This window comes from Paenibacillus sp. R-74696 (assembly GCF_055814915.1).
In genome coordinates this window covers 115,344-167,387 of sequence record NZ_JBPULM010000027.1, presented here as the reverse complement: position 1 = coordinate 167,387, position 52,044 = coordinate 115,344, and the positions used below count along the sequence as shown (strand labels likewise).

Sequence of the window (52,044 nt, the reverse complement as noted above, 5' to 3'; positions counted from 1 at the left end):
GAAAGCGCCCAGGGGGATTGTTTGTTTTGGGATATTGCGAGCTAGAGAGATGAAACAGCCTTAACCTTCATTCATGATTTCAGCAATCAATTCAAAAGAACGAAGGCGTGCCTGATGATCATAAGCAGAGCCAGTTATCATCAGCTCATCAGCACCTGTCTTTTCAATAATGTCGGCGATTCTGCGGCGTATCGTTTCCTTGCTTCCGGCTGCGCCGAAGCTGAATTTGCTGCGGACGACAACCTTCTCCTGCTCATTCCACAGTTCATCCATATTCGCAACGGGCGGTTTTAGCTTGCTTGTCTGGCCGCGGATGAGGTTCAGGAACTGCTGCTCCTGCGAGGAAGCGAGGAAGCGTGCTTCTTCATCCGTATCAGCCGCGAGAATGTTTACGCCAATCATGACATGCGGCTGCTCCAGCGCTGCCGAAGGTCGGAAGCTGCTGCGATACAATTGCAAAGCCTGCATTAAATAGTCCGGCGCAAAATGGCTGGCGAAAGCAAACGGCAGGCCGAGCTGCCCTGCCAACTGAGCGCTAAAGCCGCTGGAGCCTAGCAGCCAGATCGGAATATCGAGTCCTTCGCCTGGGAAAGCGCGAACCGCAGGAACGCCTTCTTCTATAGAAGGGTTTAGAAAGCTGCGGAGTTCGCCAAGCAGCTCAGGGAAGTCTTGGCCGTTATTGCTATTAAGTCCACGGCGCAGCGCGCGGGCGGTTGCTTGGTCAGAGCCTGGCGCACGCCCAAGTCCGAGATCAATGCGTCCCGGATACATCGAGGCAAGTGTACCGAATTGCTCGGCTATCATAAGCGGCGCATGGTTGGGCAGCATAATACCACCGGAGCCGACGCGGATCGTATGGGTGCCTTCGGCAACATAACCGATGAGAACGGAGGTAGCAGCGCTGGCAATGCCTTGCATATTGTGATGCTCAGCCAGCCAATAGCGCTGATAGCCCCAACGCTCAGCATGCTGGGCGAGATCGCGTGTATTTTTGAAAGCGTCGGTTGCATTGCCGCCTTCAACAACGGGAGCCAGATCAAGAATGGAAAGAGGAACGGTATGTGAATGGGTCATGATAACAATAACCTCCTGTACAGTAAATTGACTTGTAGGTCATACTCTCCATTATATCATAATGAACGCCAAGTATAGAGTGAACGGGCAGGCGTGAAAGAGGGTGAAAAAAAGTTAAAGCAAAAGCTTGCATTTTATCTTTAATTGTAGTATCTTAAATTTAAGATAATAAATGCAAGGAGGTGAGGGCAATGAAAGAGGCAGACAGCAAGACGAAAGTGTCACCGCAGGAAGCCGAAGACAGCGCCTTGAAGCTCTACATTGCGCTCAACCGGGCCAGCCAATGGATTAACGCCCACGGCGACCGGGACATTCGCAAGCATGGCTTGAATCGTACCGAATTCGGCGTACTGGAAATGTTGTATCACAAGGGTGCACAGCCTTTGCAGCAAATTGGCGGCAAGGTGCTGATGAGCAGCGGCAACATTACTTACGTAATAGATAAGCTTGAGAAGAAGCAGCTCGTGCAGCGTAGAGCTTCGGCTGATGATCGTCGGCTCATCTTCGCAGAAATAACGAGCTATGGCACGCAGTTTATTGAGGAAGTATTCCCGGCACATGCAACTATTATTAAAGAAGCAGTTAGCGGCTTGACGTTAGAGGAACAGAAGCTGGCGAGCGTGCTGCTCAAGAAGCTCGGAAGACACGCGCAGGATGCATTTAAGTAGAAGCTGCTTAGTATCCTGTACAGTCACTTATTGTCATCGCTCAGCCCTAATATCTTAATTTAAAGATTCTCAAATCCATGATATAATAGAGGAGTGTTCATAATGACACAACAAACAGCAGGCATTCACCACATTACAGCTTTCGTATCGAGCGCACAAGCAACGGTTACTTTCTACGCGGGCGTACTTGCCCAGAGGCTCGTGAAAAAAACAATCAACTTCGATGCTCCGGAAGTGTATCATCTGTATTTCGGAGATCAAGCCGGCAGTCCAGGCACGATCATGACCTTTTTCCCTTTTGCACACGGTCGTAAAGGTGTGATTGGCGGCGGACAGGTTGGGGTAACCACTTATGTTGTTCCTGCGGGAGCGCTGGATTTTTGGAAAGAGCGTTTGGCAAAATATGAAGTACCATTTACCGAAACAGAGCGGTTCGGCGAGTCGTATGTCCAATTCGTTGATCCTGATGGCTTGCAGCTTGAGCTTGTAGCTCGGGAGGAAGGCCCGCTGAGCGACTGGTCTTATGCGGGAGTACCGACAGACAAAGCTATTAAAGGCTTTGGCGGCGCAATTTTGTACAGCTCTGCTCCGCAAAAAACGTTCCGTTTGCTGGAAGAGGTAATGGGACTTAGCAAAATCGGTGAGGATGCTGGTTATGCGCGTTTCAGATCATCGGCAGATATCGGCAATATCATTGATCTTCCGATTGAGCGTGTTGAACCTGGCCATGGCGGTTCCGGTACGGTGCATCATATTGCATGGCGTGCGAAAGATGATGTAGAGCATGCACTTTGGAGAAGCCATGTAGAGACAAATGGCTACCACCCTACACCAATAATTGACAGACAATATTTCCATGCAATTTATTTCCGCGAAGAAGGCGGCATATTATTCGAGATTGCGACAGATCCTCCAGGCTTTGCACGTGATGAGGAGCCAGAGCATCTTGGTGAAAAATTGATGCTGCCAGAGTGGTTTGAACAGCATCGCGAGGACATTGTGCGGCTGCTGCCGCCTATCCAAGTACCGCAATGAGAGGAGAATGGACAATGAAGCATATTTATCAGCAAGGTACGAATGCAGCGGCGCCAGTTTTGGTGCTGCTGCACGGTACCGGAGGAACGGAACGAGATTTGCTGCCGCTGGCTGGCCGGATTGATCCTACAGCATCGGTGCTCAGCATAAGAGGAAACGTACTTGAAAATGGGATGTCCCGCTATTTCCGCAGACTCGCCGAAGGTGTGTTTGACGAGGAGGATTTGGTGCTTCGTACGAAGGAGCTGCATGATTTTCTGGACCAGGCGGCCGTTGACTATGGCTTTGATCGTGAAAACCTCGTCGCCATCGGCTACTCCAATGGTGCCAACATTGCGGGCAGCCTGATGTTTCATTACAAGGATGCTTTCCGCGGCGCGATTTTGCATCACCCGATGGTTCCGCTTCGCAGCGTCGAGCTTCCCGATATGACCGGTATTTCCTGCTTCATCGGAGCAGGCCGCAATGACCAGATGTGCCCGCCTCAGGAGACGGAAGAGCTGCAAGCGATGCTGTCCAGCGCAGGGGCTGCGGTTAGCGTACATTGGGAAAACTATGGCCATCAGTTGACGGGCAGCGAAGTCGAAGCAGCGGCAGCTTGGTATGCTGAGGTCATCTGCCCATGATGGTAACCATTGATCCGTCTGAGCGCTCGGCCCGCGACAATTATAAGCTGCTTTCGGGCAGCGTTATACCGCGGCCGATTGCTTTCGTGACGACGCTGTCGTCAGATGGTGTACTCAATGCTGCGCCATATAGCTACTTCAATATTGTATCGTCCAATCCGCCGCTGTTATCGGTTTCGGTACAGCGGAAGCAGGGCGGACAGCAGAAGGATACCGCCCGCAATGCGATCGAGGCAGGAGCATTCGTCGTGCATATTGCCGACCAATCGTATATTGAACAGCTGAACGTGACCGCGGCAAATCTTCCACCGGAGGAAAGCGAGGTCGCAGCAGCAGGACTTACACCTGTTCCAAGCGTTCGCATTGCCGTGCCTGGTGTAGCTGAAGCGAAAATTCGGATGGAATGCGTGCTTGAAAAAGCTATTCCGCTCGGCGGAACAGACGATGCTCCCGCTTGCGATTTGCTGATCGGCAAGGTGGTATTCTATCATCTGGACGAGACGGTTTACGATGAGCGCGGTTATATTGACTCAGGTCGACTTGCGCCTATTGCCAGGCTTGCTGGCAACGATTATGCGGGCCTTGGCGAACGTTTCTCCATTGATCGTCCGACGTTGTAATGGAATACTACGCTGCTAGTCATTTGAACTAAAATGGCGAAGCGAAAAGAACCTTCGACTACCCCGTATTCGGCGTAGAGCGAAGGTTCTTTTGCTTTTTAAAAGTCATAGCGTGCGCTGCGTTTGCTCTATTAAGCTTAAGTTTAAGCTTCTGCTTCCGCCAGCTTAGCAATTTCCACGATGACTTGGACGGCTTTCAGCATATTATCCACCGAAGCATATTCGTAACGGCCATGATAGTTCTCGCCGCCAGTGAATACATTAGGCGTAGGAAGCCCCATATAGGAAAGCTGCGAGCCATCGGTACCGCCGCGAATCGGCTTAATATCCGGCTTGATGCCGAGGTTTTCCATCGCTAGCTTTGCTTGATTAACGATGCCGATAACCGGCTCGATTTTATCCCGCATATTAAAATATTGATCCCGAATGTTCAGCTCTACGCTGGACTCGCCATATTTGAGCTTAAGCCCGCTGACGATGTCCGCAAGCCTCTGCTTGCGGACAGCAAACCCTTCTTGATCAAAGTCGCGAATAATATAGCGCAGCTCGGACTTCTCCACATCGCCGCTCATTTGAATCAAATGATAAAAGCCTTCGTAGCCTTCAGTATATTCCGGCGCTTCTTCAGCAGGAAGCTGACTGTGCAATTCCATGGCGATTTTCGCCGAATGGATCATTTTACCCTTAGCCGTGCCGGGATGCACGTTCGTGCCTTTGCAAATAATGTGGGCAGCCGCAGCATTAAAGCTTTCGTATTGCAGCTCGCCAAGCGGTCCGCCATCCATCGTATACGCATAATCTGCACCGAAGGCAGCAACGTCGAAACGATGCGGCCCGCGGCCGATTTCCTCATCCGGCGTAAAGGCGACGCGGATTTTCCCATGCTTCACTTCAGGATGCTGAATCAAATACACCATCGCTGTCATAATTTCGGCAATGCCCGCTTTGTTGTCGGCGCCAAGCAGCGTTGTGCCGTCGGTCGTAATCAGCGTATGCCCTACATATTGGCTCAGCTCAGGCGAAGCGGACGGAGACAATACGATGGACAGAGCTTCGTTCAGGATAATGTCGCCGCCGTCGTAGTTATCGACCACTTGCGGCTTTACATTTTCACCAGTGAAATCCAGCGCGGTATCGATATGGGCGAGAAAGCCAATCGTCGGCACCGTTTTGTCCGTATTGGCTGGCAGTGTAGCCATCACATAGCCATTCTCGTCGACGGTTACCTCCTCCATGCCGATCTTCAGCAGCTCTTCCACCAATTGGTCGGCAAGCACCAGCTGCCCTGGGGTCGTCGGACAAGTCTCGCTGCGGTCATCGGATTGCGTATTCACTTTTACGTAAGAAATAAAGCGTTCCATCAGTTCCTGTTTCATGCTTCCATGCTCCTTTTTCCTCTATTTAATCGGTATGTATCTCTAGGTTTATTTCTATTTTATCACAAGTGCCGCAGCGTTCGCGCGTAGGGCTGTGCATGCTATACTTAGGATTATTGAGAAGAGGGCAGGTGCTGTTGGATGGCCATTTATATCGCATTGCTACGTGGCATTAATGTCGGCGGGCATAAAATCATCAAAATGCAGGACTTGCAGCGGATGTTTGAGCAGCTTGGCGTGCAGCAGGTCAAAACGTACATTCAAAGCGGCAATGTGCTGTTCGAATCGGATGCTCCAGCCGATCTGCTGCGCCAGCAAATTCAGCAGGAAATTATGACGGTATTCGGATTCGACGTTCCAGTCGTCATACGTACCAGCACCGAGCTGGCGGCGATTGTCGCAAGCAGCCCTTTTGATGCAGATCAGCTTCATGCGGGTGAAAATATTTATGTCGCGCTGCTCGCTGACACGCCTGCTGAAGAAGGAAAGCAGCGGCTGCTCGCCTGCAGCAGCGAGGTGGACGACTATCGCCTGCACGATAGCGAAGTGTATATTTATTGCCGCCAAAGCGTGCGCAAGTCGATGTTTTCGAATAATTTATTGGAAAAAAAGCTCGGCGTGGCCGCCACTTCGCGCAACTGGCAGACGATGAACAAGCTGCTTAGCCTCGCTGCCAGCATGGAGGAACGACTCAATGGCGAATAGGCTATCGCCATCCTCTGGCGGTGTGGCGCGTTTCATTCCGAGAAATATAGAGGAAGGATAGCGTTACGATATCCTTCTTATATTTCAAAAAGAAACCGCCAGCCTGGCAGCAAGGGAGTATAAAGCTCCCTTGTCCAAGCTGGCGGTACTTTGTATGGAATGAAGGATAAGGGCTAAGCGTGCTGTTTCAACCATTTGGCGATATCGGAAATGACTTTTTCATCCAAGCTGCCAGCATGGTTGTATTCCGCCACCGTGCCTTCTCCTTCGCCGCTGTAATCTACGAAAAAGTGGTTAAGGCCCGGGTACAGCTTGAAGGAAGCATTCGATTTCCCTTTGAACAGCTCCTCCCACAGTACATAGTCTTTATCCGCATAAACTTGGAAATCGTCCTTGCCCTGCAGGACAAGTACCGGCTTCGTCAGTTTTGCGGCATATTCGCTCGCAGGATGGTTGTCCATTTCCTTGAAATAATAGGCGGGCATTGAGAAAATCGTCGTCGCCTGCGCCTGCGCATCGGTCAACGTATCCAAAGTTTGTGCCCTCTTGTATTCGGCTTCTATGAACTGGGTATTCTTCTGCTTAGCTGGATCTTTATCATCCATAGCAGCGATAACAGCTTGATTCTGGTCGTAGACGATTTCCCACAGTGAGCGCGGCGAGCCAGCAAGCAGCACAAGTCCGGCAAAGTCGCCGCCTTCCGCATCGATGCGTGGTGCGAGCATGCCGCCAAGGCTATGACCGACTACATACACCTTTGAGGCATCAATCCGTTTATCCGCCTTGAGCAGCTTGGCCGCAACAATGGCGTCGTCAATGGTTTCTTCCTTTACGGTCATTTTCATAAAAGCTTCTGTCGTCATGCTGCTGCCGTAAACAAATGTGCGTTTATCATAGCGCAGTACGGCAATCCCTTGCTCAGCAAGTCCCCAAGCGATATCACGGAATGGCGTATAGCCGCTTACTGCCTCATCGCGATCGGATGCACCAGAGCCTTGAACCAATACGACCGCTGTCAGCGGGCCAGTGGCATTTTTCGGCAGAGTCAACGTTCCACCCAGTGCATAAGGAGTGCCTTCGCCGACGGTAACCTCTTCCTCAACAATCGTAACTGGCGCTTCCTTCTCGATAGGCTTTGGCGTAATCAGCATGCCTTCGAGCAGCTTGCTCCGCATGTTGACGTAAAGTGTCAGATTAAAGCTGGTTTTCTCAAAAGCAGCGGTAGCCGTAATAATGGTCACCTCGCCAGATACGCCAGATATGGCAATGTCTTCTGAGCGAACGAAGCTGCCCGCTTGTTCCTTGATGCTATCCCATCCTTGTCCGAGTGCTGTTACGGAAACCTGTGCCTTAAGATCACTAGAAAAATAATCATCCGACAGCTTCTGGTAGTTTCCTTTGTTTAGCAGCTCAGTCACGCGCTTGATCCAGCTTTCAGCCTCAAACTGCGCTGTCGTAATGGATATTTGCTGTGTGCCGCTGTCAAAGCTGGCTTGATGCCCGAGTGCCTTATCGAAAAAAGCGAGCGGCACATAAGTACGTCCCTGCTTTTGGACAGATACGGCATCGAATGAGCGTTTCTCGCCATTTACAACAGCGCTTCTGCTCCCGGTACTGAAAATGACGGCAAGGTCTTGTCCTTCAAGCACAATTTCGGAGCCTGCTTTCTGATAAGTCACTTTAAAACCTAGCTGCTCGGCTGTGCTGCGGAGTGGGATCATGACTGTGTTCTGGTTTTTGTAAGGCTGTTCGCCTGCGGCGGAAACGGCGCTTCCATTAATAAACAGCTTCATGCTTTCTGCGGCGGCCGTCATAGCGGGAAAAGCAGCCATGAGCAGCAGTGAAAATACGATGGTTGATGCCAAATGTTTTTTCAAAATAAATGCAGTCCTCCTTCAGATTGGGCTTACCTTGTTGCTGGCAAGAAATATAAGGTCATGAAAAAATAAGAGGGTGATGAAGCTGTGACTAAATATGTAAGTGTGATGCAGTGGCCGCGTCTTTGTTTAATACGAAATAGACCTATCATTGGTTTCCACATTATGGTGAGGGAAAAGAAGAGGCATATATCGTTATAATCCCGTTGCCTGAGCCAGCAGCCCGCTGCTGCTGGCTGGAATCAATGGTTTTGTGAGGACTAGGAACAAGTATCAGAGGTTATAGACCGATCAGCTTACGCGTAATCGCATCTGCGGTCGCAGCTGGCGGCAGCGTGCCAGGCGCGGTGCCTGCAGACCTTGCATATATATGGGCCAGTGTATCGCCGATGCGTTCGACCTGACTTTGGGCATAGGAGGCGGAGCTGCCATCCAGCTCGGCTGCGGTTACGATAATGCCTCCAGCATTAATAGCGTAATCGGGAGCATAGAGAATGGCCGCCTGCTCCAGCAGCGCGTCATGACGGGGCTCCGCCAGCTGGTTATTGGCCGCCCCTGCAATGATCTGACACTCAAGCTCGGGAATGGTCAAATCGTTCAAAATGCCCCCAAGTGCGCAAGGGGCAAAAACATCGCAATGCTGCTTATGGATGGCATCAACAGCAATGGGCACAGCCCCGAATTGCGAGGCTGCCAGCTGCATCAGCCTGTTATCCAAATCGGCAACAATGAGCTGTGCGCCTGATTGATGCAGATAGCGGCATAGGGCAAAGCCGACCTTGCCAAGCCCTTGAACAGCAACGGTGCGCTGCTGCAGCTGCTCAGAGCCATATTTTTGCTTAAGTGACGTACGAATTGCGATATATACGCCATAGGCGGTCATTTCCGCCGTGAAATTGCCCGTTGCCCCTAGCGAGCCGGTCACATCGGTCACATGGCGCGTTTCATGCAAAATCTCATCCATATCCGCCGGGGTTGTACCCAAATCCATACCGGTAATATAGCGTCCGTTCAGCCGTTCAATGAAACGTCCGAGTGAGCGGAACAGCTTGCTGCTTTTGTCCATGGCAGGGTTGCCGATAATGACGGCCTTGCCTCCGCCGTATGGAATGCCAGCCAGCGCTGATTTGTATGTCATGCCTCGCGCAAGTCGAAGAGCATCGCCAATGGCCGCCTCCTCTGACGCGTACATCCACATTCGGCAGCCGCCCAGTGCAGGGCCAAGCTTGGTCTGATCAATGGCAATGATCGCTTTGAGTCCGCTCGTCGCATCCTCCATCACATCCAGCCGTTCGAAGCCCTCTAAGCTTGCGCTCACGCTATGCCCGTCCATAGATAGCAGCCCCCTTTATGCTGTAGCGCAAAGCCGTTTACGCTCGCTTACTATTGGTGTATTCAATCGCAGCGCAACTTGATACCGCATATGCACGAATCGGGGGAATGCATAGTTTAAAATGGCATGGCGTGGATAAGAAAAAAGCCGCTATCACCCGTTGCCTGGAATGATGAAGCGGCCCCTTTCAAGCAAGCTTTTATATCGTTGATCTTCTAAGCATAAGGAAGGATAGCAGAGCATTTAGCAGGATGAACGGAATCAGCCAAAGGGAGAGGCCGAAGGCGGTATGCTTGGTGAGCCACAACCAAATATCGACCCACCATTGATTTTGAGTGATGATATAGAAGCCGAGGGTGAAGCCAAGTAAAGAAGCGGGAAAGAGTATCAGCAAGCCGTTTTTATTAAACTTGCGGTAGAAGCTGCCGAATACAAATCCCCACAAAAACAAATGCAAAGTGAACAGGAAGAAGGTGAGCAGCTGTACGAGTAAATTTCCGTCAGACAAATAGGGCAGGTGGAAAAAATATAAGCCCGACCACCAGTGGTTTGTAAGCTGATTTTCGATAATAGACATAAGTAGCAGCAGCAGCGCCGAGCCGAAACTAACTAGAAGTGCCATCACGATGGTCCCTGTAAAATAATTGAAGCGGCTAATGCTGAAGCTAATCGCAAATGGAAAGGTCTGTGCGACTACGATTATGCCCAGCACGAACATGTAGACCAATAGGGATGCGATTCCGCCTGTATACAAGGTGTTCTCAGAAATCATCATACTTATCAGCCAATTTACAATAAAGCTGGAGCCAAGAATGAATAGAGGGATAAAAACCCAGGAAAATTTATCGCGTTGATGCAGCTTGATTACGCTTAAAGTGCGGTTCATTACAAATCAGCCGCCTTTCGTTCGGTTTTGCCATTCGTCAGATGAATAATCAGCTGCTGCAGAGATACGGAGCCAAACTCCAGCCCTTTCGCCATTGCCTGCTTGCGATCCTCGGCACGCAGCGTGCCATCTACTGTGGCGGACAGCAAGGCGCCGAAGGGGTCGCGGGAGATAACAGTTTTGCCGACGAGAAACGACTCGACCTCGGCAGCGGAGCCTGCTACAGTGAAGGCGCGACCCCGCAGCAGCTCGGCATCCTCGTTAATCAGTATCGTACCCTTGTCGATGACGATCACATGCTCAAGAAGCTGGCTAACCTCATCAATCAGATGGGAGGAAAGGACAACTGTGCGAGGATGCTCGGCATAATCCTCCAGCAAATGGCCATAAAATATATTTCTGGCCACAGCGTCCAGCCCCAAATAAGGCTCATCGAAAATCGTCAGCGGGGCGCGGCTCGCAAGTCCAACAATGATGCCGACGGAGGAATGCATGCCGCGCGACATTTTTTTAATTTTATGCTTCAATGGCAGCTGAAAATCCTGAACCAATGTATTCGCGTAGGTGCGATCCCAGTTCGGAAACAGAGCGGCGGACAGCTCGAGTACATCGAGCAGGCTGTAATTATCGGGGTATTTCTGGCTCTCCTTAATAAAACAAATTTGGCTCAGCACACGGTTATTTTCATAAGGGGCTTCGCCAAAGACGGTCAGCTCGCCGCTGGTCACAAACAACTGGGCCGTCAGCATGTGCATAATCGTCGTTTTTCCGGCGCCGTTGCGTCCGAGCAAACCATATATTTTATCTGGCTCCAGTATGAAGCTGACCTCGTTAACGGCTTTGAAATTTCCATAAGCCTTCGTAACCTGCTTTAGCTCCGCAATAGGGTTCATGGCTTGGTTCCTCCTCTTCTGATCATATCTGACAGCTGCTCCGCCGTAATGCCCAGCTTCTCTGCCTCATGCATCATCGTCACGACATACTGCTCGAAAAACTGCTCACGACGCTTCTCCATCAATACGGTTCTTGAACCTGTTGCAACAAACATGCCAATCCCTCGTTTCTTATAAAGAATGCCTTGATCTACTAACTGATTGACGCCCTTCGCTGCTGTGGCGGGGTTGATCTGGTAAAAGGCTGCAAATTGATTTTTCGAAGGCACCTGCGACTCTTCAGGCAGCAGCCCTTGAATGATATCGTCCTCGATGCGTTCGGCAATTTGCATGAAAATCGGTCTGCTATCGTCGATGCTTAAGCTCATATTGTCCACCACCAAACTGGTTAGTTACTCATGTAACCAACTATACATGCGATCAACCGAATCGTCAACAGGCAGCAGCAATGAAAATAAAAAAAAGGATAGAAGAGGCAGCGTTAAATCTGCTCTTCTATCCTTCTGCTATCGGTTGTAGCGGCTGGCTAAAGCCTGTTAGGTCGGCTGCTGTGCGGCTTCTATTTTGCCAAGCAGGTCTCGTACCTGCTTATGAACGGCATGAAATTCCTCAGGCTTAATGTCCAAGCCGCCATAAACGCGTTTCGGAACATCGGCAGCCCGTTTTTTAAGCTCGCGGCCATCATCCGTCAACTGAATAACGAGATTGCGCTCGTCGGCTTTATCGCGAATGCGGGTAATCAGGCTCATGCCTTCCAGCTTCTTAAGCAGCGGGGTCAGCGTACCAGAGTCGAGCAGCAGTCTCGCGCCAAGCTCTTTCATCGTCACCTTGTCCTGTTCCCATAAGGACAGCAGGGTGACATATTGCGTATACGTTAAGCCAAGCTCAGAAAGGACAGGACGGTACAGCTTTGTAATTTCCCGCGAGCAGGCATATAAGGAAAAGCAAACCTGATTATCGAGCTTCATCCATTCATCTTCATTCATGCTAGTTGTCTCTCCCTCCGGACCAAGGTTATGCGAAGTAATCAATTGTGCGCAATTAATTAAGTTATTGTAGCATTGCATGCGGAACCTGTCAAAAGAAGACGCAGTATGCACAGCAGCCTATTTCGGCAAGCTGATTTGACAATTGAAATTAAATTGTATAAAATTAAATTTATCAAAATCAATCGCTATACTATCAGCCTGATCGCTGTTTTTAAAAATTCAAGGAGGTTATTCCTATGTCCATTTATGACATCGAAGTGAAGAAGATTACAGGTGCGCAGGAGACGCTGGCGCCTTATAAAGGCAAAGTAATGCTGATCGTAAATACAGCTACGAAATGTGGCTTTGCACCACAATTCAAAGGCTTGCAGCAATTGCAGGATACGTATGGCGAGCAAGGGCTTGCGGTTCTAGGCTTTCCAAGCGGACAGTTTATGAATCAGGAGCTGGAGGGCGATGCGGAAATTGCGCAGGCTTGCGAGCTTAACCACGGGGTATCTTTTCCGCTGTTTGGCAAAATCGATGTAAACGGCAATGGCGCGCACCCGCTGTACCAGCACCTGACGAATGAGGCTCGCGGGGTGCTGGGCTCGAAGGCAATCAAGTGGAATTTTACGAAGTTTCTAGTAGATCGGGATGGCAAAGTAGTCAAACGGTTTGGGCCGAATGATAAGCCGGAGGATCTTGTAGAAGATATTAAAAAGCTACTCGGCTAAGCCAACCCGGCATCGGAAGTAGGTGCCGCTGACCGCCTCAAGGTAGGTGAAGTCGGCGGTATCGCCAACGGTAATTTGCAGCCCGCCTTCGGGCAAATAGTCTTGCTCGGTGCGATAAACGCCAGTATATGGCCCATCCGGCAAATAAGTTGGGCATACGAGCGTCCAATTGAACGGCTCTGCAGATGCTTGAAGCAGGCGAAGTACAGCATGATGCTCCTCGGCAGCTCGAGTAGACCGGCGTTTCGATTCGCTCGATTGATAGCGAAGCAGCCCGCGCTCGCTGCGGCTCTCCAAGATGCCGGCCGTTCCAACCGTCACCAGACGATGGATTCCTTGCTGCTCCATGACGGCAAGAAGCAGCGGAAAGCAGGCGGAGAGTGTATCCCCGCCGTCCGTTCCTAGCGCGCTAATGACAGCGCTGCTGCCAGCAACAGCTTGCTTGAGCACAGCTTCTTCGCGGGCATCCCCGACGATGGCTGTCAATTGCGGATGCGAAAGCTCAAGCTTGTCTGCCGAGCGCACCAAGGCATGGACGCGATGTCCATCCGCAAGGGCGCGCAGCATGACTTCCCGCCCGACGCGGCCTGTAGCGCCTAATATCGTGATTTGCATGTGATTTCCCTCATTTGCTAAAAATATGAACGGCATTGCGTCCCATATGCTTGGATTGGTACAACGCCTTATCGGCCTCGCGAATCATCTCGTCTAGTTCAGCAAGCTCCGCCGCTGTTATGCCAGCGGCGCCAAAGCTTGCAGACAAAGGAACCATGCCAGCTTGTGTCAGCAGCGGACTGTCTGTAATTGCCCGGCGCAGCTTCTCGGCCAGCTCCCCTGCCTCAGCGGGTGCAGCAGCCGGAAGGCAAATAATAAATTCTTCTCCACCGTAACGTCCAAATAGATCGCTATCGCTAAGCTGTTCTTGACAGACCGCTACGACATGACAGAGGGCTAAATCGCCAATGTCATGGCCGAAGCGGTCATTTATCGTTTTGAAATGGTCAATATCGAACAAAATGAGCGCAAACGGCTGTTGGTCCTGCAGCGCTTTGTTAAGCAGCAGTCTTGCTTGCTCTAAAAAATAGGTCCGATTGTATATGCCAGTCAGTCCATCTATTGTAGCCATATGCTTCAGCTTCTCCTGAAGAATCGCCTTCTCGGTAATATCCATCAGTACAATCGTTCTCCCGATCAGCTCGCCTTTGCGGCTGTGGACAGGGGATGAGCGCACGAGATAGAACGACGGCACGCTCGTATGCAGCTGAATCCAGCGAACCTCCCGTTCATGATGCTTGAATTCCTCATCATAATGAATGAAATCAGCGGCTTGTCCCGTATGGAACAGCCATATATCCTCGAAAGGTGTCCCAATCACAGTAGGCTTCAGCGATGCGATCATCTGCGATGCAGATCGATTATAATCTACAATTCGCCCGTCCATATCCAGCACAATAACGCCGTCGCGCATGCTTTCGAAAATACGTTCTCGGGCAATTGGCGCGGCCTTCAAAATGTTTGACGTCAAAATCGCCCAAATGTTCAAAATCGAAGTGATAAACATGAGCGGCGGTACGATGTCCATGCCATAAGGCGTCAGATCAAGCAAATACATGAAGGAGGCGGTCATGGGGATGAAAATGCCAGCTGCCATCATTAAAAGCTGCTTGCGGTACATCATCTTGGCGTGATTCCATTGGCGAAGCAGCAGGTACGCGCTTACGACCAGACAGCCGAACGTGAAGCTCCCATTAATAATATACCATTCCCCAAAGACGATATCGGCTACAATGACCGATTCATTGGGACGAAGAAAAATAGAACGGTAAAACATATGATGCCATTCATTCGTTACGACCAGCAATAAAGTAATAAAGGGAATCGTAAAGAGCCAGATCAGGTTTTTACGGGTTACAAAGCGATCCATTCCAGTAAAGTACAGAATGAGCACTAGCGTAGCGGGGGAGATGAAAGGCAGTCCCAAATATTCAATGCCAATCCAGAAGCGAATTTCGGCTAACGAATCGCTTGCCAATTCAAAGGCAAAGCCGAAGGTGTAGATAGCTGAGCTAATCGAGGTCCAGATATAGGCTCTCATTCCGGCAAAGCTGGATTTTATCATATATCCGTAAATGGCAAGCAAGGCGCTGAGTACGCTGGAAATCGTTACAATAACAATATAATTGGAGATAGTCATATTCATCAGTTGTATGGCTCCAGTTGGTTAGTAATTAGGTGTTGCTGCAATGAAGCGCTCTCAGGATGCTAAATGATCTACATAGAATGGTATCACATTTTTTGCCTTTAAGGATACGCGATTTGAATGGTAATGTTAAGCATAAACCGCTTTCATCTATCTTCGACAGCAAAAGGCCGATAAAACCCGCTTTAGTTCGTGCATTTGCCAGGCAAGTATGCTAAGATACCTTGAGTTTCTTAGAAATATAGAAAAGTATATGATTTTTTTCAGCCTTTCTCTATATTTCTCGGAATGAAACGTGCCGCGCCGCCAAAGACGACGACAGCCGTTTACACTTGAAATATAGGAAAGTATATGATTATTCTATCCTTTCTCTATATTTCTACGCGAAACGATAGCTTTGCCGCCAGAGGATGGCGACAGCCGTTTACGCTTGGGATTATGAGCTGGAGAAGGTGACATCTTGGGATTTAAGCTGGGGGTTAAGCGGGATCGGGACAATAGTCTCTTTTTTTTGACTTGGCCAATATTTTTGGAATTATTTTTGTTTATGATGATGGGAACGGCGGATACATTCATGCTTAGCAAGCTGTCCGACAATGCTGTTTCCGGCGTAGGTGCATCCAATCAATATTTGCACATTATGCTGCTTGTTATGGAGGTTATCGGCAACGGGGCATCGATTGTCGTCGCGCAATATATTGGCTCGCGGAAGCTGGTCGAGGCTGCGCAGCTGTCGGCGCTGGCGATTTCGCTTAATCTTTTGGCGGGCTTGCTGATGAGCTTATCTTGTTTGTTGTTCGGCAATGTCATCCTGCAGGGCTTGCATCTGCAAGGGGAAGTGTTGGCCTATGCGCAAAGCTATTTGCGAATTGTAGGCGGCTTTATTTTTTTACAGGCGATTATTAATTCACTTTCTGCAATTATTCGGGTATACGGCTTCACGAAGGAAGCCATGCTGGTATCATTGGGAATGAATATTATACATTTAGTCGGCAACTATGTGCTAATCTTTGGCAAGTTCGGCTTTCCCGAGCTTGGTGTTGAAGGTGCGGCCATTTCGACGGTTGTCAGCCGCCTGCTGGCGATGCTGGTGTTTTTCTGGCTGATGAATCGGGTTATGGTATTTAAGGTGAAGCTGCAGTATTTTTTCAAGATGTCGAAGGAATTTATTCGCAAAATATTAAAGATCGGTGTTCCATCGGCTTTTGAACAGGTCATGTACCAGAGCTGCCAGATGATCTTTCTGTATTATGTGACGTTTCTCGGTGAAGCGTCCTTGTCGGCTCGGCAATACGCCTCGAATATATCGGTGCTGATCTATTTATTCGCGATGGCGGTCGGCATGGGAACGGCGATTATGGTAGGGCGATACGTCGGCGGCGGGCGCAGTGACTCTGCATACAAACAGGTATTGGCAAGCGTGCTGTGGGCCAGTGGAGCGACGATGGTTATGCTTGTGTTCGTGCTGCTGTTCCGCGAGCAGCTGATGGGCCTGTTCACGGATGATGTTGACATTATACGGCTGGGAGCAAATGTCCTGCTGTACAGCATTGTGCTGGAGACGGGGCGAACGATCAATATTATATTGGTCAATTCGCTGCGGGCCTCCGGGGATGCGAAGTTTCCTCTCTGGATTGGGATGGTTACGATGGTCGGCATAAGTGTGCCGCTCGGTTATTATCTTGTTTTTCATCTGGACATGGGACTGGCGGGCATTTGGCTGGCTATTGCGACGGATGAGTGGTTGCGCGCGGTCATTATGTATTTCCGGTGGAAGAGCCGGAAGTGGGAACGGCATGCGCTGGTGAAACCGGACTTTGTAGAGCATACGGCCTCGCATTAAAGAACGGATGGGCCTTGCAAGCGGACAGACGCTTGTCGTCCATCCGGTGATAAAGTGCTGAGGCTGCGAAGCTAGGGAGGCTGGCTACGTATGGATTACGCTAACAATGATGGTCAGGATATTGCGAGCATTTGCTTGCTGGCGGGTAAAATTATTTTGCAAAATGGCGGGGAAACGTACCGGGTTGAGGATACGATGGTCCGGATCGCCGAGGCTTACGGCGTGGCGAGTGCTTACAGCTATGTGACGCCGACGGGCATTATTTTTGCGCTGGATGGCGCTGCACAGTCGACGCGGCTCGTTCGGATTTCGGAGCGCTCGACGAATTTGAAGAAGGTGACGCTCGTCAATGATATTTCCAGGCGCATTTGCCAAGGAAGCTTGCAGCGTCATGAGGCTTATAAGCAATTGCAGGATATTGAACAGGCGAAGGAAGATTATCCGGCTTGGCTTAAGGTGCTGGTTGCCGCTATTGCAAGCGGCTGCTTCCTAATTATGTTCCGCGGCAGCTGGAACGACTTTCTTCCGGTAGCGCTTGCGAGCGGCATCGGCTTTTTGTGCTTGCTGACGCTGCACCGCATAATGCCGATTACTTTTTTCGCGAGCTTCTTATCGGCGGTCATTAGCGGTTCGCTCGCTGTACTAATGGTATGGCTCGGCTTCGGGCATAATTTGGATAAAATCATTATCGGCTCGATTATGCCGCTCGTGCCCGGCCTTCATATTACGAATGCGGTAAGGGACTTGATGGCGGGGCATCTCGTCTCGGGCTTGTCCAAGGGCGCTGAGGCCTTTCTTATTGCTTTTGCCATCGGTGCTGGCATTGCTTTCGTGTTGTCCGTATATCCGTAGCCTTAAAAGGAGGGAGAAACGATGGTTGTACAGCTGCTTGAACAGCTGCTTGAACAGCTTGCCGTCAGCTTCGTGGCCTGCGCTGCGTTCAGCCTTATCTTCGGTGTGCAGAAGCATCGCTTGGTACAGTGCGGATTGGTCGGCGCATCGGGGTGGCTTACCTATACCGTGTGCAGCGCGTTTGAAATGAGGACGATTCCGGCAACGCTGCTGGCCGTCTGCGTGGTGACCATTATTAGCCAAATAATGGCGAAGCATTATCGTACGCCAATCATTGTATTTAGCGCGGCGGGCATTATTCCCCTTGTGCCGGGCAAAATCGCCTATGATGCGATGCGCCATATTGTGCAGGAGGAATATGTCGTAGCTGTCGAGCTTGCCATGCAGGCTTTCATGATTTCAGGCTCTATCGCCATCGGACTCGTCTTCTCCGAGGTCATTTATATTATATTTCGCAGAACGCCGCGATCATCATGACCCTAATAATGCCTCTTGCTTATGCTGCTTCGCAGCAGGGCAGGAGGCATTTTGTATGTGTGGCCATGCTTTGGCCACGCCTAGCTATAGGCGCTACGCCTGCGTGGTCGCATAGCGTCCGCGCAAGCGCAGCGCCATGTCTTCAATCTGCTGAGGCGACGGCATCTGGAGCCGAGCCGCTGCTTCGGCAAGGCCATCCGCCGTCTGCCCGCTGCGGATGATCTGCTTGACGGCGTCCGCGAAGCGCTCCGCACCGCCGCCCTGCGCCAAGCCGACCAGCTCCTCGAGGCTGGCCGTGCTGCTGCTCTCTACGAGCGGATGCGCGCCGGGCTCGGCGTCGCCCGCTGCCCGCTCATAGAAGGAGCGGACCAGCGCCGCCCGCTCCTGGCCTGCGCCTTCGGCGACGACGAACGCCTGCACGATATAGGCGTGTGCCTGGCGGCGCTGCGCAATGCCGCAAAACTTGAAGCCGTCGATGCTGAGGTCGAAATCGCCGGGACAATACGCACCGGCGATTTCGCCTTTGTCGACGGGGACGCCAGCCCCGGCGAGCGCGGAGCGAATGAGGCTGTACATCAGCTCAAAGTCCTGATGAAAATGAAAATCGAGCGTATTCGCCTTGGGCAAAATGAGCGAAATGTTGACGACGCCCGGATCAAGCGGCACCGCCGCACCGCCGGAGTTGCGCACCGCTGCCTTGTAGCCGAGCGATTCAAGCCAGCGGGAGGCGTCGCCCGCCAGCGGCAGCCGGCTGTCGCGCAGGCCGAGTATGAAGGCGCGCTCGTGGCGCCAAATATGGCATATCGCGGGTCCGCCCTGTCCGGTGCTGCGGCACAGCAGCTCATCTAGGGCGAATGGGTAAAGCGGATCTGTCTGCGAATAATCGTTCATCCGGTCAAGCAGCAGCAGATTTTGCAGTTCGGGAACCGGACTTGCTGGCTGTATCGTCATCGTGAGCTGCTCCTCTCTAAGCTTCCTGTTTCTCCATCATACTAAGCGCCGGGGATAGAAGTCCAGCCTGTCTCTATAGAGGAGCGGAAGCGAAAAGGCAAGCTGTTGAATATATTATTTTAGCTCGCTGCACCGTATGGAAGGAGTGATAGAGTGGACATGGACTTGCTGCGAACGGTATTCCCTGCAAAGCATAAGGATGGGCATACGCTAATTGGCGAATACACCTTCGGTGAACCAAATGTTTTCTCCTGGGGGGAGGGAACGAAGCTGACAGTCGGCAAATTTTGCTGTATTGCCGGAGGCGTTTCAGTCATGCTAGGAGGCAACCATCGTACGGATTGGGTATCGACTTATCCGTTTACTTCCTTTTTATCGAAGCATTTGCACATTACCGGCCAGCCGCAAACGAATGGTGATGTCGTCATCGGCAACGACGTTTGGATTTGTACACATGCGACCATTATGTCTGGCATTACGATTGGCGATGGAGCGGTCATCGGCATGAATGCGACGGTAACGAGGGATGTTCCGCCTTATGCAATCGTTGGAGGCAACCCAGCAGGCCTCATTCGGTATCGCTTCAGCGACCAAGTTATTGCCAAGCTGCTGCGCATTAAATGGTGGGATTGGCCGCCGATGCGCATTCAGAAGGTGGTGCCGCTCATCGCGTCGCATAATATGAAAGCCTTTCTGGATTACTGCGAATCGCATGGCTATTGAGGAAATGGATGTGCGGGAGAAAAATGCAAAAAAAGACGGGGCAGCCAGCGCGAGCAGCTGCCCCATCTTTTTTTGTAGATCGTACATATGCTGCAGCGTGCACTTGCTTTCCCTTGCGCTTGTGAGTCGCAGCCTGCTATCCGGTAGGAGGCACGTCCTGTATGACAGGCAGCCGAATTTCTACCTGCGTGCCAATGCCTTTCTTGCTTTGAAAGGACATCGTGCCGCGATGATTGGCAATAATTTGATAACACACCATCAGGCCAAGCCCGTTGCCTTCCTGCTTCGTTGTGAAAAACGGCTCGCCGAGCCGTGACAGATTGTCCTCGGTAATGCCGAAGCCATGGTCGGTAATACGGATAATAATGCCGGTAGTTGGCGTGTAGGACAGGTCAATGTCGAGCTCGCCGCCTTCCGGCATCGCTTCGATCCCATTTTTAATAATATTGACAAATACTTGCTTTAGCTGATTAACCTCGCATTTCAATTCGGGTATTTCATTATCAAAACGGGTTGTGAACTGGACATTGCTAATATTCGCCTCGGAATCGAGCAGCATAACGATGCCGCGCATAATCTCATGAATGTTGGCACGCTGGAAGCGGCTCGCCTGCGGCTTCGCAAATACAAGAAATTCGCTAACGATAAAATTAATCCGGTCCAGCTCAGACAGCATAACATCGATGTAGGCGGGCGCCAGCTGGCCATTTTTCTTCAGCAGCTGGACAAACCCGCGCAGCGTCGTTAGCGGATTGCGCACCTCATGGGCGACGCCAGCCGCCAGCTGCCCGACGACGGACAGCTTCTCCGAGCGTCGCAGCACCTCTTCCGTCTGCTTGCGCGCGGTAATGTTCCGCGAGATCGTCGCAATCGCAATAATCTGCTCCTGCTCATCGCGGATCGAAGAGACGGTAATGCTTACATCGAGCAGCCTGCCGCTTTTGTCATAGCGCATCGTATCGTAATCGGCGACGGAACCGCCTTGCTGGATGAACTCAAGCATAAAGGTGCCCTCCATCGCAAGCTCAGGCGGCATGTTGTCCAGCGGTTGGCCAAGCAGCTCCTCCTCCGTCCAGCCATACATTTTCTCAAATGCTTTATTCATCTGAATGACAGAGCCGTGCAGGTTGGAGACATGAATCGCATCAGAGGTATGATTGACGAACGATTCCAAATACTGCTTCGTCTGCCGCAGCTCTTCTGCCGATTCGGTCAGCCGGTTCATATACGTATGAAGATTTTGCCCCATCGCATTTACGCGATTAGCCAATACACCGAATTCATCATTGCTTTTTAAGGAAATCCTCGCGCCGAAGTTGCCATTGGAAATTTCATTTACCTTGCTGACGATTTGATTAAGCGAGCGCACCATAAAGCCGGAAATGAAGTAGCTGCACAGCACCGTCGCCAAAATCAGGCCAAGAGAAATTGCGCCTTGCGTCAAAACCTGGCGCATCAGCGTTTGCTGCAGAGCGGAGTTGTTGAAGGTAATGCTAATAACGTACGGCTTGGATCCCTGAACGGGAATAAAGCTCTTGATAACCTGCTTGCTGTTCAGCTTGCTTTCAATGGTAACGACTTCGTTTTTCTCAATTGCTTTCAGCGTATTTAGGTGGTCATTAACCGAGTCCTTATAATAATATTGGCCAAAAATAATGTTGCGAACATCGAGATTATAGACAACGGTTCCATTTTTAATGCTGACAGCAGGTGCCTTGCCGAAGTAGGCAGGGTCGAAGCCGGTCACTTCGAGAATATTATTTTTATCACGCATAATCTGGGCCACGATGGCATCCGCACCATATTTCTTTTTGCTGTCCAAAAAAGTTTGCGCATGAATATAAGGATTAATCATATAGTTGGTCGTACCGTCATAATAGTTGCCCCATTTAAACACTTTATCGGGGTCGGAGGTGCCGAAGTTGATCGGTCCCGCCCAAAAATTCTCCAGCTTCTGTCCTTCGGGAATCGTAACCTTATGCTGCTCGAATAGCTGGGTAAAGGCGGTATACCAGTAGTTCCAGGTTTTCGGGCTCATATAGAGCTCATCGGGGTTCGTCGAGCGGACTGATAAAATATCGTCTTTCGTCTGGATCCACAGCGTAATGTGATCAACGCCCAGCTCCTTGCTTAGCTGGAGGAGCTCGCTGTTGCGGACATTTTTAATATCGGGATCGAGCTTGCTTTGTATGGCAATCGCGACGGCGCGCAGACGCTCCCCCAGCGCGTCCTCTGTCAACTGGCTGTTCTGCTCGGCCGAGGCGATGGAGACGGCTATCTGATTGCCAATAAAGCGCATTTGCTGCTCTGCGTTCCGTTGCAGCTCATCCTTGGAAGACATATAGTAGATTGTAATATTGAGTAGCAAAATCACGGTAACGGTAACCGATATGAGGCAAACGAGCTTCGCTCTGATCGACAAATCCTATTCCTCCTGGCCATGGTCGCGGATGCTTCTGTATTATTTGACATCTTAAAGGCAAATTCCTTGTTTGTGAGAGGAGATAGAGACTATTTTACTGCTTAATATTAATTTGGAAAATAGTTATAAATGCTCTATATTGGTGTCAAAGCGCTATAAAAGGGAGGAGCTGCACGATGTTTAAGCTGCAAAAAAACAATGTCATGCTTTTTCTGTTTGTAAGCGTCATTATTGTCTCTGTAGATGTATTCATTATGCAATCGAGCTTTTTTGAACAGGATGCGGCGGTGCTGGGCCCAGCTATCGCAGCAGATTTTGTAATGGTCATTCCGCTGCTGCTTTTTGTTCTTGTTTATCGAAAAATAAAAAAGCCGCTGCTCAGCGTTCTACCCTTCGCGATCTTAGGTTATTTTGCGCTTCTGCTGCTGATGCCGGAAACGGACAACGTGGCGCTTGCTTTCGTCAAGTATACGCTGCTCCCGCTGGAGCTGTTCTTCGTCTGCTATGAGCTGTATAAGCTGTACCGTGTTGTTAGAGCGTTCAAAAGCAGCTGGCAGCCGGATGCCCATCCGTTGGATACGCTGCGAATCAGTCTGCAAAGCTCTATTCGTTCTCCACGTGTAGCAGCTTGGCTTTTGCAGGATATATCTGTCGTGTATTATGCCTTTCTGGCATGGCGAAAAAAGCCTTATGTCCGTTCGGATACAGCCGCCTATAGCTACCATGAAAATTCCAATGCGCTAATTATACTGCTGTTTATATCCAAAATTCTTATTTTAGAAGGCGCGTTGCTGCACTTCCTGCTGGTGCAGTGGTCGCACAGCGCTGCTTGGGTGCTGTCGATCAGTAATCTGCTGTTCATTATATTTCTGCTGGCGAACTACCGCGCCATGCGGCTGAACCCGATTCTGGTGGATGATCAGAGCATCCGTATCCAGTTCGGTATTCAATTGCGAATGGAAGTGGACACGTGCAACGTGGAGTCTGTCACGCTGCTTGCGCCTGAGGAGCTCAAAGAACGGGCGGCGCAGGAAGGGAAAGCGGCTATTCAGCCGCAGGGAGTGGAGCCGAACGTATGCATTCGGTTGAAAGAAGAAGGTGCTGCATACGGTCTGTTCGCCAGCCAGCGCAGCGTTCGAGAGGTTCATATCTTTATCGACCAGCCGCAGGCCTTTTTAACAGACTGCCACGCTCGGATGAGCATGGTAGAGCTTAAGGCATAAAAAAACCGGCTCCGCTATAGAAGGGCGATCCCTTCAAGCGAAGCCGGAGGCTCTGGCCTATTCGATTATTGCTCTTTCTTGCGCGACAGCATCGCGAAGGCTCCTACAATAATAAGAGCAATGGCGAGCAGCGGCTGCACGGTGGCAAGTTGTCCGGAGGCGGCGCTCAGCGAGAAGACGCCGAAGAACAGCAGCGACAGGACAGCTAAAATGTTAATCGGGATAAGCAGCCACTTGTTGCGGCTGCCGAACCAATAAAATTCAAACAAGCCGACGGCTACCGCCAGAATGAAGCCTGGCCACAGAATATGCCACGCCGAGAATAACGTGGAGAGCTGGCAGACGAGTCCAACGGTGAACAAAATGCCTCCCGGGATGAGCAGGCCGACCCCTTTGCCGCCTGTCACGCCAAAATACAGCCAGTGGAAAAACAGTCCTAGCGGAATGATGAACATGCTGGCCCAAAAATTCGCGAACACAGCGCCTGCTCCAAATGACTGGCCTTGGTTGAAGTAAAGAAATACACCAATCAGCATAAGGGCGGGGCCGATAATCGAGCGCTTTAACATTTTTCTTATCTCTCCTCTTTTGTTTATTTATCCGTTGTTTTTCTTAGCTACAATAGCATAGCACAGCCCCCCGCAGTATGTCGTCATGCTAGAGGTAAAGCAGCGGACTAGACTAAAGTCTAGGAAGCAAGCGAAAAAGCAGCGTCATGGCCCAGCCCATGTTCGCATATTTATCATAATATGCTACGATGGGCATAGGCATGTGGCTTCTAGCGGAGCTTCTGGCGAAGTCCCGGGACGAAGCCGGGTTAATTTGATGGAAAGAAGGAACGGAAATGATCATTATTAAGACCGAGGCGGAAATCAACCGCATGCATGAGGCGGGTAAAATATTGGCGGAATGCCATAGGCAAATTGCCAAGCTCATTCAGCCCGGCATCACAACGCATGAAATCGACCAGTTTGCGGAAAAATTTATGAAGCAAAATGGCGCAACGCCGGAGCAAAAAGGCTATAACGGCTATCAATATGCGACCTGTGCCTCCACGAACGATATTATTTGCCACGGCTTTCCGAAGAAGGAAAAGCTCAAAGAAGGCGATATCGTGACCATCGACATGGTCGTCAACCTGAACGGCTGGCTTGCCGATTCGGCATGGTCCTATGCGGTTGGGGAAGTAACCGATGAAGCAAAGCATTTGCTGGCGGTAACGGAAAAATCGCTGTATCTTGGCATAGAGCAAGCGCTAATCGGCAAGCGGATTGGCGATGTATCTCACGCGATTCAGTCGTATGCGGAGGCGGAAGGCTTCTCGGTCGTGCGTGATTTTATCGGCCATGGTATTGGGAAGGACATGCATGAGGATCCGCAGGTGCCTCACTATGGCCCGCCGGATAAAGGGCCTAGAATTAAAGAGGGCATGGTGTTCACAATTGAGCCGATGCTGAACGCGGGCACTTATTTCAGCAAGCTGGATTCTGATGGATGGACCGCGCGGACGCGGGATGGAAGGCTGTCTGCCCAGTATGAGCATACGATTGCGATTACGAAGGATGGTCCGCTTATTTTGACCCAACAATAAAATATTACACGTATATAACGCAAAGAGGGAGAGATCCCTCTTTTTTCTGCATGACAAAATTGGATAATTCATCTAAAATAAATGGAATGATGGGAATGATCGTCCAAAAGCTCGGCCTACATAACGCGATCATTACATGAATTCAGTCATTTTGGGGAGGGTATTCATTTGTTGAGATCGTCAGTCGTATGGAGAAGTGCTTTATCTATTGCGGTTACTGTTGGTTTGGTGGCAATGCCCTTTACGGCAACAGCGGCATCGGAGAACAGCAGCACAGTAAAGCTGCGTATTATGGAAACGACCGATTTGCATGTGAACATGGTGAACTATGATTATTTTGCGGACAAGCCGACAGATGAGTATGGCTTTGCCAAAACAGCGACGCTCATCAAGCAGGCGCGCGAAGCGGCGACGAACAGCTTGCTTTTTGACAATGGTGATTTGATTCAGGGCAACCCGCTTGGCGACTACACGGCGGTTATTAACCCGCTGAAGCAGGGCGAGACGCATCCGGTGTACAAGGCGATGAACCTGCTTGATTACGATGCTGGGAATTTGGGCAACCACGAGTTCAACTATGGGCTGGATTTTCTGAATAATTCGCTGGCGGGGGCGGATTTCCCTTACGTCAATGCGAACATCTATGTGGATGACAAAGATAAAGACGAATCGAATGATAAAAACATGTTCACGCCTTATTTGATTTTAGACAAGGAAGTGAAGGATGAGAGCGGCGCAGCACATAAGCTTAAAGTAGGCGTCATCGGCTTCGTGCCGCCGCAGGTCATGCAGTGGGACAAGGCGAATCTCGAAGGCAAGGTTATTGCCAAGGATATCATCAAAACGGCGGAGAAGTTCGTTCCCGAGATGAAGGCGAAGGGTGCCGACATCATTGTTGCGATTCCGCATTCGGGCTTTGAGGATATTCCGCAGGCTGAAAATATGGAAAACTCCGTGCTGTATCTTAGCAAGGTCAAGGATATTAATGCGATTTTGTTCGGCCACGCCCACAAGGTGTTCCCGGACAAGTCGTTCGAGGGCAAGCCGGGCGTAGATTTGGAAAAAGGGACGATTAACGGCGTGCCTTCGGTTGAGCCGGGCTTCTGGGGCAATAATCTCGGCATTATTGACCTTGATTTGAAGCTCACAGACGGCAAATGGTCGGTTGTGGACTCCAAGGTTGAGGTTAAGCCGATCTTTGATGCGGTGAACAAGCAGCCGCTTGTAGAAGCGGATCAAGAGGTGCTGGAAGCCGTAGAAGAAGACCATGAGCATACGCTCGACTATATTCGCGGCCCGGTAGGCAAGACGACGGCGCCAATCAACAGCTGGTTTGCGCTCGTGCAGGATGATCCATCGATCCAAATTGTAACAAACGCGCAAAAATGGTACGTAGAAAAGCAAATGCAAGGTACGGAATACGAGGGCATACCGGTATTGTCCGCAGGTGCGCCGTTCAAGGCAGGCGGACGACAAGGCCCGAACTATTACACGGATATTGCGGCTGGCGATATTGCGATTAAAAACGTCGCCGACCTGTACCTGTACTCCAACACGGTTAACGCTGTATTAGTAACAGGTGCTGAGCTGAAGGAATGGCTGGAGTGGTCCGCTGGACAATTCAACCAGATCGACATTAAGTCTACAGCAAAGCAGGAACTGGTCAATCTGGATTTCCCGACCTACAACTTTGACGTCATTGATGGGGTAACGTATCAAATCGATGTGACCCAGCCAGCCAAATATGATGCAAAGGGAACAACGGTTAGTGAAAAATCGAGCCGTATCGTCAATCTGCAATTTGATGGCAAAGCGATTGATCCGAAGCAAAAATTCATCGTAGCGTCGAATAATTACCGCGCCTCGTCGAGCAAGTTCGCGAATCCGGATGGCAAACGGATCGTTTTGGCTTCGCCAGATGAGAACCGTCAGGTCGTCATAGATTATATTCGCTCGAACAAGACGATTGACCCTGCCGCTGACGGCAACTGGTCGCTCGCGGCGATCAAAGCGGACGTCAACGTTTCGTTCAAAACGTCGCCTGCTGCCAAGACGCTCGCGGATTCGCTTGACGCTTTGTCGTATGTAGGCGAAACCGATGACGGCTATGCGGAGTTCAAAATTAATTTGTCCGCTGGCGCGACCACGCCAACGACTCCGACTACACCTACAACGCCTACGAAGCCAACGGAGCCGGGCCCAACGAAGCCGACAACGCCAACTACGCCGCCTACGTCTGTTCCGACGACACCTGCCAAGCCGGCAACCGGTACAACGCAGGATACGGTGTATATTGTGAAAAGCGGCGACACGCTGTATCGCATCGCATTAAATCACGGCACCACCTGGCAGAAGCTTGCGACCTATAATAAGCTGGGGAACCCGAATCGCCTGTCCATTGGCCAGAAGATTTTGATTCCGGCAGCGAAATAGGAAGAGCGGAGCCTTCCATGCTTGGAGGCTAGCCGTTTGAGAAAAGAAAACACCCTTTCGAAATTCGTCCTTGCGGCTCCCCGGGTTTCCGCGGCTGTTTGGATGAATGCTCGAAGGGTGTTATTTAATTGTAGGAGGGAAGTCTGATAGAGGCGGAGTCTGGTCTGGAGGACACAGATGACGTTATTTTGTCTAAACCGCGGGGTTTGGAGGTGTTTGCGGACTCAGGCGTCGCTATTGGTTCTCAAACCCCTGTCTTGACGCCATGATCAAGGGAATAGCGGATTTCCTGTCCGCTCAACTGCTAAAATCGCTCGAAACGCTAAAATAGCGGAATGCCAGTCCGCCAGGAAAAGAGAGCAATCAACCGCGCGCATCCAGCCCTTGTGCTTGTTTTTGCTGGTATCACACGTCATGGAAAGGATGCTGCTGCATGAGTGAAAAAATGTATGATGTACTTTTATATCTAATGCTGGCGGTGACTGCTGTCACGGCTATTTGTTTATTGGTTTTTATCCAATTGTTCATAGGTAGTCTGATTAGAAAATCTAAAAAGCTGCCGAAGGTGAGCTTGATGCTGACAGTAATCGGTGCCTTTGTGGTAGGGATATATTGCTATAATCATTTTAATAATCTTGATTTTCTTCCAAAAGGGGAGTTGAATCCAAGCGCTGTCGTCTCTCCAGATGGTCAATATATAATTCGGACTTATCACTATAATGGGCTTTTTTATAGAACAGCACGAGCTGAAGTTGTGGATATGGAGAGTGGGAAGAGCAAGACGATCTACTTTAATGATTATGACCGCAGTCCGGCGATTCAGTGGGCTCACAGTGGCGTGGTGAAAATTGGCAGAGAAACATTGGATATTTCGAAAAATGAGGTTTTTGATTTCCGCGATACCTCGCATGTAAATAAAATGATGCCTCCGCAAGGATGAACACAGAATTGAAGGCGAATAGGGAATTGGGGATGTGTCCTAATCTATTAAAAACAGATGACTCTGCGCAGGCAGGGTCATCTGTTTGCTTTGAAGCGAATATTATGGCGGCAAAATCAGGCTAACTCGTCGTCGTGAATGAAAAATGCTTATTCGTGTTGTTATCGTCCGTCCACTGGATGGCGTCGGCACCGTTGTCGGAGGAGCCTCCCGTAATATAAAGTACTTTGCGGCTTTTGACGTTCATGATTTTGAAATAGCCGCTTCCGGCACTGAGAATGCGGAATTGCTGATTGAGCCCGCCGTTGCTCGTATATTGAATGACAGTGGCGCCGTCTGCGACCGAGCTGCTGGTGATGTCCATGACTTTGCCGCTGTTGCGGTTTTTGATCGTATAGTAGCGTCCGCCTACGTCGGTGAACTGCCAGTGCTGGCTCGTCCAGCCGCCATCGGTGTATTGCTCGATCTGCACGCCGTCCGTCGTACCCCCGCTGGTGACGCCAAGGAGCTTGCTGCTGGAGCGGTTAGTGATTTTATACCAGGACGTCGTGTTGACAGGTGGCGCTACAGTGCTGGTGATGGTGCCCGTCGCCGTGTCAATCGTAAGCTGGTCAGCCCAGTCCAACGTCATGGTGGTGGATGAAGGAAAGGTTATCGGTAGCCACACATATTCCGAGGTGTTGACCGCGCCGCCCCAAGCGCCAGCCCAGCGGTCGCCCATGTACAGAAACGAAGTAGTAGACGAGCCTTCGACCGGCAGTACATACGTAGATTGTGAATTATAGGTGTTGCCATTGCCCACATTCGACAGGCCGCTCCATGTGCCGGAAATGCTGCTGGCTGTCGCATATTTCGCTTGGTTTGGCGCCCAGCCAGTCGCCCCGGAGGTGACGAGGAAGTAGGTGCTGCCCCGCTTGAACATGGCAGGCGCTTCACGGTATTGACCGACCCATAGGGTAGAGACGAGCGAGTCGATGCCAAGGAAGTCGGAGGTCAGGCGATAAATATTTAAATCGGCGTTGACGCGGGTAGCAGAGATGAGATAAGCCGTGCCATTGTCGTTGTAGACGGTCATATCACGGGAATCGTAGCCTAACGGACGGAAGCTGCCCTGATACGTATAGGGGCCTTCAATGTTGGTGGCATATGCAACAGCGACCTGCGCATCGCCGTAGTCTACGCCGTTCTCCTTGTGCATCCACATCACATATTTATTCGTAGCCGCGTTATAAATGACCTTGGGGCGCTCAATGTTGGCGGTTGCCAGCTCGGGCGATGAGGTTTTGCTGAGAACATGGGCACGGAACTCCCAGTTTTTCAGATCCGCTGAGCGATAGACGGAAACGTAATTGACGCCATCGCGATTTTCGCCAAACCAGTAATAATAGCTGCCTGACTTGAGAATGCCGCCCCCGTGGGCTTGAATCGGGTTGCCAGCGGTGTCTTTGAACTGGACGCCATTGTCGAACGTAACAGGAGCAGCGGACGCAGGGACGGTCATCAGACTGAGAGCCAAAGCGACGGTGAGCACATACGCGAGCAAAAGCCGGGACTTGCTTTTCATCATAAAAAACCTCCTTGGAATTTGATGAGGGCATCGCAAGCATCGGCGTAAGCATGGACCGCTTGGCTGATCGGAGCCCGGCCTAGGCTTTGCTCGGGTCATGTGGATAGAGGAGTGATAAAAAAGTAAGCGCTTGCAAATAAGATTGTACAACGATAGAGAGGGAAAAGCATCCTATTATTTTTACTTTTTTTGGTGGGGGAACGGTGGGTGGAGGGCGCCGCAGCATTTGACGTGAAACCGCTATCGCGGTACGCTAAAAGCAAAATAAAGCCGCCATGCGGTACGGCGATGATCCAGGCGGACAGGGGAGCAGAAGGATGGGAAACAACCGCGCGAATTGGCGCAATGTCGGGATTTTCGCACATGTCGATGCTGGCAAAACGACGACGACCGAGCATATGCTTTATGTTAGCGGGCGCACACGGACACTCGGCAGTGTCGATACAGGAACGACGATAACGGATTCCATGGAGGTTGAACGGGCAAGGGGCATTTCGGTTCGGGCGGCGATGACGGCATTGGAGTGGCAGGGTACACATGTGCAGCTGGTCGATACGCCAGGACATGTCGATTTTCTCTCGGAGGTGGAGCGCGCGCTGCGGGTGATGGATGGCGCTGTTCTGATCGTATCCGCAGTGGAAGGCGTGCAGGCGCAGACGGAGCTGATCTGGAATGCTCTGCGCAAGCTGCGTATCCCAACGCTGATTTATATTAATAAAATGGACCGCGTCGGCGCCGATTACGAAGCAGTACTTGCCGATATCCGCAGCTATTTGACGGCGGATCTGCTCGCGGTGCAGCGTCCGCTTGGCAGCGAGCAGCAGTTCGCTGGCGCGGAGGATTTGTGGGCGGAGGGCGCGGATGAAGGTGCGCGCACGGCGCTGCTTGAGGCGATGGCGGAGCGGGACGAGCGCCTGCTGGAGCGGTATGTCAGCGGCGAGGAAGTGCCGCTGGCGCAGTGGCGGGCGGAAGCCGCCGCGAAGGCGCGCCGGGCAGAGGTGCATCCGGTGCTGTACGGCGCATCGAGCAAAGGCATTGGCGTGCAGGCGCTGCTGGACGCGATGATCGAATATTTGCCTGCCCCGGGCGGCGAGGCGGATGCGCCGCCTTCGGGAATCGTGTTCAAGATTGAGCGTGACAAGGTGATGGGCAGGATGGCTTACATTCGGCTGTATCAAGGGAAAATCCGCAATCGTGATGTCGTGCGCAATTTCACGCAGCAAATGGATGAGAAGGTGACGCAAATCCGCAAAATGGACGGCTTCCGCTCCGAGGATGCTGGAGAGATTGCGGCTGGCGGCATTGCAGCCGTGTGCGGCATGTCCCATGTGCGGATCGGCGATATTATCGGCAGTCCCGACGCTGTTCCCGAGGAGGCGAGGCTGGCTGTGCCGCTGCTGACCGTTCAAGCCCATTGGGGCGATGCCCAGCATTATCCGGCAATGGTACAGGCGCTTACGGAGCTGTCCGATGAGGACCCGCTGCTGAATGTGCAGTGGCTGCAGGATGAGCGGGAGCTTCATGTGAAGGTAATGGGACCGATACAGCTGGAAATACTGACGAGTGTTATTGAGCAGCGGTATGGACTTGCAGTGCGCTTCGGCCAGCCGTCGGTTATTTATAAGGAGACGCTAAAGGAAGTGGGCGAAGGGTATATTTCCTATTTAATGCCCAAGCCCTGTTGGGCGGTATTACGGTTTCGCATGGAGCCGGGCGAGCGGGGGAGCGGGCTGCAATATGCTTCGGTGGTGCGCTCCGAGGATTTGCTGCCGCAATACCAAAGCGAGGTGGCGCGGCGCGTGCCGGAGGCGCTGGAGCAAGGGCTGTACGGCTGGGAGGTCGTTGACCTTAAAGTGACGCTCATTGAAGGGCAGCATCATGTGTGGCATACACATCCGCTGGATTTTGCGGTAGCGACGCCAATGGGCATTATGAATGGGCTCGCATCTGTGGGTACAAGGCTGCTGGAGCCGATGCTTCAGTTCCGCATCGTCGTGCCCGAGGAGGCGGGTGGGCGAGTAATGAACGACCTGTCGCTGATGCGCGGCACATTCGGTGCGCCTGTGCTGCATGGCGACAGGATGATTATTGAAGGGCGCATTCCCGCAGCGACCTCGCTGGAATACGCGGTGGAGCTCAGCTCGCTGACGAAAGGTCGCGGCACGATCGCCACCTTTTTCGCTGGTTATGAGCCTTGCCCGCTTGATGTGAAAGCCGAGCGCCAGCGGCGCGGTGTCAATCCGCTGGAGCAGTCGAAATATATTTTGAGCGTGCGGAAGGCTCTGCAAAGCTAGATGCGCTAGATGCGCTAGATTAGCTAGTTAGGCTGGAGCTGTTTAGCCTCATGCTCTTCGTTTCAGTGGTTTGTTTTCTTCACTAAGACCGCCTTGGTGGACACAGCAGGCGCTATTTCGATAGGATCACGGGTTTGGGGTCAGGCCGCGGACTCAGGAGCCGCTAATGCGCTGTAAATGGCCAATTTGCTGGGATGAAGAGGGCAATAGCGGATTTCCTGTCCGCCTACGGCCCGAAAACGGATCAACAGCTAGAATAGCGGAACCACAGTCCTCCAACATTCCAACATAGGAGCGAGCAGCCCAAGTTGTGTACAAGTTGCGGACAAGTGGCGAGCAAGCTAGGTGTGGTCGGTCACAGCAACATTCGCAGGCTGTAGTTCCCGAACCATGCAGCGTCAGATGGGATCGGCCTAAAAATGCGCAAAGCAAGGCGCAGCATGTCGACTCAAGTTTGCGCACGCACCCTAGCGCCACATAATGAACAGCAAGGACAATACCGACAGCAGAACCGACGTTATGGTCATGGCGAGCAGCGGGCGAAGCGCCCGGGAGCGCAGCTCTCTCAGATTAACGTTCAGCCCTAGCCCAACCATCGCCATCGTCAACAGGATGGTTGTAATCGTGGACATGCCGCTTAAGGCGCGAGCGGGCAGTTCCAGCGGAGTTCCAGCAGTCATGCTCCCGAATAAACTAAGGGCGATGAAGCCGAGCAAAAACCATGGAAATTCAGGCCGGGTCTTCATTTCTTGAGAACTCGCTGCCATCTCGCGGTGGCGGCGGCGATTCATGATTGCCATCAGTATAAAGCTGACGGGTACGAGCAAAAACACGCGGCTCAGCTTTGCTAGCAGCGCCAGAGCAACCGCATCCTGTCCGGCAGGCTCTGCGGCAAGCGCCACATGAGCGATTTCATGCAGGCTGATGCCTGCCCAAATGCCATATTGCTCCGCGGTTAGCGGCAGCAGCGGCAGGAGGGCGGTGTAAGCGAGCGCGGCAATCGTGCCGACCAGCGCAACGAGTCCGACGCTTGCGGCGGTATCCTCGCCGCGAGCTTTGAGAATCGGCGATACAGCCGCAATGGCTGCCGCGCCGCAGATGCCTGTACCGATGCCGAGCAAGAGCGACAGCGGCATATCGGCTTTGAGCTTGCGGGCGAGCAGCAGCGTGAAGAGGACGGAGAAGAGGATGGTCGCGGCGGCTTGCAGCAGCAAGCCGGCCCCCTGCTCCAGCAGCACCATCATATTCAGCTTGAGTCCAAACAATATGATTGCAAGCCGCAGCAGCTGCTTGGAGGAAAAATGAATGCCAGGGCGGAGAAAAGCTGGATATCCAGCGAACTGGCGAAAAAACACAGCAGCGATCAAGGCAATCGCCATCAGGCCCATGCGACTGAAGCCGGGAAGCATGGCGAGTGCATAAGCTGTGGAGGCAAAAGCACCTGTCAGCGCTACCCCGCCCAGCCAAGCCGCAGTATGCCCCTTTGCATGCCTACATAACGATCCCTGAGGCTCCGTCTTTTCCGAGGAGGACTGCGCCATCATCATCGGGTTTATTTCTGCTTTCATAGCTGACACCTCATCCTCATCCTGTAAGCGAACAGCCCGCTGCTTCTACTGCCAATGCCGTCAAATAACGGGCGCATGCTTCCTGCCTGAATTATAAATTAAGCATAAGGGATAGCTTACGATAAGAAAAATAAATTGTTATGATTATAATCATAACTAAATACTTATGATAACTTCATGAACAGACAGCAAATGAAGAGAGAGAGGAGCATGTTTGAATGATGGATCAATCCCTGCTCGTTTTTATAGCTGTTGCCGAGGAGCGCAGCTTCACTCGCGCAGCGGAAGCGCTGCATATGACGCAGCCGGCGGTCAGTCAGCACATTCAGTCGCTGGAGGCGGCTTTGGGCGCCAAGCTGCTGGATCGCAGCAACAAGTACGTCCGGCTGAATAAAGCGGGGGACATCGTGTATCGCCATGCGAAGGAAATCAGCGGATTGCATGCGAAAATGCAGAGCCTGCTCGGTGACCTGCTTCACACGGCAAGCGGCGCGCTGTCGATTGGCGCAAGCTTCACCTTTGGCGAGTATGTGCTGCCGCATATGATTGCGTGTCTAAGGGTGAGGTACCCGCTCATTACACCAACGATTACTATAGGCAATACGAAGGACATCGCAGCGCTCGTTGCAGCCCGCCAGCTGGATATTGGAATTGTAGAGGGGGCGCTGCCGGAGCAGGACAAGCTGCAATGCGAGCCATTTGCCCAAGATGCCATGTACGTCGTAGTTGGCGCGGGACATCCTTATGCGAAGCAGCAGGACGTAGAGGCTGAGGCGCTGCGAGGCGAGCACTGGATTGTGCGGGAGGAAGGCTCGGGAACGCGGACGGCAATGGAAAAAATGTTTGAGCAATACGATATTAGGCCGATGAACCCTATGGCGTTTGGCAGCACGCAAATTATTAAAGAGTCCGTTGAAGCGGGGCTCGGTATTTCATTGCTATCGGAGTGGGCTGTACGCAAAGAAATTACGCTAGGGACGCTGAACAGGCTGACCATCGATGGCCAGCCTGTTCAGCGTGATTTTTCGATTATTACGCTGCAAGATGCTTTTCATACGAAAGCGGCGGAGCTGTTCATTGAAATGGTGCGTACCCGTGAAGGCATGCCGCAGCAGCCGATTTAAGGTTTTTCCGATATAGCAGCGATAGGGCTGCATACAGAGCAACAGCTTCTTATGAAAAATAGCCCCTGTCTCCCGGCCCATAACCAGCTGTGCTGCCTCAAGGGTATGCTATGGCGTTATCCGTTCCTCCAAGCTCGCAGGCTAGCTCAGCCTGTAAAGCGCGAATGGCTCGCCATGTTTAAAGCGCAGGCTGATTTCATCCAGCCGCTCCAGGATGGCCGGCTCAGGCTGAAGGCTGGCTGAGGCCAGATTGGCCTCCAGCTGCTCTGCGCTCGTCGCGCCGACGATAACGCTTGCCACGGCTGGCTGCTGCATCAGCCAGTGCAGGGCAAGCACAGCCGGCGTGCAGCCCGCCTCAGCCGCAAGCTCGCCGACCTTGCGGCTGAGCGTGAAGCCTTCGCCCGTGAAGAAGCGGGCGAAGTCCGGGTTTTTGTCCAGCCGCGACCCTTGCGGTGCGCTCTGCTGCTCGCTGTATTTTCCGGTCAGCAGGCCGCCGGCTAGCGGAAAATAAGGGATAATGCCGACGCCCTGGTCGAGGCATAGCGGCGTAATGTCGCGCTCCGGCGTCCGGTCGGCGAGCGAATAGCTGGTCTGAATCGACACATAGCGATTCAGGCCCAGGCGGTCGCTGATGCCGAGCGCCTTCATCAGCTCCCAGGCCGCGTAGTTCGATGCGCCGATGTAGCGGACTTTGCCGGCGCGCACCATATCATCGAGCGCCCGCAGCGTTTCTTCCAGCGGCGTCTCCGGATCAAAGGTGTGGATTTGGTATAAATCCACATAATCCGTCTGCAGCCGCCGCAAGCTCTGCTCCAGCTCAAGCTGCAAATGATAGCGGGACGATCCGCGCTCATTCGCGCCTTGGCCGCGAGGCAGACCGGCCTTAGTGGCGATTACGGCCTCATGTCTTCGTCCTTTAAGCGCCTCGCCGATAATGGTCTCGGATGCGGTGCCCGAGTAAATATTGGCAGTATCCAGAAAGTTTATCCCGCTGCCAAGTGCAGCATGTATAATAGAGATAGAGCTTTGCTTATCCGCCCGCGAGCCGAAGGAATTGGTACCGAGGCCGAGAGAGGATACTTTTAGTCCACTATTGCCGAGACGTTTATATTCCATAAGCTAAAGTCACTCCGTTCAACGTTTAATTAGTGCAATTAGGCATAAGCATGCTTGGCATTTAATATAGCATAAGATAGCGAGGGACGACGATGGAAAGAGTGATAGCGCGGGCTCAGCTGCTTGCAGATGAAGAAATGAAAGCGCTCGCTTCTGTGGAACGCTTGAGAGAGCAGCTGCTTCCTTGGATTGAGGAAGGCAAATTCATGACAGCGGCCTTGTTTAAATGGGAGCGGAATCTTTTTTTATATGTAGAAAGCCTGATGGATGAACCGCCAGCGCCCGAGGAGCTCATGCGCGAGCTCGGCAGTTACTTGGAGCCATGGCCCGGACAGGCCGAGAAGCGCTTATGGATTCCGATGATTGATGTGTTTCATTTCAATGCGCCAGCAAGCCCGGAGCATTGGCGGCGCAAGGCAGCGGTGGAGCGTCGCGTCGGGCGTGTGGCGCATTTGAAGCCGGAGATGGTCGCCAGCTACATTTATTTCCACTACCAGCTGCAGGAGGAGCACGCGTTTCATGGTCCCAAATATGAAATCATCGCGCTGCATGAAAATTTGCTATTCGGCTATCAGGAATTTCCGGCTGTCGTGGAGGAGCCGGTGCTGCCGCGCAAGCTAAAGACAAGTGGAACGCCTGCGGACTGGAGCGAATCGCGAATGGATTTGCATTTTCAGCCATGGTCCGATGGTCATCTATATTTCAAGCCGGTGGAAACTTGGTTTGCTTTGGGTGAATAAGGAACAATCTGACAAAATTCATCATAAATTCATGAAAAATGATCAGTTAGAATTAAGGGAATCTTAAGAAAAATCATGTATAGTAGAAGGATAAGCTGTTAAAACAGCATTCGAAGCCGGGAGGGGACCTGTTATGCGTGAGCCAGTCACTTATTCCGTAGTCATTCCTGTGTATAATGATGAGCAAATGCTTTACGACACCTACAAGCGGCTAAAACGAATTATTCCGCCCATTGGCGAGAATTACGAACTGATTTTTGTGAATGACAACAGCACGGATCGCTCAGCAGATATGCTTCGAGTCTTTTGCGCAGCAGATATTCGGGTACGTGCGATCCATTTCGCCAGCAGCTTTGGTTATGATGCGGCAGTTGCCGCAGGAGCAGACCATGCTTCGGGCGAGCAGAAGATCGTCATGGAGGTATCTGACCGCTTCCGCAGCGTCAGTGCGGGATTGCAGGGTGCTTCTCCGTTTTATGTTGTACGGGCTAAGGAAGGCTTTACCCATTCCCCGCTTTGGGATTTTGCTTCGGAGAGTGCCGCATGCTAATAACTAGCACAACTGAATGGTTCTTCATTAGCATCAAATAACCCCCGCCTTATTAGGCGAGGGTTATTTTTAACTGGAGCGATGTCATTTATGCATAGCACAGGTTTGTCCCGATGTGCCCCGTAGAAGGAGGCCGTTTGCTGCTCTGTTATTGTTCAATGTAAAAACCGAATGAGTGCAGGTTGTCGGCGCTGTTGGTCATGGTGAGCGCTTCCGGCAAATCGATTTTGTCAAAAGCATTGTAATAAGGAGTTCCTGCAAGCAGCACAATAGCAATGGCTACAGCCAGCCTGCGTACCATGCGCTCGCTTGGACGGCGCTGGAGCTTCGCTTTCGGCAAGGTCACCCTGCTGCTGCGTTCGCCGTGAATCATCCAGAGAACGGCAGCAGCGAAGCCGAGCATCGAAAGCGGGAGAGCAAGTGGCATCGAATGCAGCGATACAGCAACGCATAAGGTCAGGTAAAAGATCGTTAGCGTACAGAGCGACAGCAGCTGGTAAGGCAAGATGAACGCGGGCTCTGAAGCGCGATATAGCATGCGTACAGGCAATGGGTCGCTGGACTTCCGTCCTGTGTTTTTGCGCATTCTGAGCAGCTTGGGAATGCTTCTAGCCCACAGCAGCGCAAGCGACAGGGTCAGGATCGGTACACAGATGAGCATGCCCAAATCATAATCCGGTGGGAGCTTGACGGCCATGGTGACGACTCCGCCCAATGCCGCTGCTGCTGGGATGGACAGTACAATTGTCCAAATGATTAAGTCTTTGGCACGCTGGTGCAGCTGCTGCTCGGATTTGCTGTAGAGCAGGGAGGAGGCCTTATTACCGGCAATCCAAGACAACAGCAGCGCTAGGAATAAACAACCAAGCGTAAGATGAACCAAGGTGATATACAAAATAGCTTACCTCCCAGTATAATAATGACTAGATCTATTTTATCGCCTGCGAGCTCCTCGCTATAACAGTCTCTGGTGCAGGTAGTACCTAGACTTTAGACGAGGGAATATCAGGAATGGTTGCTTTATACTACAAGAGTAACCGATTTGAGTCTGGAGGTGAAGAAGCTGCTCGAGCTGCATGATATTATACCGTATTTTTTCTCTGTAAGCATTATCTGCACGTTCGCTTATGCAGCGTATTTCACTTTTCATGCTGCAAGCGAGCCGTCCCGATGGTCGAAGGACAAGGTTCATGCGCCAGCACCTGCACGTATTTTGCCAACGGTTCAGCGGGCTCATACCGTTGCCCTCTGGCTTGTACGAAAAGTAAAAAGAAAAGAAGCGCCTGATGGTGATCCCACAGATTGCAGCTCCTCGTTTGTGAAGCAACATCCAAACAAACGAGGAGGATATATATGTTATCTAAATATACAATGGAATTGCTTAAAAAATACCGCTTTATCCTTATTATCGGGCTGCTGCTCATCATTAGCGGCTGTGGTGCGGCGAATGGAACGATTGACTCAGCGACACCAGGATTTTTCAACCATTACGTTGTATTCCCCATCTCTTATTTAATTCAACACATTGCGCAGTTTTTTAACGACAGTTTTGGCATGGCGATTATTGCGATTACCTTGCTCATTCGTCTGGCCCTGCTTCCGCTTATGCTTCGCCAATCCAAGAGCCAGCAGGTAATGAAGCAGAAGATGAGCGTCATGCAGCCGCAGCTTAACCAAATCAAGGAAAAATACAAAAATGACAAATCGCCTGAAGCGCAGGCGAATATGCAAAAGGAAACGATGGCGCTGTACGGCGAGCACAAGTTTAATCCGCTTGCCATTGGCTGCCTTCCGATGCTCATTCAACTGCCGATTTTGTCGGGACTGTATTATGCAATCAAAATGACGCCGGAGCTGGCGGAGCATTCCTTTCTCTGGTTCCAGCTCGGTGCGCCGGATCACATCCTGCCGTTTCTCGCCGCTGCTATCTATTATGTGCAGTTCCGCGTTTCTCAAATCGGCATGGACCCTGCCCAGCAAAAACAGATGGCGCTGTTCGGTTACCTTTCACCGATCATGATGGGTATTTTCTCATTTACCGCACCTGCTGCTGTACCGCTTTATTGGGTCGTTGGCGGAGTGTTCATGATTTTACAAACCATGCTTTCGAAGCGGCTGTACCCGATGCCTATAACGCCAGTTATGCCAGTAGTAGAGGCTGTAGCGCCAACGCAGAAGAAAGCAAAAGGTAAAAAGCTTCCTGCAAAAACTTAAGCTCCATATACAATAGACGTTCCGGAGGCCTCACAACCCTCGGGGCGTTTTTTTTTATTTTCAGAGCAAAGGACAGCGCTGTAGAGAAATTTAGAATTCGATCCGGCTGAAGCCTCCAAGCGGAATGAAAAGTCGCGTGCAGAGAAGTTGAGGAGCTGCATGGGACAGTTTTGAACGAAGTATGATACAATAAGTGTAAGGTATGGTTTGGCATGCGGACAGTTAAGTGTAAAAAGGAGGCCTTGCACGATGATTAAGCGTTATCCTGCGAACGAGCGGAACTTTTTTGATATTGGATGGTTGAGGGGCTCACGCAGCTTCTCATTCGGTGATTATTATGATCCGGATAACGCTCAGTTCGGCGTCATGCGTGTATGCAACGAAGATGAGATTGCGCCGGGCCGTGGCTTCGGAGCGCATCCTCATAGCGACATGGAGATTGTGACCATTGTGTTGAAAGGCCGCCTTAAGCATGAGGATAATTTGGGCAATATGGAGGTTACCTCTGCCGGGGAAATCCAGAGGATGACAGCGGGCTCCGGCATTGTCCATGCAGAATACAATGATTCAGAAACCGAAGAGGGACATTTTCTGCAGCTATGGTTTATGCCTCGCGAGCGCGGGCTGACGCCTTCCTATGAGGTGCATCGGTACGATCAGGAGAAGCTGGTCAATGCTTTTCTGCCGATTGTCACGCCGGAAGGGACGGACGGCACAGCGATGATTCATCAGGACATGTCGATTCATTTGGGCCGTGTTGAGGCAGGAAAACGCCTTTATTACAGCCAAAAGGCAGGCCGGCGTGTGTTTTTGATGCTGATCGAGGGCGCTGCCGACGTCAATAACATTAATATGATGGCGAAGGACAGCCTTCGTGCGGAGTTTGAACCGGAAATTCTGATCAAGGCGAAGGAAGATACATTCGTCATGCTCATTGATATGCCTTAAGGACGGAATTTTCTGCGCGAGGGGGAGAAAGCGATGAAGGAAACGTTACTAATCAAGCATGCGGTTGGAGGAAGAACCTTTGTAGATTCCAGCAAGTATGACGTTCATTATCACATTGAGCAGGCTGCTGATTTATGGGCGTTCACGGTCACGACGCCGCCGGAGCTTGATTTGGGCAACCTGCTTGCGTGGAAGGAAGAGCTGAACGTCTTTCTTTTCCAAGAGCATGAGGATAAGCCAACGGTCAAAATTTGGTTCTACGTACAGGAACAATCCGTCAGCTTTCAAGCTGTTGAACGCAAGCTTGCGTTTAAGGCGAAAGCGATGATTGAATATATTCCACATAACTACGGCTACAAGCTGTAAAGCGGGGCCAAGGTGAAACGGCTGTCGCCGTCTTCTGGCGGTAATGCTAACGTTTCACGGTGAAATATAAGCTAAGTATAAAGAGAAAGCTTATACTTTCTTATATTTTAATAAAATCGCCCGCTGCTGCATATACATCCTTTATGCGAATGAAGGACAGGGTGCCTTGGTTTATCTTATTCAGGCGTACCGATGATCAGATGTACAACGATTCAATGCTTGGGCTCGAGGCGGCTGGTAATCATTTGCGTTCAATTCCTATGTATGGAATTTCGTAATTTATCAAACGCTAGAAGCAGGAACAGGTTTATCATGGCAATAGCATGTCCAATTAAAGGAGGCGTTGACGATCTATAGTCGGAAAAAGTTTCAAGAGGAAGTCCCTGAGGTCAGCACGAAAATATGGGCTTGTACGAGTGATGTTTGCAATGGCTGGATGCGTGCAAACTTTTCGTTCGAGCAGTCGCCCACTTGCCTGCAATGCAATTCTCCTATGGAAGAATCGGAGAAGATGCTGCCACAACTCGTCAACTCCAATGATATAAATCGGGCGAAAAACAGCATTCCAGTAGCGGAATAAACCAAATAATCGAATTAGCCGAATATATGGCCGATTCAAGCAAAGGGCGTCCAATTGGGCGCCCTTTCTTTGAGCAAATCGATCAGGCTAAGGCCGCTGATCCCCACTAATGCTCTAATGTCCTAATGTACTAATGCCCTAACGCCGTAACGCCCAAGCATTGACACCTAGCGCGCGTTGTAATTATAATTGTTACAGAATATAAGCACGTAAATGGAAGATAGAAATGGAGAGACAATTTGATGAAACAACAGGTGTTGATTTCGAAGCAGCAGCCGATTTCCTCTGTACGGATAAGGATGGCGCTGCTGCTTGGCGCTTTGGCTGCCTTCGCTCCGTTATCCATTGATATGTATTTGCCGGCATTGCCGGAGCTGGCGAATTATTTTGGCGCTAGCGCCTCCATGGCGCAGCTGAGTCTGACAGCCTGCTTGCTTGGTATTGCAGTGGGTCAACTCATCATTGGACCTTTAAGCGATATTTATGGCAGAAAAAAGCCGCTTATGATTGGACTCATCGTATACGTTATAGCCTCGGTGCTATGTATCGTCGCGCCTTCGATTGAGACGTTCGTGCTGCTGCGGCTCGTGCAGGGCTTGGGCGGGGCAGCCGGCATTGTGCTGTCCAGAGCGATTGTACGGGATATGTATGACGGGCCCGAAATGACGAAGTTTTTCGCCTTGCTTATGCTGGTGAACGGGGTAGCGCCAATAGCAGCACCGATTGCGGGCGGACAAGTGCTGCAATGGACATCATGGCGCGGCGTTTTCCTTGTGCTTGGCGCCATTGGGATTGTAATGCTGTTTGCGTCGTGGCTCGGGCTTAGGGAGACGCTGCAGGAGCAAAATCGATTAAAGGGTGGGCTGCAAAGCACGCTGCGCACCTTCGGTACACTAATCAGGGACCGCGTATTTATGGGCTATGCGCTTTCCCAAGGCTTTGTAACCGCGGCGATGTTCGCTTACATATCGGGCTCTCCGTTTGTACTGCAGGAGATTTTTGGCGTCTCGCCGCAGATGTTCAGTGTATGCTTTGCTATTAATGGTGTTGGCATCATTATTGCCAGCCAAACTGCTGGCAGGCTGGCTGGAAAGGTGAGCGAAACGAAGCTGCTCATTGTTGGGCTCAGCATGGCATCCATTGGCGGTGTCGCGCTGCTGCTCGTCATATTAGCTGATCTTGGGCTGATAGCCGTTCTTATTCCGCTATTCTTCGTCGTATCCAGCGTCGGCGTCATCCAGACGGCGAGCTTTACGCTGGCGATGCAAAGTCAAGGCAAAGCAGCCGGAAGCGCCTCGGCGCTGATTGGCTTGCTATCCTTCGTCATTGGCGCCATTGCTGCGCCGCTGGTGGGTCTGGGCGGCAGCCACACGGCGCTTCCGATGGGCATCGTTATTGCAGCATCAAGCATCATCGCTGTGCTGTTCTATGTGTTTATGGCGCGTAGAGGGAGCGTGCGCTAGACGTCGGCCAGCACAAAAACGACTATCCGAGCAAGTTATCGGATAGTCGTTTTATTTTTGCCGCTATTTTTCGAATCGTAGAGGGCTTGATCCGCTTCCTGGAAGCTCGCCTCTTTGGATTCGCCAGGGAGATGCTCGTGCAGGCCAATGCTGACGGTGACGGAATGATTGTCCATTTCGGCGATTTTGGTCTGGGCGATGGACACGCGAATTTTCTCAACGAGCGCAAGCGCCTTCTCCAGGCTCTCTTCATGGAGAATGAGTATAAATTCTTCCCCGCCATAACGGGCGGCAAAATCATCGGTTTTCAAGTGCTTCAGCAGCGTCGCAGCCATCTGTCTAAGCGTAATATCGCCAACCCAATGCCCGTAAGTATCATTGACATGCTTGAAGTTGTCGATATCTATAATCGCGAGCTGGAAGTTGAACGGGTTAGCTTCTTGGTATTCAATGAGCTTTTCCACATATTCATGAAATGTTTTATGGTTATACAGATCGGTAAGCGGGTCGATTTTCGACATTCGATCCATCACGATATTTTTGATCAGCAGCTCTTGCTCGGATTTAAGCGTACGGTTGAGCGTGACAAGCAAGTCTCTCGTCCGTTGAATAATTGCGAATCCTACTAGTGCTGTGGCAATTAGAATACCCGCGAAGAAGAAGGCATCGAGATCAGTAAATCCTTCATCATAATAATAAGAAAAATAAATATAAAATAGATAAATCATCGAGACGAGCAAAGAAACAAATAAATAATAAGGCCGCAAAAATAACACCGTAATCAGCATCGGAAGCAGCAGCAGGGCGGGGGCTGTCAAAAGCTGGGCGTTTAAAAAAAATAAGAAGCTCATCGTAATGAGATGAGCGCCGATAATGAGTGCTTTCTCAATAAAGCGGCTTGCATAGCGGATAATGACTTCAAGGGACACCATAACGAGAAGCAAGAGGATGTTTTGTAGCAGGATGTCATATGAAAATAGTCGGTTTGAGAAAAAGGTTTCATCCGATGCAGTATTTTGGAGAGCAAATATCGTGTATTGACAGGTAAGCGCTAGTATACATAATACCCAATACACATTGAGCATAATGCGATACCAGCTTGATGAATCATGGCGGGGTAATGAAGATAGACTGAACATATCTGCCTCTTTTCCAAAATGGTGCCTTCGTTAGATGGCTAGCTGAATAGCTTCGACAGACCATTCCTGCTATCCTGCAAATTCGACACTTATTCATGCGAAATTTAGAGGATTGCTGTTGAAAAATGCTTATTAAGGTAAAATGAACCTTGTAAACCCGTAAAATGGGCACAACTGTTTTCAAAATAAGGTATTGACAGCATTTACAAGCGGTGTTAAAGTGGCAGAAGATTAAACAACTTGAAAGGAGGATTATGACTCATGCGTAAATTTACTGCACATCTCACAACAGAGTTTGATTTTGTAAATAACAATTTAATGAGCGTAATCCATCCGTGCGTTAATTCTCTTTGATGAATAAGGGAGCTTTCCCATAAATCAAAGGCGTATGGTTGCGTTCGATGCAGCCGTGCGCCTTTTTCAATGCCTTCGACCCGCTAGAGGTCGATGATGCATGCGAAGGAAGCGTATCGTGTAACCGATGCGTTTCCTTTTTTTGTGGGAAAAATAAACGTTTGGATGGATATGGGGAGGTATCAAAGCAGCGCTATGTTTATCGTACTTAAGAAGCTTGGATGGTTTTTCAAAATGGATTGGAAGCGCTACGCGATAGCGGGCGTGCTGCTCATCTTGGTTGGCGTATTGGATATTATTCCGCCTTGGATGACGGGCTATGCCATTGATGGCATTTCGCAGGGATCACTTGCTGACAAAGAGTTTTATTTCATCATTGGCGGCTGGATTGCCATAACAATTGTAGGTTATATCATGTCCTATATTTGGTTTTATCAATTATTCGGTGGGTCCTTCCTTTTGGAGCGCATTATGCGTTCCCAACTGATGAAGCATTTTATGAAAATGTCGCCGACCTTTTTTGAGCGTAATCGTACTGGCGATTTGATGGCTCGGGCAACGAATGACTTGAAGGCTGTCTCTAACACAGCAGGCTTCGGCATATTGACGCTCATTGACTCGACCTTCTTTATGTTCACCATTCTCGCGGTGATGATTGCGACAATCAGCTTCAAGCTGACGCTTGCTGCACTGCTGCCACTGCCGCTTATGGCGCTGGCGATGAGCTATTTCGGCGGCAAAATTCACAGCCGCTTCATGGAGGCGCAGGATTCCTTCGGCGAGCTGAATGACCAGGTGCTGGAGGCGGTGTCTGGCGTGCGCGTCATTCGTGCCTTCGTACAGGAGGAAGCGAGCCAGCAGCAGTTCAGCCGCAAGACGGACGAAGTTTATGAGAAAAATATTGCGGTTGCCCGCATCGATGCGCTGTTCGAGCCGACGATGAAAATTCTTATCGGCCTCAGCTATTTGATCGGCTTATGTTATGGCGGCTACATGGTGTTCAAAAGTGAAATTACGCTGGGCGAGCTGGTTTCGTTCAATATTTACTTGGGGATGCTGATCTGGCCGATGCTGGCGATCGGAGAATTGATTAACGTTATGCAGCGGGGCAATGCTTCGCTTGATCGGGTTAACGAATCACTAAACTACAAGCCGGATGTAAAGGATGCTTCAGAAGTAGTTGCAGTGGAAGAGCCAGAGACGATTTCATTCCGTAAGGTGACCTTCCGTTACCCTTCGTCGAAGGTCGATAATTTGGTTAATGTCTCCTTTTCGATTCGCAAAGGCCAGACGTTAGGTATTGTTGGCCGCACAGGAAGCGGCAAAACGACATTGCTCAAGCAGCTGCTCCGCGAATATCCAATTGGACACGGAAATATTTCCGTCTCGGATGTACCCATTGAGAAGCTCGAAATCCAGCGCTTGCTCGGCTGGATCGGCTATGTGCCGCAGCAGCCCGTGCTGTTCTCCCGTTCAATTCGCCACAATATATGGTTTGGGAAGAAGGGAGAGGCGAGCGAAGCGGATTTGCAGCGTGCGCTGGAACGGGCTTCCTTTGCCAAGGATATTCAGTTTTTGCCTGAAGGCTTGGAAACGATGGTCGGTGAGAAGGGGGTTGCCCTTTCAGGCGGGCAGAAGCAGCGTGTGAGTATTGCGCGTGCGCTCATCGCCGATCCGGAAATTTTAATGCTGGATGATGCGCTGTCTGCCGTAGACGGCAAGACGGAGGCGGAAATTATCGAGGGCATCCGCACAGAGCGTGCCGGCAAAACGACGCTTATTACGACGCACCGCTTGTCCGCGATTCAGCATGCGAATTGGATTATTGTGCTCGATGAGGGCCGCATTGTGCAGGAAGGCACTCATGAGGAGCTGCTGCAAGCGGGCGGCTGGTACAAGGAGCAATATGATCGCCAGCAGCTGGAGTCGATTATTGAGTCCTAATATACAACGTAAGAAAAGCAAAGGAAATGGGGGGCGCTAGGGACAATGGGCTTAACAGGTAAACGATTGTTTCAATACGCCATGCTATATAAGAAGCCGATTATTGGAGCTCTTGTGCTGCTGCTGTTAGCGGTAACCGCAGAGCTCGCGGGACCGTTCATTGCCAAACGCATGATCGACCAAAACATACTTGGCATTGAGAAGACATGGTATGAGACGGCGAAGCAGGACAGCTTCGCGGTTGAGCATAATGGAAAATGGTACAAACGCGTGGATCACCTGTCGGCTGGAGAGCCGCAGGGTGATAGTGTGCGGATATTGCAGTCGGGAAGAACGTTTTATTGGCTTGAAGGGAAGCTGCCCTTCGAGGATGGAAAACGCAAGGTAGAGGGGCAGCAGATGACCCTTACGAGCAAAGCGACAGGAGAGGTGGTTACTTTCTCTGTAACCGCCTTGTCCGCAAAAGAGCTGTTCGCCTTCTACAAGCCGGAAACACCGGGCATTATTAAGCTTGCGGCGCTTTATTGCGTGCTGCTGCTCATAGGCGGATTTTTGACTTATGGCCAAAGGCTGCTGCTGCAGACGTCAGCGAACAGCATCGTCCGCCGCATGCGTAATGATGTATTCGAGCATACGCAGCGGCTGCCCGTCAATTATTACGATACACTGGCCGCAGGCCAAGTCGTATCACGCATTACGAATGACACCGAGGCGGTGCGAGAGCTGTATGTTTCGGTATTGGCGAACTTTTTCTCAGCCATCATTTATATGTCGGCGATCTATGTAGCATTGTTCTTTCTCGACTGGCGTCTGGCTCTGTTCGCACTGCCGCTTGTGCCGCTGCTGCTCGTATGGATCAAGGTATATCGCCGCTTTGCGGCGCATTACAATAAGGTTATTCGAGCTAAGCTCAGCGAAATTAACGGCATGATCAATGAGGCCATTCAAGGGATGCCGATCATTCAGGCTTTCCGCCGCCAGAAAGAGACGATGGAGGAATTTGATGAGCTGAATAATCATTATTTTAAATATCAAAACAAGCTGCTTCATTTAAATTCCATCACCTCGCATAATATGGTTCAGGTCATCCGCAACATTATGTTTTTGGTTGTCATTTGGATGTTCTGGGGCAATTGGTTCGGCACAGTGCTGCTCGTCGGTACGCTGTATGCTTTTATTGATCTCATGAACCGGATGTTCCAGCCGATTGTCGGCGTGGTGAACCAGCTCTCCAATCTGGAGACGGCACGCGTTTCAGCGGAGCGTGTATTCAAGCTGATGGATGAAGAAGGCATTGACGTTGCAAGCGGTAAAATCGAGCGTTACAAGGGCGAAGTGCAGTTCAAGGACGTGACCTTTGCCTATAAAAAAGAAGATTATGTGCTCAAGAACATTTCCTTCGTCGCTCGCCAAGGCGAGACGGTAGCGCTTGTAGGACACACTGGCTCCGGCAAAAGCTCCATTCTCAACCTGCTGTTCCGGTTCTATGACTTAAAGCAAGGCAGCATCTTAATTGATGGACGCGATGTGCGGGATATTCCGAAGCAGCAGCTGCGCCAGCATATGGGCATCGTGCTGCAGGACCCGTTCCTATTCACGGGAACGATCGCGTCGAACGTCAGTCTAGGCAACCCGGAAATTAGCCGGGAGCGGGTAGAGCAGGCGCTGCGCGATGTTGGCGCCTACGAGATGTTTATGCAGTTTCCCGGCGGCATCGATGCGCCGGTTATCGAGAAGGGCAGCACGCTGTCCGCGGGCCAGCGCCAGCTGATTTCTTTTGCCCGGGCGCTCGCGTATGACCCTGCGATTCTGATTTTGGATGAAGCGACTGCGAGCATCGATACCGAGACAGAGGCGATTATTCAGGAGGCGCTTGATGTGCTCAAAAAAGGGCGCACGACGTTCGTTATTGCCCATCGCCTGTCGACGATACGCCAGGCCGATCAAATTTTGGTGCTGGATCATGGCGAGATCGTCGAGCGGGGCAGCCATGATCAGCTGATGGAGCATAGCGGCAAATACTTCGCGATGTATCAATTGCAGCTGGGAGCGCCTGTAACGGCGTAGGGCTGAAAGCTTTATTTTCGAAAATGAGCATGGAGCAGGATCGTATAGGATGCAGGGCGGAGCTGATGAGGCTCCGTCTTTTTTTGTGCTTTTTTCTGAATAAATCCTCATGATTTTCAGGTAATATTCAGCTGGGTTTATAACTGAGCTAAGAATGGATGCCTATGATAGGAAATGTAAGGCAAATTCAACTGAAGGGTGGAATACAGTCATGAAGGGTAGGAAAACGATCGTCGCAAGCGCAATTGCATTATCGCTGGTCTTAGGCGGAGGTGCGCTGGCCATACCGGCTATCCATGCTGCTTCAACGGATACAAACACGCAAAGCAAAGCGGATGGAAGCGGAAAAACGCGTGAAGCAGGCAAGCACAAGGGCGGATTTTTCGGTCTTGGACAGTGGAAAACGCAGCTTGCTGAGTATTTGATTCTTGATGAAGCGACGCTGGATGCGCAGCTCCAAACGCAAACGCTTGCCGAGGTCGCTTCCGCTCAGGGCGTAGACCGCGAGACGCTGAAGGCCAAGCTGGTGGAATGGATTGATGCAGCTGCTGCTGCTCGCCAAGAAAAGCTTCAAAGTGAAAATTCAGACAAGACGCTGGGTGCGACAAAAGCAGACAAGCAATGGGATAGCTCGGCAATAGCTGATAAAATATTGGATTCGAATGGCAAAGCTGGCCTTGGCGGTGAAGGCGGCCAACGTGGCGGCGGCAAAGGCGGATTCGGTAAGGGTGGCTTCGCCAGCGAGGAAACAGCGGTCGTTCTTAGTATGACAGTCGATGAGCTAAAAGCAGAGCTGAAGGCTGGCAAATCGCTGGCGACTATTGCGACTGAAAAAGGCGTAGACGTGCAAAAAGTGATTGACCAAAAAGGAAGTGAAGAAAAGGCACGGCTCGATCAAGCCCTCACGGATGGCAGGCTGACACAGGAGCAATATGATGCGAAAATCGTTGCCCTCACGGAGCGTGTTACCCAGTTCGTTAATGGCGAGTTCAAGAAGCCGGAAGGCGATGGGAAGGGACGTCAAGGCAAGCACGGGAAGCATAATGCGGCAGCAGAATCTACGGATGCAGCGGCAACTGCTCCTGCCGATCAAACAGCTTAATAAGGTATACAGTGTAGGGCAAAACTATTAATAATAGGCTGTGTGAAGGTTCATAACAGGACCTTCACGCAGCCTATTTGTTGATTAGGAATAGAAATTTTTTCTTTTTGAATAAGTATTCCAGGGCGTGTATGCAAAAGTAAGTGAATCAGATCATGATAGAAGCCAGCGACAAACGTATCGCTTCTACTACTGGGAATGTCACACCTTCTGATTGAATCCTACGCACCGAAAGGCTACTTCATGCTCTTCGTTTCAAGGAGCTAATCCCTGCACAAAGATAGACTTGGTGGACACAGCAGCCGCTATTTCAACCGGATCACGGGTTAAGGCACAGGCTGCGGACTCAGGAGTCGCTATCGCGCTGCAAATGACCATTTTGCTGGGATGATAAGGGCAATAACGAATCTCCTGTCCGCTTACAGCTTGAAATCGGATCAAAAGACAAAATAGGGGAATCTCAGTCCTCCAAAAAAGGAATGAGCGTCCTAGGCTGCGGGGTCTCAGCAACAATCGCATGTTGTGGCTCCCCAGCCTTGATTCGTCAAAGGATGGAATGTGTCTTTATATGATGAAAAGAAAGGAAAAAATTGGAATGTGATGGTATAATTGAAAGGGCATATTTTTCTTGATTTCCAAATCAAGTACTATTATTAATTTGTATGACGGATTGTGAAGCCAAATGCGACATCTTTGCTTTTTCCACCACCAGAAGTGGCCGAGCTTCTCCATTGGATAAAAAAGTGAGGGATATATAAATGAAAAAATATAATTTGATATGGATTATATTGTTATGTTTGGTAGGCTGTCAAACTGCAAATAAAGGGCCTCAAGAAGAGCAATCCTTAAAGGTGCTTGCCTTTAATAGTCAAGCTTTTAACCAAACCTACGGAAACTTTTTCTTGGCAACCCATCCAAACTACACATTAAATGTTGTGTCGATAATGGAAAGGCTTGAAAATAATAAAAATATAACAGACTCTATTCAAGAGCTGATCTCCACAGAAAATCCGGATGTAATAGCAAGTGATATGGACACTTATGCCATTCTTTCTGATCAAGGCGAGCTATCCACTTTGGAAGGTTTTGTTCAAAAAGATAAATTTGATCTTACAACATATACCCCTGCGGTGATTGATTTTTTAACTGATGATCAAAATCAGTTGTATGGGCTTTCAGCAGCTTTTACAGGGAAAGCGTTGTACTATAACAAAAAGCTCTTTGATCAAAATGGCGTCGCTTATCCGAATGATCAAGTAACGTGGGATGATGTTTTTGAGTTGGCACAGCGGTTCCCCGGCGAAGAAGGTCAAGAAGATCGCCAGACGGGCTTATATTATAAAAGCATATCTACACCTTTTATGATGGCGCTAACTATTGGTGAAAGCAGTGGGTTATCCTTTTATAATCAGAATACCTTTACATTGAGCTCCCCTTCTTGGGAGAAAATATTTGACGGGGTCACAAAGTGTTTCAAGAATCAGGTTTGCTATGATGGAAGTCAAAGCGTAAGCAGCAACTCAACGGTAATTAGTGAAATGGAGAAACAGACCTACCCTTTCCTTGTTGGAAACATTGCGATGGCAATTGATGAATCGACCATGCTTCAGACATTAATGAAAAATAAAAATTCTGATAATCAGTTCGAATGGGGGGTTGTACCCTTTCCAGCTAGCCCAGAGAACCCTGGTATGGAGAATGGAATATACATGAATGCGATTTTTTCCATACCTAAAAACTCCAATAAAGTTGATCAGGCATGGGAACTTATAAAATATATTGCCAGCAACGATTATGGGAAGATTCTTCCTCAAATCAATGTTACAGAACTGCCCGCTAGGATTATTGGTGAAGAACAGGATGAAAACATAGCGGCATTTTATAAGCTTACTCGTGTAAATAACACGTTAATTAATCAATTTCGCGAACTTCCACTTCCACTAATATCTAAATTGGATGAAATTGCACCCACATATATGTCTGACATTGTCGCTAGTGACATAAGCGTTCAGGACGCATTAAAAGCATTCGAAGAAGAACTGAATGGGTCGCTAAGACAGGTGGATGCTAAATGAGGGTTTTGAATAAATGAGGATTATAGTAGCAATGTCGAAATCTCTCGGAAATGTCGAGGCCACTGAAAAACCTACCCTTCCCCGAAGATAGGAAGCAAACACATCAATAAAGACGACATTATTCGGAGCTTTGCGAATGAATGTCGTCTTTTTTAGCGTTAGCGTTGCTAGGTTGCAAGCTCCTTTTAGCTTATGAGCTTCAAAATTCGTTTCAGATTCATGGGAAATATCGCTATCGCTCCTTGTATTTCCTTGCCAATCGGATCGGTAGAGGTTTGTAAATGCTCCACACCGTACGTCCTGTTCAAGCACCGCAACTAACTGCTGAGATATGTAAAAGCAAGTCAAGAGCTAAATGGATGAAATTGATTGGTAAAAAA

General features: G+C 50.5%; 45 protein-coding genes. 27 read left to right on the top strand and 18 right to left on the bottom strand.

Going from position 1 to position 52,044, the window contains the following annotated elements; genetic code table 11:
* Positions 1–60 precede the first annotated feature (60 nt).
* The gene (locus ACSR9A_RS11095) at positions 61–1,074 is read right to left on the bottom strand and encodes an LLM class flavin-dependent oxidoreductase (protein WP_473757285.1); all 1,014 of its coding nucleotides are present in this window, start codon (positions 1,072–1,074) and stop codon (positions 61–63) included.
* Positions 1,075–1,265: 191 nt separating this feature from the next.
* Here ACSR9A_RS11095 and ACSR9A_RS11090 point away from each other — a divergent pair, with 191 nt between their 5' ends.
* The 4 genes from ACSR9A_RS11090 to ACSR9A_RS11075 all read left to right on the top strand — a co-directional run bounded on the left by ACSR9A_RS11090 (position 1,266) and on the right by ACSR9A_RS11075 (position 4,023).
* Positions 1,266–1,742, top strand: coding sequence for a MarR family winged helix-turn-helix transcriptional regulator (locus ACSR9A_RS11090; protein WP_341280074.1), 477 nt, complete (start codon positions 1,266–1,268; stop codon positions 1,740–1,742).
* A gap of 102 nt (positions 1,743–1,844) precedes the next feature.
* Positions 1,845–2,777: a ring-cleaving dioxygenase gene (locus ACSR9A_RS11085; protein ID WP_473757284.1), complete on the top strand. Its 933-nt coding sequence runs from the start codon at positions 1,845–1,847 to the stop codon at positions 2,775–2,777.
* A 14-nt stretch (positions 2,778–2,791) separates the two neighbouring features.
* Entirely contained in the window at positions 2,792–3,403 is a 612-nt protein-coding gene (locus tag ACSR9A_RS11080) for an alpha/beta hydrolase (RefSeq protein WP_473757283.1), read from the top strand.
* Entirely contained in the window at positions 3,403–4,023 is a 621-nt protein-coding gene (locus tag ACSR9A_RS11075) for a flavin reductase family protein (RefSeq protein WP_473757293.1), read from the top strand. Before ACSR9A_RS11080 ends, ACSR9A_RS11075 begins: the two co-directional genes overlap by 1 nt.
* A 143-nt stretch (positions 4,024–4,166) precedes the next feature.
* Here ACSR9A_RS11075 and pepT read toward each other — a convergent pair whose 3' ends face one another.
* Positions 4,167–5,399 carry a peptidase T gene (gene pepT / locus ACSR9A_RS11070; RefSeq protein WP_473757282.1) on the bottom strand — a complete coding sequence of 411 codons (1,233 nt, stop codon included), beginning with the start codon at positions 5,397–5,399 and terminating at the stop codon, positions 4,167–4,169.
* 141 nt (positions 5,400–5,540) lie between these two features.
* Between pepT and ACSR9A_RS11065 the strand changes: the two genes are divergently transcribed.
* A complete protein-coding gene (locus tag ACSR9A_RS11065) occupies positions 5,541–6,104 on the top strand; it encodes a DUF1697 domain-containing protein (protein ID WP_473757281.1) in 564 nt (187 codons plus the stop codon).
* 173 nt (positions 6,105–6,277) lie between these two features.
* On the opposite strand, the gene ACSR9A_RS11060 is transcribed toward ACSR9A_RS11065, so the two are convergent.
* The 6 genes from ACSR9A_RS11060 to ACSR9A_RS11035 all read right to left on the bottom strand — a co-directional run bounded on the left by ACSR9A_RS11060 (position 6,278) and on the right by ACSR9A_RS11035 (position 12,079).
* Positions 6,278–7,981: an alpha/beta fold hydrolase gene (locus tag ACSR9A_RS11060; protein ID WP_473757280.1), complete on the bottom strand. Its 1,704-nt coding sequence runs from the start codon at positions 7,979–7,981 to the stop codon at positions 6,278–6,280.
* 280 nt (positions 7,982–8,261) lie between these two features.
* The gene (locus tag ACSR9A_RS11055) at positions 8,262–9,314 is read right to left on the bottom strand and encodes a Glu/Leu/Phe/Val family dehydrogenase (RefSeq protein ID WP_473757279.1); all 1,053 of its coding nucleotides are present in this window, start codon (positions 9,312–9,314) and stop codon (positions 8,262–8,264) included.
* A gap of 199 nt (positions 9,315–9,513) precedes the next feature.
* Positions 9,514–10,200, bottom strand: a complete 687-nt coding sequence (locus ACSR9A_RS11050; RefSeq protein WP_473757278.1) for a hypothetical protein — start codon at positions 10,198–10,200, stop codon at positions 9,514–9,516.
* Positions 10,200–11,093, bottom strand: coding sequence for an ABC transporter ATP-binding protein (locus ACSR9A_RS11045; protein ID WP_473757277.1), 894 nt, complete (start codon positions 11,091–11,093; stop codon positions 10,200–10,202). Before ACSR9A_RS11045 ends, ACSR9A_RS11050 begins: the two co-directional genes overlap by 1 nt.
* Positions 11,090–11,461 (bottom strand): GntR family transcriptional regulator, encoded by a 372-nt coding sequence (locus ACSR9A_RS11040; RefSeq protein ID WP_473757276.1) that lies wholly within the window; start codon positions 11,459–11,461, stop codon positions 11,090–11,092. Before ACSR9A_RS11040 ends, ACSR9A_RS11045 begins: the two co-directional genes overlap by 4 nt.
* A gap of 168 nt (positions 11,462–11,629) precedes the next feature.
* Positions 11,630–12,079: a MarR family winged helix-turn-helix transcriptional regulator gene (locus tag ACSR9A_RS11035; RefSeq protein ID WP_473757275.1), complete on the bottom strand. Its 450-nt coding sequence runs from the start codon at positions 12,077–12,079 to the stop codon at positions 11,630–11,632.
* A 239-nt stretch (positions 12,080–12,318) separates the two neighbouring features.
* Here ACSR9A_RS11035 and ACSR9A_RS11030 point away from each other — a divergent pair, with 239 nt between their 5' ends.
* A complete protein-coding gene (locus tag ACSR9A_RS11030) occupies positions 12,319–12,798 on the top strand; it encodes a glutathione peroxidase (protein ID WP_341280063.1) in 480 nt (159 codons plus the stop codon).
* Here the strand turns inward: ACSR9A_RS11030 and ACSR9A_RS11025 are convergent.
* On the bottom strand, positions 12,787–13,413 hold the full coding sequence (locus ACSR9A_RS11025) for an NAD(P)-dependent oxidoreductase (protein WP_473757274.1): 627 nt from the start codon (positions 13,411–13,413) through the stop codon (positions 12,787–12,789). The two genes, ACSR9A_RS11030 and ACSR9A_RS11025, sit on opposite strands and share 12 nt — an antisense overlap.
* A 10-nt stretch (positions 13,414–13,423) precedes the next feature.
* Positions 13,424–14,998 carry a histidine kinase N-terminal 7TM domain-containing diguanylate cyclase gene (locus ACSR9A_RS11020; RefSeq protein WP_473757273.1) on the bottom strand — a complete coding sequence of 525 codons (1,575 nt, stop codon included), beginning with the start codon at positions 14,996–14,998 and terminating at the stop codon, positions 13,424–13,426.
* Positions 14,999–15,458: 460 nt separating this feature from the next.
* Here ACSR9A_RS11020 and ACSR9A_RS11015 point away from each other — a divergent pair, with 460 nt between their 5' ends.
* From ACSR9A_RS11015 to ACSR9A_RS11005, 3 genes are all read left to right on the top strand, one after another.
* The gene (locus ACSR9A_RS11015; RefSeq protein WP_473757272.1) at positions 15,459–16,841 is read left to right on the top strand and encodes an MATE family efflux transporter; all 1,383 of its coding nucleotides are present in this window, start codon (positions 15,459–15,461) and stop codon (positions 16,839–16,841) included.
* Between the two features lie 90 nt (positions 16,842–16,931).
* The gene (locus ACSR9A_RS11010) at positions 16,932–17,693 is read left to right on the top strand and encodes a threonine/serine exporter family protein (RefSeq protein WP_473757271.1); all 762 of its coding nucleotides are present in this window, start codon (positions 16,932–16,934) and stop codon (positions 17,691–17,693) included.
* Between the two features lie 21 nt (positions 17,694–17,714).
* On the top strand, positions 17,715–18,170 hold the full coding sequence (locus tag ACSR9A_RS11005) for a threonine/serine exporter family protein (RefSeq protein ID WP_473757270.1): 456 nt from the start codon (positions 17,715–17,717) through the stop codon (positions 18,168–18,170).
* A 93-nt stretch (positions 18,171–18,263) separates the two neighbouring features.
* Here ACSR9A_RS11005 and ACSR9A_RS11000 read toward each other — a convergent pair whose 3' ends face one another.
* Positions 18,264–19,121, bottom strand: a complete 858-nt coding sequence (locus ACSR9A_RS11000) for a lipoate--protein ligase family protein (RefSeq protein ID WP_473757269.1) — start codon at positions 19,119–19,121, stop codon at positions 18,264–18,266.
* 159 nt (positions 19,122–19,280) lie between these two features.
* Here ACSR9A_RS11000 and ACSR9A_RS10995 point away from each other — a divergent pair, with 159 nt between their 5' ends.
* Positions 19,281–19,844 carry a CatB-related O-acetyltransferase gene (locus ACSR9A_RS10995; RefSeq protein ID WP_473757292.1) on the top strand — a complete coding sequence of 188 codons (564 nt, stop codon included), beginning with the start codon at positions 19,281–19,283 and terminating at the stop codon, positions 19,842–19,844.
* A 136-nt stretch (positions 19,845–19,980) separates the two neighbouring features.
* Here the strand turns inward: ACSR9A_RS10995 and ACSR9A_RS10990 are convergent, their stop codons facing one another.
* Positions 19,981–22,266, bottom strand: coding sequence for an ATP-binding protein (locus ACSR9A_RS10990; protein ID WP_473757268.1), 2,286 nt, complete (start codon positions 22,264–22,266; stop codon positions 19,981–19,983).
* Between the two features lie 176 nt (positions 22,267–22,442).
* Here ACSR9A_RS10990 and ACSR9A_RS10985 point away from each other — a divergent pair, with 176 nt between their 5' ends.
* Positions 22,443–23,489, top strand: coding sequence for a hypothetical protein (locus ACSR9A_RS10985; protein ID WP_473757267.1), 1,047 nt, complete (start codon positions 22,443–22,445; stop codon positions 23,487–23,489).
* A 65-nt stretch (positions 23,490–23,554) separates the two neighbouring features.
* Here the strand turns inward: ACSR9A_RS10985 and ACSR9A_RS10980 are convergent, their stop codons facing one another.
* A complete protein-coding gene (locus ACSR9A_RS10980; RefSeq protein ID WP_341280053.1) occupies positions 23,555–24,058 on the bottom strand; it encodes a hypothetical protein in 504 nt (167 codons plus the stop codon).
* 275 nt (positions 24,059–24,333) lie between these two features.
* On the opposite strand from ACSR9A_RS10980, the gene map reads away from it, so the two are divergent.
* From map to ACSR9A_RS10965, 3 genes are all read left to right on the top strand, one after another.
* Entirely contained in the window at positions 24,334–25,080 is a 747-nt protein-coding gene (gene map, locus ACSR9A_RS10975; protein ID WP_099518083.1) for a type I methionyl aminopeptidase, read from the top strand.
* A gap of 234 nt (positions 25,081–25,314) precedes the next feature.
* A complete protein-coding gene (locus tag ACSR9A_RS10970; RefSeq protein ID WP_473757291.1) occupies positions 25,315–27,513 on the top strand; it encodes a bifunctional 2',3'-cyclic-nucleotide 2'-phosphodiesterase/3'-nucleotidase in 2,199 nt (732 codons plus the stop codon).
* 433 nt (positions 27,514–27,946) lie between these two features.
* Positions 27,947–28,453: a DUF5412 family protein gene (locus tag ACSR9A_RS10965; protein ID WP_473757266.1), complete on the top strand. Its 507-nt coding sequence runs from the start codon at positions 27,947–27,949 to the stop codon at positions 28,451–28,453.
* A 121-nt stretch (positions 28,454–28,574) separates the two neighbouring features.
* On the opposite strand, the gene ACSR9A_RS10960 is transcribed toward ACSR9A_RS10965, so the two are convergent.
* Positions 28,575–30,017, bottom strand: coding sequence for an RICIN domain-containing protein (locus ACSR9A_RS10960; protein ID WP_473757290.1), 1,443 nt, complete (start codon positions 30,015–30,017; stop codon positions 28,575–28,577).
* A 320-nt stretch (positions 30,018–30,337) separates the two neighbouring features.
* Here ACSR9A_RS10960 and ACSR9A_RS10955 point away from each other — a divergent pair, with 320 nt between their 5' ends.
* Positions 30,338–32,314 (top strand): GTP-binding protein, encoded by a 1,977-nt coding sequence (locus ACSR9A_RS10955; protein ID WP_473757265.1) that lies wholly within the window; start codon positions 30,338–30,340, stop codon positions 32,312–32,314.
* A gap of 467 nt (positions 32,315–32,781) precedes the next feature.
* Here the strand turns inward: ACSR9A_RS10955 and ACSR9A_RS10950 are convergent, their stop codons facing one another.
* The gene (locus tag ACSR9A_RS10950; RefSeq protein ID WP_473757264.1) at positions 32,782–33,882 is read right to left on the bottom strand and encodes a YeiH family protein; all 1,101 of its coding nucleotides are present in this window, start codon (positions 33,880–33,882) and stop codon (positions 32,782–32,784) included.
* Between the two features lie 221 nt (positions 33,883–34,103).
* Here ACSR9A_RS10950 and ACSR9A_RS10945 point away from each other — a divergent pair, with 221 nt between their 5' ends.
* Positions 34,104–35,006, top strand: a complete 903-nt coding sequence (locus tag ACSR9A_RS10945) for a LysR family transcriptional regulator (RefSeq protein ID WP_473757289.1) — start codon at positions 34,104–34,106, stop codon at positions 35,004–35,006.
* A gap of 141 nt (positions 35,007–35,147) precedes the next feature.
* Here the strand turns inward: ACSR9A_RS10945 and ACSR9A_RS10940 are convergent, their stop codons facing one another.
* A complete protein-coding gene (locus ACSR9A_RS10940; RefSeq protein WP_473757263.1) occupies positions 35,148–36,122 on the bottom strand; it encodes an aldo/keto reductase in 975 nt (324 codons plus the stop codon).
* 92 nt (positions 36,123–36,214) lie between these two features.
* Between ACSR9A_RS10940 and ACSR9A_RS10935 the strand changes: the two genes are divergently transcribed.
* Both ACSR9A_RS10935 and ACSR9A_RS10930 read left to right on the top strand, forming a co-directional pair.
* Positions 36,215–36,862 (top strand): hypothetical protein, encoded by a 648-nt coding sequence (locus tag ACSR9A_RS10935; RefSeq protein WP_473757262.1) that lies wholly within the window; start codon positions 36,215–36,217, stop codon positions 36,860–36,862.
* Between the two features lie 133 nt (positions 36,863–36,995).
* Positions 36,996–37,412, top strand: coding sequence for a glycosyltransferase (locus tag ACSR9A_RS10930; RefSeq protein ID WP_473757261.1), 417 nt, complete (start codon positions 36,996–36,998; stop codon positions 37,410–37,412).
* 148 nt (positions 37,413–37,560) lie between these two features.
* Here the strand turns inward: ACSR9A_RS10930 and ACSR9A_RS10925 are convergent, their stop codons facing one another.
* Positions 37,561–38,307, bottom strand: coding sequence for a hypothetical protein (locus ACSR9A_RS10925; RefSeq protein WP_473757260.1), 747 nt, complete (start codon positions 38,305–38,307; stop codon positions 37,561–37,563).
* A gap of 458 nt (positions 38,308–38,765) precedes the next feature.
* Here ACSR9A_RS10925 and yidC point away from each other — a divergent pair, with 458 nt between their 5' ends.
* The 5 genes from yidC (at position 38,766) to ACSR9A_RS10900 (ending at position 42,983) form a co-directional block, all read left to right on the top strand.
* Positions 38,766–39,626 carry a membrane protein insertase YidC gene (gene yidC / locus ACSR9A_RS10920; protein WP_473757259.1) on the top strand — a complete coding sequence of 287 codons (861 nt, stop codon included), beginning with the start codon at positions 38,766–38,768 and terminating at the stop codon, positions 39,624–39,626.
* A gap of 249 nt (positions 39,627–39,875) precedes the next feature.
* The gene (locus ACSR9A_RS10915; RefSeq protein WP_473757258.1) at positions 39,876–40,574 is read left to right on the top strand and encodes a pirin family protein; all 699 of its coding nucleotides are present in this window, start codon (positions 39,876–39,878) and stop codon (positions 40,572–40,574) included.
* A gap of 33 nt (positions 40,575–40,607) precedes the next feature.
* A complete protein-coding gene (locus ACSR9A_RS10910) occupies positions 40,608–40,940 on the top strand; it encodes a hypothetical protein (RefSeq protein ID WP_341280041.1) in 333 nt (110 codons plus the stop codon).
* Between the two features lie 343 nt (positions 40,941–41,283).
* Positions 41,284–41,520, top strand: a complete 237-nt coding sequence (locus ACSR9A_RS10905; RefSeq protein ID WP_445933771.1) for a cold-shock protein — start codon at positions 41,284–41,286, stop codon at positions 41,518–41,520.
* Positions 41,521–41,762: 242 nt separating this feature from the next.
* Positions 41,763–42,983: a Bcr/CflA family multidrug efflux MFS transporter gene (locus ACSR9A_RS10900; protein WP_473757257.1), complete on the top strand. Its 1,221-nt coding sequence runs from the start codon at positions 41,763–41,765 to the stop codon at positions 42,981–42,983.
* A gap of 35 nt (positions 42,984–43,018) precedes the next feature.
* Here the strand turns inward: ACSR9A_RS10900 and ACSR9A_RS10895 are convergent, their stop codons facing one another.
* Positions 43,019–44,122 (bottom strand): GGDEF domain-containing protein, encoded by a 1,104-nt coding sequence (locus ACSR9A_RS10895; protein ID WP_473757256.1) that lies wholly within the window; start codon positions 44,120–44,122, stop codon positions 43,019–43,021.
* 549 nt (positions 44,123–44,671) lie between these two features.
* On the opposite strand from ACSR9A_RS10895, the gene ACSR9A_RS10890 reads away from it, so the two are divergent.
* From ACSR9A_RS10890 to ACSR9A_RS10875, 4 genes are all read left to right on the top strand, one after another.
* The gene (locus tag ACSR9A_RS10890; protein ID WP_473757288.1) at positions 44,672–46,420 is read left to right on the top strand and encodes an ABC transporter ATP-binding protein; all 1,749 of its coding nucleotides are present in this window, start codon (positions 44,672–44,674) and stop codon (positions 46,418–46,420) included.
* Between the two features lie 45 nt (positions 46,421–46,465).
* Complete coding sequence (locus tag ACSR9A_RS10885) at positions 46,466–48,487, top strand: ABC transporter ATP-binding protein (RefSeq protein ID WP_473757255.1); 2,022 nt, start codon at positions 46,466–46,468, stop codon at positions 48,485–48,487.
* A 211-nt stretch (positions 48,488–48,698) separates the two neighbouring features.
* Positions 48,699–49,589 carry a hypothetical protein gene (locus ACSR9A_RS10880; RefSeq protein ID WP_473757254.1) on the top strand — a complete coding sequence of 297 codons (891 nt, stop codon included), beginning with the start codon at positions 48,699–48,701 and terminating at the stop codon, positions 49,587–49,589.
* Positions 49,590–50,347: 758 nt separating this feature from the next.
* Positions 50,348–51,664: an ABC transporter substrate-binding protein gene (locus tag ACSR9A_RS10875; RefSeq protein ID WP_473757253.1), complete on the top strand. Its 1,317-nt coding sequence runs from the start codon at positions 50,348–50,350 to the stop codon at positions 51,662–51,664.
* The last annotated feature ends 380 nt before the right edge of the window (positions 51,665–52,044 follow it).

Bases quoted from the DNA above. Each gene is read 5' to 3' on its own strand.
- ACSR9A_RS10970 (WP_473757291.1), top strand. From the start codon at position 25,315: ATGCCCTTTACGGCAACAGCGGCATCGGAGAACAGCAGCACAGTAAAG.
- ACSR9A_RS11080 (WP_473757283.1), top strand. From the start codon at position 2,792: ATGAAGCATATTTATCAGCAAGGTACGAATGCAGCGGCGCCAGTTTTG.
- ACSR9A_RS10940 (WP_473757263.1), bottom strand. From the start codon at position 36,122: ATGGAATATAAACGTCTCGGCAATAGTGGACTAAAAGTATCCTCTCTC.
- ACSR9A_RS10955 (WP_473757265.1), top strand. From the start codon at position 30,338: ATGGGAAACAACCGCGCGAATTGGCGCAATGTCGGGATTTTCGCACAT.
- ACSR9A_RS11090 (WP_341280074.1), top strand. From the start codon at position 1,266: ATGAAAGAGGCAGACAGCAAGACGAAAGTGTCACCGCAGGAAGCCGAA.
- ACSR9A_RS11055 (WP_473757279.1), bottom strand. From the start codon at position 9,314: ATGGACGGGCATAGCGTGAGCGCAAGCTTAGAGGGCTTCGAACGGCTG.
- ACSR9A_RS10910 (WP_341280041.1), top strand. From the start codon at position 40,608: ATGAAGGAAACGTTACTAATCAAGCATGCGGTTGGAGGAAGAACCTTT.
- ACSR9A_RS10935 (WP_473757262.1), top strand. From the start codon at position 36,215: ATGGAAAGAGTGATAGCGCGGGCTCAGCTGCTTGCAGATGAAGAAATG.
- ACSR9A_RS11005 (WP_473757270.1), top strand. From the start codon at position 17,715: ATGGTTGTACAGCTGCTTGAACAGCTGCTTGAACAGCTTGCCGTCAGC.
- ACSR9A_RS10895 (WP_473757256.1), bottom strand. From the start codon at position 44,122: ATGTTCAGTCTATCTTCATTACCCCGCCATGATTCATCAAGCTGGTAT.
- ACSR9A_RS10965 (WP_473757266.1), top strand. From the start codon at position 27,947: ATGAGTGAAAAAATGTATGATGTACTTTTATATCTAATGCTGGCGGTG.
- ACSR9A_RS10985 (WP_473757267.1), top strand. From the start codon at position 22,443: ATGTTTAAGCTGCAAAAAAACAATGTCATGCTTTTTCTGTTTGTAAGC.
- ACSR9A_RS10930 (WP_473757261.1), top strand. From the start codon at position 36,996: ATGCGTGAGCCAGTCACTTATTCCGTAGTCATTCCTGTGTATAATGAT.
- ACSR9A_RS10995 (WP_473757292.1), top strand. From the start codon at position 19,281: ATGGACTTGCTGCGAACGGTATTCCCTGCAAAGCATAAGGATGGGCAT.
- ACSR9A_RS10915 (WP_473757258.1), top strand. From the start codon at position 39,876: ATGATTAAGCGTTATCCTGCGAACGAGCGGAACTTTTTTGATATTGGA.
- ACSR9A_RS11075 (WP_473757293.1), top strand. From the start codon at position 3,403: ATGGTAACCATTGATCCGTCTGAGCGCTCGGCCCGCGACAATTATAAG.
- ACSR9A_RS10890 (WP_473757288.1), top strand. From the start codon at position 44,672: ATGTTTATCGTACTTAAGAAGCTTGGATGGTTTTTCAAAATGGATTGG.
- ACSR9A_RS11045 (WP_473757277.1), bottom strand. From the start codon at position 11,093: ATGAACCCTATTGCGGAGCTAAAGCAGGTTACGAAGGCTTATGGAAAT.
- map (WP_099518083.1), top strand. From the start codon at position 24,334: ATGATCATTATTAAGACCGAGGCGGAAATCAACCGCATGCATGAGGCG.
- yidC (WP_473757259.1), top strand. From the start codon at position 38,766: ATGTTATCTAAATATACAATGGAATTGCTTAAAAAATACCGCTTTATC.
- ACSR9A_RS11030 (WP_341280063.1), top strand. From the start codon at position 12,319: ATGTCCATTTATGACATCGAAGTGAAGAAGATTACAGGTGCGCAGGAG.
- ACSR9A_RS10900 (WP_473757257.1), top strand. From the start codon at position 41,763: ATGAAACAACAGGTGTTGATTTCGAAGCAGCAGCCGATTTCCTCTGTA.
- ACSR9A_RS10875 (WP_473757253.1), top strand. From the start codon at position 50,348: ATGAAAAAATATAATTTGATATGGATTATATTGTTATGTTTGGTAGGC.
- ACSR9A_RS11025 (WP_473757274.1), bottom strand. From the start codon at position 13,413: ATGCAAATCACGATATTAGGCGCTACAGGCCGCGTCGGGCGGGAAGTC.
- ACSR9A_RS11050 (WP_473757278.1), bottom strand. From the start codon at position 10,200: ATGAACCGCACTTTAAGCGTAATCAAGCTGCATCAACGCGATAAATTT.
- ACSR9A_RS11085 (WP_473757284.1), top strand. From the start codon at position 1,845: ATGACACAACAAACAGCAGGCATTCACCACATTACAGCTTTCGTATCG.
- ACSR9A_RS10945 (WP_473757289.1), top strand. From the start codon at position 34,104: ATGGATCAATCCCTGCTCGTTTTTATAGCTGTTGCCGAGGAGCGCAGC.
- ACSR9A_RS10960 (WP_473757290.1), bottom strand. From the start codon at position 30,017: ATGAAAAGCAAGTCCCGGCTTTTGCTCGCGTATGTGCTCACCGTCGCT.
- ACSR9A_RS10950 (WP_473757264.1), bottom strand. From the start codon at position 33,882: ATGAAAGCAGAAATAAACCCGATGATGATGGCGCAGTCCTCCTCGGAA.
- ACSR9A_RS11040 (WP_473757276.1), bottom strand. From the start codon at position 11,461: ATGAGCTTAAGCATCGACGATAGCAGACCGATTTTCATGCAAATTGCC.
- ACSR9A_RS11035 (WP_473757275.1), bottom strand. From the start codon at position 12,079: ATGAATGAAGATGAATGGATGAAGCTCGATAATCAGGTTTGCTTTTCC.
- ACSR9A_RS11000 (WP_473757269.1), bottom strand. From the start codon at position 19,121: ATGACGATACAGCCAGCAAGTCCGGTTCCCGAACTGCAAAATCTGCTG.
- ACSR9A_RS11095 (WP_473757285.1), bottom strand. From the start codon at position 1,074: ATGACCCATTCACATACCGTTCCTCTTTCCATTCTTGATCTGGCTCCC.
- ACSR9A_RS11010 (WP_473757271.1), top strand. From the start codon at position 16,932: ATGGATTACGCTAACAATGATGGTCAGGATATTGCGAGCATTTGCTTG.
- ACSR9A_RS10885 (WP_473757255.1), top strand. From the start codon at position 46,466: ATGGGCTTAACAGGTAAACGATTGTTTCAATACGCCATGCTATATAAG.
- ACSR9A_RS10880 (WP_473757254.1), top strand. From the start codon at position 48,699: ATGAAGGGTAGGAAAACGATCGTCGCAAGCGCAATTGCATTATCGCTG.
- ACSR9A_RS11020 (WP_473757273.1), bottom strand. From the start codon at position 14,998: ATGAATATGACTATCTCCAATTATATTGTTATTGTAACGATTTCCAGC.
- ACSR9A_RS10980 (WP_341280053.1), bottom strand. From the start codon at position 24,058: ATGTTAAAGCGCTCGATTATCGGCCCCGCCCTTATGCTGATTGGTGTA.
- pepT (WP_473757282.1), bottom strand. From the start codon at position 5,399: ATGAAACAGGAACTGATGGAACGCTTTATTTCTTACGTAAAAGTGAAT.
- ACSR9A_RS11065 (WP_473757281.1), top strand. From the start codon at position 5,541: ATGGCCATTTATATCGCATTGCTACGTGGCATTAATGTCGGCGGGCAT.